Source organism: Peribacillus sp. NPDC096540, assembly GCF_050278525.1.
Classification (GTDB): Bacteria; Bacillota; Bacilli; order Bacillales; family DSM-1321; genus Peribacillus.
This window is the reverse complement of the sequence record NZ_JBNNTG010000018.1, coordinates 56,891-103,956: the sequence shown is the minus strand read 5'-3', so window position 1 is coordinate 103,956 and position 47,066 is coordinate 56,891. Positions and strand designations below refer to the sequence as shown.

Below are 47,066 nucleotides of genomic sequence, written 5' to 3'. Positions count from 1 at the left end.
TTACTTGTATTCTTACGTTCCAAGACGGACACATCCTCTCAAAAATTATTGTAAGGACTTAACTAAAATGTGTCCATGAAACTATACTAACTCCAGTATCTAAATATTTGGATATTATTCCTAAGGCTGTACCTAAGACTAAACATATAATAAAGTCTGGTATTTTGTTTTTTATCTTAATCATTCTGACACCTCCAAAAAAGTTGCTCTTCTATCTAATTATTAACTCTTTAAGTTCATTTGTAGTGCATTATTTCAGAGAAATCAAGTAGTTTGGCACAATTCTACTCACAAAGAAATACGGCCCCAGTAAATAGGTGGTTAACCTCATAATTGTTCTATAAAATTTTTTACATCTTCTTTTTTCATAATTTCTTTCTGTAGTTCTATTAATCTGCCCCGATAGTTGTATAAAGAAAAAGCTCCCTTAAAGACAGTTCCGATCTTCAACTAACGCATCCGTTAGTTAAAAAAGAAGGAAAAATCCACTTACTTCACTATCCAGCTAATTTTGTAAACAAAAAGAGCGTTAACCCTTTTGGTTAACGCTCTAAAATCGATTTAAAATACATTAATAAATAATACATAAACCTATTCGACTATGCCAAGCATAAATTTCAATATCAATCTTCATTCTCTTCTTCTTCATATAAATCGTGTTCACCAATATAAATAGGGCCGTTTGCATGATCAATTCTGATTGGCCATTCATACGGAACGGATAAACGGCTAGATACACCTCTCCAAAATTTACTCGAATCGGTTTCAAAATCTTGAAACTCTTTTAATAGTTCTTTATAAGACGCACCGTCAAATTGTATATTCATTTCCTGCAACCTCATGAAAGCCATATGTCTAATTTCAAGCTCTGCTGCCTTTTCCATTTCTTCTTCCGTTGCCTCTTCGATAATGGTTCCTGGTGGGGGTAAGATTGCGTAGATATTATCTACTTCTTCTCCCGTTTCTTGTGCGGGAATCAATTTATTCTTGATCCGATTAAGCATAAAGTCAACTCCTAATGGTTTTCATCTATTATATATAAGTCTATCAAGCTGCGTAAACTAAATACTCTTCATGTTCAGCTAAAGCACCTGTTAGCTCAATAAGAGGTACCTCCAACAGTTTATCCTATGAACAGAGATGGAGACTACTATTGTGTCATTTTCCAAATTAGAGCATAAGGTGATATAACCCATTTAATTAATTTCCTCCTTAAAAACAAATAAAATAAGGAGAGGTTTCTGTATGTCAGGTTGTGAATCAAGGTGTGACGACGGTTTTGGATTTGGTGGAGGTTTCGCCTTTATAGTCGTTTTATTTATACTCTTAATCATTGTTGGAGCTAGCTTTGTTGGTGGATATGGCGGCGGTGGCTATGGTTACGGGGGCGGTTACGGAGGCTGCTGCTAAAAATAGTATGAAAAAAGCCGACCTTTATTGGTCGGCTTCTTCATCTAATCTGCCCCGATAGCATAAAGAAATATTATAATTACAACCTTTTGGATTATTAGACCATTTTATACATAAGAATATCATCAACATATTCATTGTTATTAATCTTAAATTCTTTAATTTTACGTCCTTCTTCAATAAAACCCATACTCTTGTACAAAGGTAAGCGTCAAATATTCCCCACCTACTACTTGTAAATAGCTCATGAGATAATTTCCTTACATCATACATGTGGAGGTTTTTTTATGAAAAAACGCCTTATAAAGAAAGAATGGGAAGCTCACATCCAAGATTTTAAAGAAAGTGGATTATCAAAAGCTGCTTGGTGTCAAAAACAGAACCTGCCGGTTCATCGGCTATATTATTGGCTCAAGAAATTATCACCTCAAGCTGATAGTCCAACTGAAAGTAAACGTACAAAATGGGTATCTGTGAATATCCCTCCAATAGAAGAAAAAATACATACCACCATCCGCATTCATTTTAAAGAAGCTACAATTGAAATAGATGCACCTTTTACTCCACAAGTGCTTTTACAAGTGATGCAGACGGTAAAACAGCTATGATACCAGAAACAGCCATTGAAAGGGTATGTATCGCACAAGGAGCTACAGACTTACGTAAATCTATTGATGGACTGGCAGCCATTGTGAAGGAAGAGTTTGATTTAGATCCCTTTTCTTCTTGTTTATTTGTCTTTTACAATCGCTCACGCGATAAACTAAAGATTCTCGTGTGGGAACATAATGGTTTTTGGTTGCATTATCGCAGATTGGAAAAAGGAAAGTTTGACTGGCCAACTCAACATCCAAATGTGCCAATTACCATATCAAGAAGGCAACTGAGATGGCTTCTTGATGGATTTTCATTTGAACAAAAACAAGGGCATCAAGCCGTATATGCGAGAACAATCCTGTGAAAAATTCATATATTTAGAAGGGATTTGATTCATTTTGTCGAATGGATTCATCTATGAAAACAACATCCTCTCATCAAAATCAACCTACAATTGAATCTCTTCAAGCTCAAGTAGAAGAACTCACGGCAAAAGTGAGATGATACGAAGAACAATTTCGTCTTAGCCAACAAAAACGGTTTGGTACGTCTAGCGAAAAAACAACGGAAAATCAACTCGCTCTAGAACTGTTTAATGAGGCTGAGAAAGAAAGTGACACCGAAGTACCCGAACCAGTTGTTGAAACCATCACCTATCGTCGTAAAAAGAAACGCGGTCATAGGGATGAGTCCGTTCAAAACCTTCCTATCAAAACGATTGAATATCGTTTGGCTGACGAAGAACAGGTTTGTTCGTGCTGTGATGATGCTTTGCATGAGATGAGTGTAGAAGTCCGTAAGGAACTGATGATTGTTCCTGCAGAAGTAAAGGTGACAGAACATAAGAGATACGTATATGCTTGCCGCAAGTGTGAACTAGATGAGGTTTCCACACCGATCGTGACTGCGAATATGCCAGCTCCTGCCTTTCCAAAAAGTATCGCTTCCCCGTCCATTATGGCGTATATCATGACTCAAAAATATGTAGAAGGATTGCCTCTTTATCGTCAGGAAAAGCATTTTGAACGAATGGGAATCTACTTATCACGTCAAACGATGGGAAATTGGTTATTATACGGGGCTGATCAATGGTTAGTGATATTGTATAAAAGGATGCATGAGCATCTACTTGCTCGAACCATCCTTCATGCGGATGAAACAACCTTCCAAGTCTTACGTGAACCTGGTCGTGCCGCAACTACCAAGTCCTATCTGTGGTTATATCGCACAGGGCGAGATGATATCCCCTTTGTTCTCTATGACTATCAACCAACAAGAGCAGGCGAACACCCGAAACGTTTTTTAACGGGTTATCAAGGTTATTTACAAGTGGATGGATATAGTGGTTACAATCAAGTACCGGATGTCACCCTTGTGGGATGTTGGGCGCATGCCAGACGTAAGTTTGATGAAGCCTTAAAGGCTTTACCTGATTCACAGAAAGGAAAAAAGGTGAAGGCGAGCGAAGGGTTGTATTTCTGTAATCAACTCTATTCTATCGAAAGAAAGCTAAAACATGTCGACCCTACAGAACGACATGAGCAGCGACTGGAAAAAAGCAGGCCCATTCTGGACCTTTTTTCAGCATGGCTTTATGAACAAAAAGATCTCGTTCTACCAAAAAGTGTGCTAGGAAAAAGCTATCACTTATTGTTTGAATCAATGGAAGCATCTTGAAGCTTTTTTATTGGATGGGCATTTAGAAATCGACAACAACAGAAGTGAACGTTCCATTAAGCCGTTTGTGATTGGGAGAAAAAATTGGATGTTTTTTTCTAATACACCGCGAGGTGCTAGAGGGAGTGCCATCATGTATAGTGTGGTTGAAACGGCAAAAGAGAACGATTTGAGTCCCTATCATTATCTTCGCTATTTGTTTGAGACGCTGCCAAATATGGATCTAACGAATAAAATAGAAATAGATAAAGTCTTGCCGTGGTCATCTAGTTTACCCTCGGCATGCAGAGTACCGATAAAAAGTGAAGCAAACAAAACATAGTCCCGAAATACACCACCCATCTAGTATTTGGGGGCTACTTGACATTCACGTTAATTTTTGAAAAAAGGCAATCTAAAATTTCATTTTCTTACTTAAACATATATTGATTATAAGGTCTAAAAAGTTGCCTATAAGATAAGACACGATATACCCGATAAATTACCGATATATACAACTACTTTAAATCCTAGCTTTAGCAAAGCTCCTACAAGGATTTGCGCAATTTTGCCATTAGTATATCTACTATTCCCATTTACATAGTTATATCCATTTTGAAACAGTAACTGCATTAAAATGAGCCCGATATAATATCGAACTCATTCTATCGAATTACCACGCCCAATTTATACGAGTAATTCAACAATTATTTATTTTTTAATGTAACAATTGGTCAACTTCTAAACTTTAACTCATTCTATTTAACGACTCCATGGAGTTAAATATAAAGCTATTGTAAATAGTATGCAGATGAATGAAATTGCAATGAGCCTTTCTTTCTTTGTTTTTCTATTAAGCAGTTTAAAAACAAAGAAAAAGTATGTTTATAACGTAAGTAAAACCGAAAAACAAGTATTATTTGATAAGATGGTCAATCTTTAAAATCCAATCCGCAAGATAATAACCAATAATTAAAAAAATAGGCAAAACGTAGAGTTTTGTTGTATCCATTAATCTGCGTGACATTACCATAGAGTAAAAAATACAAACAATCGATAAAATGATTGTACTAATGCTTTTATTATTTTTATCCCAAGTAGCTTGCAAGTAGTGGGCAGAAAATATAAAAATAAAAATAAAGATAAAAAGTTTTAAATATTTCATTATATAAGCTCCTTTTATTTTAACCTAACCTTTTTTTGCAACGTAGGAGCCATAAGTATAAGCAGATCTGTAACATGGAGCAGATCGGAAATACTTATTACGACCTCCTTGATAAATCCCAACTGAAAATCTACCCAATAAATACCATCCACCGAAACTTTTTCTTAAAGCAGCAACTCCAGCAATCCTAGCTGCTTTTTTGCTCTTTTCTCTATTACTTTACTAAGAGCTCGAGAGTTTTTAACGACCTTTCTTGCTGCTTCTGTTGTACGTTGTGATTTTGCCTTTTTTACACCAAAATAATCTTTAATCATACTATATAAAGTTTGTGCAACAAATACTATGTCTTTTACATCTCCAACAACTGCTGCAACAACGTATGCTAGGCCAGTCATTAATGCGTAAAATATTCTATTAGGCTTTAATCCATACGGATCCACATTCATCACTGGATTATTATTCGCATAAGTATATCCATTCTGTGACAACGGTTTATCATCATCCCCAGGATGTGGATCCAACGCTAAGAAGGATCCATTCTCAGGATTATAATAACGAGCTTGCAAGTAATAATTCTTCGTTTCCTCATCATAATAATAACCTGCATAACGAATAGGATTTTCTTTCACAATTACACCTTCAGTGGCTAAAATATTTCCATATGCATCATATTTATATGAACCTACTTCTTTGCCTTCGTTGTCACGAATACTTAATACATCTCCGCGTTGGTTTGTGATAAATTGATACGCTTTTGTTTCAAATTCACCTGTATCGTTCTTCGCCTTCACAATCATACCAAGTGGCGTATAACCATTCCATTCGTATGAACGATATTGCGTGATTTCATTGTTCACTTTAACAACTTCCATATCTAACACTTCATCATTATAAAAGTACTCATGTGTTGTGTCACCGACTGTTTTGCTCATCCTACACAATCACTTTGGTAATGATAGGTGCAGCACGTTTTGTCTTTACTTTAAACCCACAAGTCTCCCTAAGTTCTCCTATAGTGCCGAAATGCTGTCTATATATATCATAGGAATATTCAGTTGTTCTTTTCAATTCGTCAATTGTAGCTGGTTTCCCAAATGCTTTACTCATTTCTGTGTATTCTTGTATTAAATCTTCATCACTAACATTATCTTTGATGCTTTCCTTTAAATAACCTATCCCTTTAGCTCCATAAGAAAAAGAGCTGCTGAAGCAACTCCCTTTTTGAAGAAAAGCACCCGTTAGCCATCCATGAAGCGCAAAAATCAGCGCTTCACCACAGAGAATGAAAATTGGTTTCTAGGTCGATAATGTTTTAATGGCTGGCGAAGAAGGTCGTTGAATTATGGTGCCTTTGAGCCCATCCGTTAGTCTGACTCCGACGACCACGGTGTACCACCGACTGTCGCGCCCTTTATGGGTAGCACTCATGGGAGATTAATCCTTTTTTGGTCGTCGCGCTAGCCTCTACTTAATTTGCTATAATTGGAGGTTTTTGTTTAACGATTTACCAAACTCAATCGGATCACTCATAAGTTTCAGCCTTTTTAAAAAAAAGTCATTTTCTAGGTCTATCTTTTGTATGCTCTTTTGGTTTTAAGAATATTTTAATTTTCATGGGAGTGAAATAAATCTTAGAGAAAAATCACAATAAATAGTAAGCCTATACCAATAAGAACTCCACCAATCAACTCATAGTTGCCCAACAAGAAGAACAATTTACTTTTGTTTTTAAAATCGAATGAAAGAATCCTTTTTCTTAACCAAAATCCAAAAATGCCAATAAAAAGAAATGCGAAAAGAAGTAACATTGGAGTATTTTTAATATATTGTTCACTCCCCATTTCTTACACCTACCAGTAATCACCAAATTATAATGATTGATTTATTTGGTTTAGCCTCTTAACCCACAATTCGAAAGAATACTATACTTCTAGTGAATATATCAATAAAAAATACTTACCTTAATAATTTTTGCAATTGAGTCATTGTGATTGGATAACTTTATATTTAAATTGTTGCATGAATGATCCATGTTTAAGATTACTACGTCACCTTGATCTAAAACAAAAGTCTCTTTTTCATCTATACTCATTTTACTTGTTCCTTTGACACAATAAAAGGCTTCGGATCTATTCGTAGATTCCCTATTATCCAACACTTCATGTTGGATCCCATTATTAATATGAATCATGTTAAGGTCTCCCTCGCATCCTTCTGCTAACATCAAATTAAAGTCCGTAACCCTCCCAATACTTCGGGTTGTCCAGCCGCCATCAAACCGATCCTGTTCAAATGGCTTTAAATGCACATGGTGCTTTCCCTTATGTTGAAGCAACATTTCTCCATCAAGGATCATGATAATTCTCTGAATGCCTGGAAGGTGAGTAAATAAGGATTCGTCTACCTCAACATCTGCGGTGCTTAACCGCCATTTGAAATCACGCTTCGAGTAATCTCCATTTTCAGGATAAATAGCAAGTTGAGTTGTTTTACCACCTGACCAAAGGCTTGTTATTTGTTCACTTTTTCTTATTAATTTTAGTAAATATGACAACTAATTTCTCCCCTTTTATTATTACATTATTTCAGTTTAAACCACGCCCAATGTAGATCAAAATTGGTGTTATGTCAATAGGATGGATACGATAAACAGAGAGGAATAGCTGAGCTTAGCTGGTTTAGTTCTATTAGAAAAAGGCTGCCGCAGCAACCCCTGTTTTTGATGTAATGCCCTGTTAGCGAAATAAGGGACCAATTTGTTATCATCAATATCGCCCCCCTTTATAAAGCCCTTATGTGATACTGGATTGTCAACACTAAATCAAACAACTTTTTTAAGGGATAATTTTTTATATTCTAGAGGACTTAAGTAGCCAAGAGTTCCATGAATTCTTAGCTTATTAAACCAGTTCACGTAGTCTCCAAATTCGAGAGTTAGCTGGGATAAGTTCGCAAATGTTTTTTGATTGGCGAACTCAGTCTTAATGATTTTAAAGGTCGCTTCCGCGACAGCGTTATCATATGGACAACCTTTCATACTAAGTGAACGGCCAATTTTAAACGTGGTTAACGTTTCATCAATTAGCTTGTTTTTAAATTCATTCCCTCGATCTGTGTGGAGAAGCTGAATATCATGAAGGTTTCCTTTGATGGATGCAAATGCGCGTGCCACAAGCTGGGCGTCCTTATTAGGTCCCGTACTAAAGCCAATAGTTTCACGATTAAAGAGATCGACAAAGACACATATGTAATGCCATTTATTTTTGACTTTGACATATGTTAAGTCGCTGACCACTACTTTTTTCTCTTCTTCTTGTTGAAATTCCCGATTTAATTCGTTAGCCAGGACTGATTCGTTACATGAGGATTGCTGCGGTTTGTATTGGGCGACTGTATAAGATGATACAAGCCCTTGTTCTTTCATAGTCCGGCCAATCCGGCGTCTGGAGACCGTTAGGTCGAGCTTCAATAACTCTACTTTAATCTTACGTGTTCCGTATACCTTACGGTTCTTTTCAAATATTTCTATAATGGCGTGTGTGACATCGTCTTCTGAGTTTCGTTCTTTTGATTCGTAGTAATAGGTGCTCCACGATAGCTCCAGGACGTTACACATGGCTGATACCGAGTATTTGTCTTTGTTTCGCTTAATAACATTTACTTTCGTCCTAGTATCAGCGCTGCTTGCTTTAAAATATCATTCTCCATCTGTAACTGTTTCAATTCTTTTCGTAGTTTGATAAGCTCCTTTTCCTCGGGAGAACGGTTATCTTTTTCCTTAAAGGAACCTGTGTTTTCACTCTGTTGAATCCACCGATCTAAAGAAGAAGGAGTAAGTTCATATTCTTCAATAAGAACCTTTCGTGTTTTTCCGCTTTGATAGAGTTGAATCATCTGTTTTTTAAATTCGGAAGTGAATGTACGGCGTTCTCTTTTCGTCATTTTGAGTGCTCCCTTATCTGTAGTAAGTTAAGTGTAGCTGCCCTTAAAATATCTGTCCAGATAAGTGTAGACGATTCATATTAGTGATTTTGATTTTATTAGAGTAAATATTAATAATCTAATTTCTGGAGTTTTTGACTTTTTAGATAGTTATCTTGTGATTAGCTTTCTTGATAATCTCTTTAATACAGTTAATCTTTCCATTGGTATAAAAATACTAATAGTTTTTATATACACATTATTAGTATTTTTAATTAATAATTTTAAAACTGAAAAAGATAAACAAGGTGATTATAGTACAACAGATAAAAAGTTAACTCCTGGATTTGAGTCAATATTTTGGACACTAAAAAGTTAAATCTTAAGCTGTATTCCTAATTCGATCTTCAATGGCTTGTGGGGTTTGATAGCCCAAGCTGCTGTGAATTCTTTTTCGGTTATACCAACCTTCAATAAATTGGAACATAGCTAATTTAGCTGTTTGATAGTCTAGATATTGTACGTGGTTGACTTCTTCCTTTTTTAATAGGGCATGAAAGGATTCAATACAAGCATTATCGTACGGACAACCTTTCTGACTAAAGGATTGCTTAATATGATGGTTTTGGATATGTTGAGTAAACTCACTGCTTGTATATTGTGAGCCAAGATCTGTATGAAGAACTAAGCCCTCCGAGGGCTTTTGTGAAATGTGTGCGTTATTGAAAGCTTTTATGACCAGTTCTGTCGTCATTGAACGAGAAAATGAATACCCTACTATTTTCTTAGAGTGAAGGTCCAATACCGAAGCTAAATAACACCATCCGTCTTTTAACGTGTGGATATACGTAATATCTGCTACCCATTTCTCATTAATGGTCTGAGTAGTGAAGTCTCGTTTTAGCAAATTATCCAATTGAATAACCTTTTCTTTAGATGGATAGGGACGGTATTTTTTCTTAGTAATAGAACGAATTCTTGCCTTGCTCATTAAACGTTGAACACGCTTTAGACTTAGGGAAAACCCTCTGGTTAATAAGCTTTCATGAATCTTTGGAGCCCCATATCGTCCCTTGCTTTCCAGGTAAATCAGATGAATTTCCTTCGTGAGTTCTTGGTTTTCCTGTTCGCGATTTGATACGACAAGTTGAAGAGACTGATAATGGCTGCTTCTTGGGATTTCTAATATTTCACACATTTTCTGTACGAGGTATAGATTCTTGTGTTCCTCGATAAATTCAGTAAGATCTGTCTCGGTTACTTTTTCGCGAATATGGCCATAGCCTTTTTTAAAATTTCAACTTCCTGCTTTAACCGAAGGTTTTCCTTCTGTATGGCAGCTAATTCCTTTGGGGTCATGGACTCTTCTCCTAAACCGATAGGAGTAAATTCTTTAACCCATTTATAAATAGTAACTTCTTATACGCCATATTCGCCGCTTAATTCTTTGACCGAATTACCCGAGTGATAAAGATCTACAATAGTCTTCTTGAATTCATTATTATATTTTTTACCTGTATTCTTACGTTCCAAGACGGACACATCCTCTCAAAAATCATTGTAAGGACTTAACTAAAATGTGTCCATGAAACTATACTAGCTCCACTCCATCTATTGAGTATGAAATAAATTACCTTTTACAAAAAGAAAATATGGTTACTTGTATAAATTTAATTTTTAAAAAATATCCTGAACTTCCTAAAGAAACAATTATAAAAAACGGTTCGAAAAATTAATAATGAAAACAAGTAATGTTATAAAATAACTCCTCTAAGGAGTTTTTTGTTGAAAATCCCCCATTATGCTAACAGCTTAATAAAATATTTTTGAAGGACTTTTCCCCCCTTTCCCCGCCAGCAGCCACCGCAAACAAAGTGCATCAGCATAGACTTCATGCCTGTTTGACTCTCGCGTAATGCACCTTTGTTTTGGGAAAGATGCGGCTCCCAGGAATTCCTTCCTGAGTTAATCTTATAAAAATGGGCATAAAAAAAAAGGCAGCAACTTTGTCCGCCTTTTTCTCCTGATTTTGTCCCTATTTTTGTCCATGTTTTTTATTAAACAAAATAAGCCGGTTACTTTAAGGCGTAAAATCAGGAAAATACGGATTTACAAAGTTAAAAGCAGCCCATCTGAAATAGAAATTAAAAAATAAAAGGCCGACCAAAAATGAGGTCAGCTTTTTATATTCTTAGCAGTATGAACCATATCCATAGGCTGGGGCGAATCCACCGCCATATCCGCCACCATAACCGCCACCAAAACCACCGCAGAAACTAGCTCCAACAATAATTAAGAGGATAAACAATACAACTAAAAAGGCAAATCCACCACCAAATCCACGGCCTCCGTCAAATCCATCACAACAGTCATCTCTACGACAACCAGACATACAATCACTCCTTATTTGTTTTAAGGAGGAACTTAAATGGGTTAATTCATTCTATGCTCTACATAGGTTAATGACACAATTAAAAGACAAAAAAGACCGAAATAAAAATCGGTCTTTCTGCTATTTAAATTATCCCTAAGGAGGATGCAATCTGAAAAATTGCAACTTTCTTTTTCTCGTAATATGGAGTCTTTTGTAGTCCCATATCCATATAGATATTAATATCATTCTGCTTTTCATGGCTCAAATACTTCATTTCAATGATTTGCCGTTCTATTGTGTCAAGGCTATATTCTAAGCTATTTCCATTTGAATCACTTTTAATTCGTTTGCTACATATGAAATAGTATGAAATGCGGTAGAAGCATGGAAGTACAAACTGGATATAGAACCATTAATCAACCCTCTCGACTATACCTTCGAGAGACTTTTGGAGACAATGGATAGGAAGCGAAGTATTCAAACCCAATTAATTCACCTTCTTTAGTTCTGAAAAATTGATTGTTGATTTTTAAACAAATAAAAAAGACCGAATTAATAACAGTCTTTTGATTCTTTATAGAACTAACGCACCTGTTGCATAAGACATTAACTTATATCATCTCCTGATTAAATTTTTTTCAACTTAATCTTTTAAGACTTTGAATGCTTCTCGAACTTTTCGAGCAAATTCCAGTGGTGGTTCGATTGATTCAAAATGCATATACATGGCTCTAGGATTTTCAAACAACCAGTGATTATGAACTGCTGTTACAATAATATCCCTTTTTCTTAATTCTGTTAACAATGGATTTACCTCGTCTTGGAGTAGTACTGTTTCACCTAGATTTAGTGCATTGCCTTTACTATCTAAATTCTCAAAGCTGAAAAATTGAGGGTTTACTAACGGTGAATTAGTTCTCCTTCCAAGTATTTTAAATGGTATGTCTCTAAATCTTTGAACCAGACATACTCCATTCATAAAACTTGCATCACCGTCAAGAATCCTTGCAAATTCACTACATAAATCCCTTTTCGAGTCCCTACCCATAATATTCCTCTCCTTATAATAAAACCATTTGTTTTTTAGAACATGGTTTTATTGTATGCGGGTGAATTATATGAGATTGGGCAAATTTAAACCCCAAATCTTGGCGGTGGCGGAACTCGTGGTGATAATCCAATGGGGGCTAGTTACAGGCTGCTCCAGAAATCAGTTGCTCCCTGGATGATACCCTTGGCACAGGGTGGCGCGCTACTAAATCAATACAAACAACAGCAGATGACTATGCTCACGTGTCAAAGGAACTCGAAGAAAAAGTGTTGATGGTTATTCAAAATACATGGATTATGCTCAACATAATATGAAATAGTATGAAATGTGGTCAGCCAGCCAGTTCCCTTTCATTTTATAAAAATAAAAAAAGCCTTGGCAACTGATAAACTCAGTAATGCCAAGGCTTTGAAGTTATTAATAAGTAGACATATATTGTTCGCGTTCCCAAGGGTGAACTTGTGTGCGGAACATATCTTCGCCTTTCGTTTTTTTTCAAAAAGATACATAAAGGCTTATTTAACAAGGTTTTCTATAACCTATATACAAATTTCTTTTAGGTTATTTCACCTTTTTATTTTTATTATGTGGTCAGATGGTGGTCAATAATATTTTTTTCATTTCAACACAAAATCAACTTAGAAGCACATTATTAAATCTACACGCGCTCAGATACAATTTAAACTACCAAGGTTCCTTGATCTAAATCATCAAAATTTTATATAGTTCTTTGACATCAAGTTTTTGTTTGTACCGCCATGCATCGTCCTCCATTTTATAGATTTTAAGACAAAATTAAAAGAGTAGCTATTGCTACCCTTTTAATCTAAAATTCTATTTATCCAACTTCCTATTTTTACGATTATCAAAGAAAGTAAATAGATTAACAACAACCACCATAATAATCGAGAATAAAATAGCCTTAGAAAAAGTCAAATCCACAATATAATATGTGCACATTAACAAAAGTATAAAAAATAATATGTTCTTCTTCACTTCATCATCTCATTTACAAATAATGCTTAAAAAAATGGTTTAACAATAGTAGACTTCTGGTATCTAGTGTTAACTTGTCCTCCAGATCCACTTGACAATTTAGTAATTCTCTCTACTTTTTTAATTTCATAATTGCCCATATAAGAACCTGTAGGACCAAATTTCACTTTGCCTAGAAAAACTGCTTTTTCAGCTGCTGTTACAACATGGCAGACTGTAGTAAGTTCCAAATGCTCCACCAGCTTTCTTCCCAAGAGCCGCAGCTCAAGTAACTATATTATCCTACCATTAAACCCATTTTATTACAAGTATGCCTGCCCGATAGTTCAAGAAGAAAATCAACAACATTCTTTAACAGGTTCTATATAAAAAGGAGGGTTGCACCTCACTTTATTTTCTTGAACTTTCCACCTCTCCTCTCATAGTCTGTTTCATTTAACCTTCGAATTTCCAGCTCAGGTAGCTATCGATTTACTGGATAACAGTGTGATTATTCTTTGTCTCTAAGAGTACCTTCAAATGAGTTTGGATCCTATGTCCTTGTAGTAGAAGGGGGATTAATAAAGATATAGAAATTGAGTTTTGAGGGAATTTTTGAGAATTAATTTAATTCAACAAGGGCTACCATGTATAATCACCTTGAGAATGTTTTATAGTAATGATGTAGATGAAATCTAATATAGAAAAATTAATAAAGGAATCCCAAGATGGTTCATTTAGTGGTGGTTTAATTGAACAAACTATTGAGTTTGAATTAAATAAATAAAATGAAAAGAGCATAAATGGATGAATATAAATATCAAAGTTTATTTACATGTAAAGGAAACAAATTTTTTTCAGAGTGGGAGTTTCCCAGTCGTCAATTCAGAATTTAAGAAAGATCCTGATTGGGCGGCGGCTATTGCCGCCTTCGAATGGATCCAACAGATTCAAAGTGAACACGGTTCTAGTGGTGATTTTCGGATAGATAAAGTGGTTTATAACGATGACAATGATATTACGGAGTTAGTGAAGAAGGTTAAGCCTATATTTTAGAAAAGCCCCTCTCAATGAACTGTGCCCCATTATTCGGACAGTATAAAAAAGTGCCTATGCGGCTAATAGGTGGTCCCGGTATTGTACCGGGGCCATTTTCTTTAGTCCCCATTGATAACGACATTCATTATATTCTTCAATAACTCGATCAACTTCTTCCTTCACATCCGTTAAATTAGTACATGTTTTATATTCTGCCAAATCCTTAAAGTGGCCAAAGAAACTTTCCATTGGCGCATTATCCCAAGTTCCTTCACTTTGTGTTGAAATAGCGGATGGGTGTAATGGAACCCCTGGTCAGTAGGTAATGTCAGTAAGCAGGACCTTCCCTGGCTCCTCCTGATTGAATTCACGATTAAGGAGATTTGGACAAGTAAGGTGCTCCTTGGTTGCCTTGGCCATCTTCCGATACGGGTTGGCCCTTCTGATTTTCGCTAGGAGATTATATTTTGTCATCAACCATCTGATTTTCTTATGATTCATTACGGCCGAGTAGTCATTCTCCATAATCATTTTGATTTGGAGGGCGTCTACTTTTTCCCTTTTACTGATGAAAATATTTCTAATCAATTCTATGTCCAATTCATCCTGTTCTTCACGAAGCTCACGGTAAGGAGCTGCCTTTAACCAATCATAGTAGCCACTTCGACTTACACCAGCCAATTTGCATAGATAGGAAACAGCCTTCTTTAATTGGTGTATTCTGATCGTCCTTTCAATCAGATAGAACCTCTCAGCTGCAGTTAGAATCATTTCTTTTTCAAAGCCTGCCTTTCTAGCTCTTCCAGCTTTTTTAGGAAGTCATTTTCCGCTTCAAGGAATTTGATTCTCGCCTCGGCCTTCCTAAGTTGGTCCTCTACAGACTGTGGCTTGGAAGTGGGGCGTCCTGTACTTCCTTTTCCACGGCGTTCGGTAAGCCTTCCTCACCAAACCTTTCAAAGGTAACACGCCAGCGCTGTAGACAACGCTTGGGTTGTTTCTTACCAATTATTTCGAGATTAAATCCCTGGTCAATGAAAATTTGTGAGGGGGATTGCCCCTTTTTATATTCCTTAACAGCTTTTGTCTTAAATTCCGGACTATAGGAAATAGATCGCTCGGAAGCACTTATAATATTTGGATTCTTTTCGAGTTCTTTAATCTGAAATTCAGTATATATATTCTTACTCATAGAAACCCTCCGTCCATACTCATTACATCTATTGAAACATAAAAAACCCCTGATAAGGGACACTTTTTTTGTGTGTCCGTTATCAGGGGTATAGTTCATTATTGTGGTCTCTTTTAGTACATCCTGTGGAACTATTTCAACTGTTAGTTCAATAAGGAAAGCATGCCTTATTAAAGAATTGCGCCCTTTAATGGAATAACACCTAAGCATCTAATAGCGTGTATTGTTAAGATAACTATAAAAGCTTTCATGGATGTTTTGTGTAAAAATTACAGAATTTCACACAAGTTTCTTAACAAATAACACCCAATCTTAGTTTGGTCCATCATTTTTTCTGAATTTTGGCGATTGTTAGTAATAACAATGGTAACAGAAACCCGAATGTCATAGCATAAAAAGGCCAGATGTCTGAAATAAAGTTACTATAATAGACGATATTGGGTGCCATAATCAATGTAAAGACAATCAAAATCATACCAAATGGAAAAACCAGAGGACGATAATCTTGCAATTTTAACGTTTGTGCCAGACCTAAAACGGTCACATAAAAAAACAAACTAACTCTAATAAAAATTGTGATGAACCATATTATGGCTAGTATTGCTTCCAGCCTCTGCAGGAAATTAGCGATATTGATTTTCTTAGCCAATTTATAGCTTGGATAAATTTCACTTGCTGTTACATCGACACCAAGAACAAGAATGGCTAACATTGTTATAATGATCAAAACACTTCCAGCCAACAATTGACCGACAAACAGGCTTTTTCTTATTCTGTCTTTTTGACTCACGAACGGGAGTATCATCAGAACCGCAACCGGTTCTATAAAGGGAAAGACAATAAATGGTATAGACCCCCGTATAACTGGTTTCAATCCTCCCTCCCAGACGGGTTGCAGATTTTGAATTTTAATCTCAGGCAATAGAAGAATCATCAATGATGATAAAAGTATTACAACAAAAGGAAACAATATTTCCGCGCTTCGGGCCAAAGGTTCCAAACCGAGACGTGCGGCCATGAGGACGATACTCATGAAAAGAAACATAATCACTTGAATAGGAGTTTCAGGCATAATCTGACTTGTCATAAAATCACCAATTTCTCTCAGGTAAGTCGCTGTGGTTATAAAAAAGTAGCTTATAAATAGAAGCGAAATCGCTATTCCCAGCCACTTACCCAAAATTTTTTGGCTGTATTCCACTAATGTTAAATCAGGATAGCATTTCCTTAAAGCGTCATATAAAAAGACAACCAATAACGGTGCTATCGCCACGCTAAAAATACCAGAAACCCAACCATTTTGTTTTGCTTCAGAAGCGACGATGGTGGGAATAACTAAAATAGAATCACCAATCGTATATAATATCACTAATATCGTCAGTTGACGGCTTCCGATTTTACCCTTCTCGAGCATTTTAATAAGTTCCTTTCACATAACGGTAAGTTATATACAAACGGTAAAAAAACAAAGAAGAGCAAAATTTGTTTCCTTTTTTGCTGGCTCACTCAGCTCATTTGTGATTTCATAACCATTATTGACAGAAGAAGAATATACAAACCCTGTTGAGGACAAGTTATTCAACAACATCCTTTAATAGAGCATTAAATTAAATAAAGATATAGCAGGAGTATTCCAGCTCTTTATCCTTCTAGTGTCTCCACACTCGCTACTAATTCGTTCCACTGTTCTTCCGTTGGAAATCCATCAGCATCCTTGTCGCCTTTGTCACCTTTAGCACCAGTAGCGCCTTTCGGGCCTTGTGGACCTGGAACACCTTCTCCTCCGCCTTTTACATTACGGACATAGCTAACAACTTCCCCTGCATGTTCCTCATTTATGGAATATCCAATGATAGGAGGCGCATCTTCTCCAAGAGCTTCAACGATTTTCCCGTCTTTACCAGTCCCTACTGGAACACCTGCCTGAATGTCTGCTCCAGCTTCGACCTTCCATGTTTCTCTATTCTTAATGGTCACATAGACCTCTTCACCTTCTGTGATCGCTCTTGTTGCTAAAAAGTCAGGAACTTCGCCTTCTTGGGCTAAACGAATATTTATTTCATTTTCTTTTTCTTTGACTGCTAATACTACTAATCTGTTGACCTGGATATCTTCAATTACAACAGCTTTAAAGTTTGTCATTATCCTTCAACACCACCTTGCTCTCCAGTTGTTCCTGGATAATGCTTGCCAAATATCTTTTGGAATAGAGAATCTCGGCTGTCTGTTTCACCTTTTTTGTCAGCTCCGAAAAGAACAGATTTTTCAGATTCGGCTCCTTCAACATAACGCTCCATAAATTCTCCCGTTACTTCTTCATTATCAAATTCTTTGTTTTCTTCTTTTGTTTTACCGGAAATTTTAGAACGCATGAACATACCTTTTGTAAGTCCTACCCACTCTTTCGGACCGCCCTCAAATGTCTTGGCAAATACCACTGCCACATAAGGTGGCACATCCTCACCGCCAATAGACGACAGTCCATCCACTGTTTCTAAACCAAATAAAATGTTCTTATCCTGAACTGGCACTTTATGAAATTGAGTGGATACTGTTACATTTCCACCTGAAATAGCAATTTCAGCTGTACCATTATCCCCATACGCCCTCATCGCTTCTTGCGGCATTTCTACCTCAATATTTTGTAGAAATTTAATCCGGGTAATTTCACCAGCCGTAAATGATTGGTCATCGTCATCTGTTAAAACCGCATAATAAAATTCATTCACACCAGTTGATGCTTTATAGTTTTTTTCTCTTCTGCCAAATTAATCACTCCTATTTAAAATAATAAAAAAAGACACCTTATAAAGTGTCTAGATCGTCTCTGTATAATTTTCCCCGATACCTTCTGGCGTCTCGGTAGATCCCTGTTTCTTCATCCCATTCATCGGGACCAGTACCTTGATGAAAACCAAAATTCCACATAACTTTCCCGATTTGTTCAGATAATTCTCTTGTATTGGTCCTGTTCTTTGACCACACTTCAATTTGATAAAGACAATCATAAGTTAGCCAGGTATCATCAGCGAAATCTTTAGGAAGAGGTACATCTAATGGATCTATGATGATATTAGGAGCCATTGTCACGCTGCTGGTTTCAGGAAAATCATAAAATTTAATCCTTTTTCAATCACGACATTGAAAAACTTTGTCCCTTCGCTCGTAAGGACATTAGCCCCCCTTGCTTGCATGATAGAACGGTCAAGCATGATGTATTAACTTGATTCATAATATCGCCCTGTACGTCCTGAGCCAACGCTTCCAGCATATTATTTAATTACAATAACGATTTCCCGTTTTTAATTTTCTTAATCCATTCTTCAATTTCTTCATCTTCGTGAAAATAAACACCTTTATCTATTTCCAAATCAATTGCAAGTAGATTGATTAAGTAACTATGTAGTTCATCCTCTTCTGGAGATAAACGATTTCTACTGTCAAAATTCTCTACCCATTTATATGCCCATACGTTAAATTCATCTCTTGAAATTTCGTTGTTTAACACCTTTTGCAACCTTCTTATAACAACATCTGTAGTAGGTTATTCATAAACCATACTAATCCCACTCTATAAACAAACGATTGTTCTAAGATTAGATTTTACCATACAGAATCTTCAACTAACCTGTCCGTTACTTGAATAATAGAGATTAGGATTAATATCAAATATAGTTTCAAAATACATGGATTATGCTCAACATAATATGAAATAGTATGAAATGTGGTCAAAATGTGGTCGGCCAGCCAGTTCCCTTTCATTTTATAAAAATAAAAAAAGCCTTGGCAACTGAGAAACTCAGTAATGCCAAGGCTTTTAAGCTATTAATAAGTAGACATGTATTGTTCGCGTTCCCATGGGTGAACTTGTGTGCGGAACATGCTCTTACCTTTAATATAGTGTCAAACTTTCACAAAAACGCCTATTTATAAGCATTCACTAAAATTCATTTATCATAATAACTCATAATAACTCAAGAATTATCGGGCATTTATCGGGTGATTATCGGGCAGTATTTTTGTATCGTTAATCCTTATTGAAATAAATTAAAAACAAAAGAGCACAGCGTGTATAAGTAGTGCTACCAACACTCTTATACCGTCCGCCTACTCACGATAGGCAAACACTTGCTGTACCCCTATGCACATTTTACAATATGTGCTGGGTTAGAGCAACGTTTGTCATGTTCAATTATGGTGAACGTTGCTTTTTTGTTTCCTAAAGGAGACAAAATATTAATGAAGAAACGTATCGATGTAATAGCAAATGAAGAGTCATTTAACGATCTATCAACTTTCACTGAAATTGAAGAATTAAATATAACTGTTAGGTCGTACAGAGACAATATTCGTACGAATATTAAGCGTGCAGATGTACAAGCTAGACTAATTGCTTTGCTAGAGGTTCTAAAACGTCACAGCTGCAAGTACTTAGGTGTGAGCTTCATGGACAAGAATACGATTGCCGATAAACTAGAAGTATCTTATAAAACAATTCAACGTTTAGTGAAAAAATTAGTAGACCTGGGCATGATCCGCCAGATACCTATGAAGAGAAAAAAGGATATGATGCAAACAGCCAATGCCATCATCATTCAACCTGTGCAAACTGAAATGTCCGGCAAGACCCCTGTGAAAGAGGCCAAGAAGTGTCCGGCCATTAATACAACTACTTCTTTCTTAAAACAAAATATTAAAAACAATAAACGTAAAGCCGTTGCTCAATTCTCTCATTTGGATAATCCTCTAGATAACTCTATCAAACTAGTGAATTTCGTAGCCCATTGGGTTCCAGGTGTATTTAGTAATCTAGTTGGGTGCTTCTACGAAAAGGCTGAAACTATACAGGAATTCTGGAAGGTTATTAAGCAGTGTAATAGAGTGATTGATTTTTCTGCTAACAAACGCGCTTTCACAAGGGAACAGGAAATAGAAATCGGCACCAAAGCATTCAAGGAGTTTGCTATGAAGGTTAAGAATGGAGTTAAGATGTATAAAGGACAGTTTGCATATTTTAACGGGATTGTGAATAAGCTTATGAACGATCTTTACTTTGATGCTGAGTTTATGGAAAACATTAATTGATTTCAGAGAAAGTTTTTCCTTGGAGATGTATATTCTCTGCTTCTAGCCACATTTCAATTTATTTTCCGCTCGAAATTGGTTGTGTAGATGTAAAAGATAGGTTCCTTATTCATCTGCCATATACCCGTAAAGCTATCAATCTTCTTGTCGGTTAAACACTCTTGTTCAAATATTCAGCAAAAATCACTCAAGTTTGGGACATAAAACCCTGACAAGAACTATCTAATTTCTTGTCAGGGTTAGTAAATATCTTATCTTGAGGGAGAATTTACTTTTTTTATTGCCGGTTTACAGTGTTTTCACTTCTACAAATTTCCAAGCAATGATGTTAACTGTGGAATAAAAGGAGCAATCATTGTCATGTGATTAGCAGCAGAAGCTATAAATTTTTGATATCTACTTGGATAGTTAGGAGTACCAACTGATTGTTCAAGTCCGTTTACCTCAATAATAAGCTTGTCTTTTTCAGTAGCTGACAGATTAGATTCTGCAATTGCATCTCTTAATTGGTTAAATATTGTTATATCAGTTACTTTTATTGAAGTATTCGTTGAATTGTCAGTAGAATGCCTATTTATTCGACTATTTTCACCTCCGTTAATAGTATTAGTTGAATAATCATTATATATCTGAGATTGAAAACGTTCATGTTCAATGGCATTTTCTTTACGTACTTTTAATTCATAATGAGCAGGAATCCCCAATTTTTTTTCATAAAAATTGCTATTTAAAACTATGAACACTTCTTTATGACCATTCGATAAAATCCTTGTAATTCTATCCCCTTCTTCAATTGTCAATGAAGTATCTCCAATAAACACTTCATTTCCTTGAACGTTTGATTGGATATTATTAAAAACGTCACCATCCTGCTTTTCTAGTGATACTTTATCTTTCATCATACTTTTAAACACTAGATATACCTCCTTAGTCCTTATATATTTTTGAACAATGTCCTCTGTAACGAGCTCAAAATATTCTTCTAAGTTTATATTAAACTTTTTTTCAAATAAAGGATCTTTAAAATAGGTTTCAAAAAAAATCTCTATATCATCAAAATCAAAATCTTGAAAACAGTTATTCATGTAAAAATTAATACCTCTAGAATCTTCTAGAACTTCAATATCATCTTCCTCTTCTAAATCTCTAATGCAATTTAACACCTTAAAAAGAGCGTATTCATGAGTAGGTGTTAATTCATGTTCGGAATGATCTCTAACATACATTCTTAATTCATTTACAACTTGGACACATCTATCTTTATTAAATTTATATAAATGTTCCGGAAAGATATCTTCAATGATATACTCTTCATTTATCTCATCATAAAAATGAAAATAAAAATTCAAATATTCATTAAGCTCTTTATTCGCGGAAATTAACAAAGAACGATCATTATTTTCGGTATAAATTTTTATCATTTAAAATGCTCCTCTAAGTTCCAAGTCCTATCTATTTTATTCCATTCTATAATTTACCCACTAAAAAGACTCCCATAAGGAAGTCTAAATACGTTATTAATTAATTCTTAATATTTATCTATTTCTTTAGCAAGATAATCGCAAAGTTGATGTTCGTGCACATAATATTTCACCCATTTGGCTGCCATTTGATTATTTGCTAATACTTCTCCTATACACATTTTATAGTCTACTTCCTCATCAGAAATATTCTCTATTTCTCTAGAAAATTTACGTGCTATATGGAAACGATTATGGTTATGGCCTACACGTAGGACGGTTTCAAAAGCTCTTTCGTACAGATCCATATTACTTCTAAGACATACAATTAATCTATCGAAAATGAAATCGCATATTTTATCCGTAAAACTATATATGTGATTTCCGTCTGCAATAGAGAAATAATTTTGTAAAATTTCGAAGAATTCGTCTTGATGATTCGCACTCATAATTGCTAATGTGATCTCATCTAACTTCATAAAATCTTCTGTATAAAGAATATAGTCATCATTGTGTTTCAAAAGTAAATCACACATTTCTTTTAATTTTCCTATCTCATTTTCATTCATATAACTCTTATATAGTTCGTTAAATTGTACTGATAAATTTTTTGCAGTACCAGTATTCCCCATGATAACGTTAAGCTGATCTCTTAATTCTTTTATACTTTTATATCTTCTGTCCTTATTGTGATTTGTAGCCTTCCTAATTATAAATTTTAATTTTGAGTTGGGAATCTTCTCAAAATCAACGCTGTGCGGAATATCATAAGTCAGCATTTCATAGAGAATTTTCCCCAAAGAATATATATCTGCTTCTTCCTTAACATCTCTTGAGTTTTCTCGCTGCTCAGGAGGAGCATATGCATCAGTACCGAGAGCCATTCTTGACTGTGTTAATAACGTTGCCTTACTATTCAAAAATTTCCCAAGACCAAAATCCGCAATCTTTAATACTTCTTTTCCATTTTCCTCATAGTATAGTATATTATATTCTCAGGTTTTAAATCCCTGTGAATAATTCCCTCACTATGTGCATATTCTATCCCGTCTAATATTTGATTAAAATAAAATACTGCGGTTTCATCGTCCATATTTCCAACGTTATTTTGTCTGTACTCATTCATAAAAGCTCTAAAATTTGATTTCCCTAGGGGCATTGTATAGTATGCTACCCCTCTTTCTTCATCCCCTGGGATACTGTCATCTAATGAAAAGTCAATGATTGAAACTACATTTTTATGTTTTAATTTGGAATGTATTCTTATTTCTCTATTAAATCTATCAATACCATCTTGATTTAGTTCGTCCCGTCTAAGAACTTTTATTGCTATCAATTCACTCTCATCGAAAATTTGATTGCCTTTATATACATCACCAAAGCCACCACCACCCAAATGTTCATTAAAAATATAAAGATGCGGCTCTCTTCTTAGACTATTTTCCATATGTTATATCCTCCTACAGACTGTTCAAAACCCACATTATTACAAATCGTAGTATAAATGAATTAAGTTATTGTATGTAAATAATACCATATAATTCTAATTAACAAATTATTTTTTCATACTTCAGAACAATCAAATAATAGAGTTATTAAACACAATGTATACCAGTGTTACATGACACAAATGGATAAATAAGAAAAAATATCCTACAATTGATTATGTGCTAATTAGCTAAATTATTAGGTGTGAAGGTCGATGATTTATATGAGGAGGAAAAAGATTGAAACTTAAAGGCTTATTTGTTTTACTGGCAGCTTTATTTATTATTACAGGTTGCACCCAATATTCGGGCGGAGAACCAGTTGAAAAAAAAGAAGATGAAAAACCTAAAGATGAGGTAAAAAAGGAAGAACCTAAAAAAGAGGAAACTAAAAAAGCTGAACCTAAAAAAGAACTAACACTGGATGATAAAGTCACTAAGCAAATTAACAAAAAGTTTGGCAAGGAAACAAATACAGATAAAAAAAGAATTATAGAATTAACCATTAATGATAATCTGGGTACAGATAAAGAAGGAGATAAAATAATTCTTTTAACACTTACGGGAGATGAAAACTTAACTACAAAAATGGCCATAAAGGGAATGTTAATGAAAAGTAAAGATGCTTTCCAGCAAGTTTTCAAAAACAAAGAAGCTGAAGAAGTCACTTTGTTTTGGCAATACCCTATGATTGATGCTTATGGAAAATCTAAAGATGAAAACGTAATTAAGATTACTTTAACCAAAGGAACATTTGATAAGATTGAATGGAAAACTTTTGATTATAAAAATTTCGAGGCAGTTGCAGATCAATTTTGGATGCACCAAGCTTTACAAAATGAGTTAAGTAAATAATTATTTAAGCCCCCTATTCAATGAGTAGGGGCTTTCGTTAGTCATTTTGAAATTTTCTTGTTCATCTTTATTACAGAAATATAAAGGAGAAAAAAATGAACATTACAATCAAAGTTTACTTACATTCAAAAGGAACTAAATTCTTACAAAGTGGAAGCTTCCCTGTTCCTAATTCAGATTATAAGAAGGATCCAGATTGGGCAGCTGCCGTTGCGGCATATGAATGGATTCAGCAGATTAAAAACAACTTTGCTGCTAGTGAGGATTTTCGAATTGATCAAGTGATTTATAACGAAGACATTGATATTACGGAGTTAGTAAAGAAGGTTATACAAACATAAGCCCCTACTCAAAGTGAGTAAGGGCTTTTATTAATCCTCAACGATTATATTAATGATATTACCAAACTGAATATACTCAAAAGAACTATCTTTCTTCTGAATTCGTAACTCTTTCGTAACAGGATGAATGTACACACAATGTCCGTATAATTCATGTGGATTACCCTTGTTATGCAATCTAAAACATACAGGTAAATGATATTCCATTGCATAATGAATATTGTTTTCAAACTCTTCAACCTGGTATTCATCAAGGATAGGTTTTTTATTTAAGAAATAATCAACCTCACTCATTTTTTTATTTAAAGCTTTATGTTCTGGCATAATTAATGCTGCTTGCCATTTAACGAGACCTCTATCACGAATTGTACTCATCAGAAAGATCCCTCCTTTACACTCATTATATACGAACGAGCGTTCTTATAAAAGACTGAAAAAATTCCTTCCCCGATTATGGAGAAGGACAGTTGTTTATGCAGTAAACAGTTTAGTGAAAGTTGCCTTACCAGCCTTGTTATCTGCAGTTATCTTTTTAGATTTCTGGAATTTAGATAATGCTGATTCAGTATCTTTTCCGAAGATAGAATCAAGTGATCCAGGGTTATATCCTTCCAAATAAAGTGCAGCTTGTAGAATCCATGTAAGATTGCCTTTTGCACCTTTTTGGACAGTCACGATTGCCGCCTTAGTTTTAGCTCCCCATTTACCATCCACAACAAGTTTTTTATTGAACTGCCTATTAAGTTCTGTTTGTAGACCTTTAATAAGTGCTGATTTGGTTTTAGGGCCATTAAATCCATCAACAATAAGACCCGCTTTATAACGGCTATTTAAGGTTTTTTGAATGGATCTAATTGTTTCATCTCCGCCATTTGAAGGTTCGTCATCCTCTTTTATATCTGGTTGAACAATAACGTCTTTTGCATTTCCAAAATTGATTTTCTGCCCTATTTGTAATTTGGATGGATCGATGCCAGGATTCGCTTTAATTAGATCTTCAACTTGCACTCCACCTGTTCCATCCTTATGTGCAATGCTCCATAAAGTATCGCCTTCTTGGATGGTGTAAACATCAGGAGCCGTTTCTGGATTGACTGGAGTTTTCGAGCCTTTCCAATCAAATGCATCTCTGTAGTTATACTGACAACAAGCTTTCCAACTATAACCTGGCATTTCATTATGGGCTTTATCATATTTCCCTATTCCACCTGTAAAAAGTGCGGTATGAAGTTCTGTAATACTCGCAAGTGTGGGCTCGTCCATATCGTCATATCGATAATCGCCAGCAACACAGATACCGAGCGAGAATTGATTGCTATTCCCTACATGGTAGGTCCGGCGGTCGATATCATGAGCATACACAATCCTAGCCCTTTTTCCATTTGGAGTATTAATCACATTCTTTGGTTCAATAATAAATGTATATCCTACACCTGGCCACCCCAAAGTGTTTACATGGTAGCCCGCGAAGCTTGCAGCATCAGATCCACCCAAATGTTTTTTTGTTAAGGAATGGTGCCAAACTCGGTGGGTAATTGCTTTTGTACGTTTTGAGTAAGTGCCTTTAGATATTAATTTACCTCTTTTATCTACCAATTGAGGAAGTTTAGTAAAGTTCATTTCCCATCGTCTCCTTTTTATTTAAATAAAAAGCCACCCGATGGGCAGCTTATTTTAATCCTTGTTTTTTCAAAACTTCTTCTTGTTTTTGAGCTTTCGTTGTTAATAAATATTGATTCTTATACACTCCATATAAAGCAAACCCAAGAGGGACAACAGCAGTAATAAAGTTAATAAATGAGTTAATCGTATTTTCATTGAACCATTCAACTTGATAACCTAGCGATTGAAAAAATAAAAGCAGCGCCCCCAGGACACCGCCAATCATTGCTACATATTGTTTTGCTTTTTCCATTTCAAAGTTCCCCTTTCTTTCCGATTTGATCAATTCGTTTATGAGCTTGTTTCACACTTTCTTCGTTTCGAATAACTCTTTCTGATAAGGCAGTCCAACGTTGATCACTTGCTTTAAAATCAATCCTAATTGAATCAACTGATTGACCAATATTGTCTAACTTTGTTCGAATGATTGCCGATTCTGTGGCATCATTTTTAACATTACTTTTGATATCGTTTTTTCTATTTCGGCTAAATGTTAACAAGCCCAAGACAGCTCCTGTTGCCGTACACAATAAACCAATAAGCGTGATCAATAAACCCATTGAAACATTCATCTTTTTCACCCCATTTGTATATAAAATAAAAAGCCTATTCGGCTTTTGGTTGCAATCGATCGATTAATTTTAACCTTACGACTTCCGTTAATTTTGAAAGAGCTTCGTTCCCTAGGTACTCTTCAGAACTAAGGGGAATGTAACCACTAAGATTGATAGTCCCCTCCGAATCCTTACTCTGGAACTGCACATTTACGGTAGATACTCCACCGTCGGTATAACGGATATTAGTTGCTGTGATTTGAATTTCTAACATTATTCTTCAGCTCCTTTTTCGTCTTCTTCATCAACCCTAAATTGTTCACAGAGATAATCATAAATTTCTGAGGCTTGTGCCTCGTACTCTTCATCCTCAACTTTTTTCAATACATGTTTAATGGTTCGGATCATCTCACGATTATCACCACCTTCAATAACAAGCTTTTCAGTATTCAGTTCTTTTAAATCATTCGACAGGGCCTCCATATCTTTAACGTCATATTGACCATCCTTGACAATCGCTTCTCCCTTTTCATCTTTATGAGAGTGTTCCTCAAGCAGCTCTTTTCGGTCATCTTCAACTACTTTCAGGCTTTCATTCATAAGGTTGATAAAATGCCGGCGGAAGCGTGAATGCTTTCTCGTCAGTTTTAGCTCATACATAAAATTAATCGCTGTCACTAATTTTCCGTTTTCGATCTCTACTCTCATAATTATTTCCTCCTTAGGCCGCGTCAAGGCGGTCTTCTAATTGTTGTACTTTTTGTTTTAAATATTGATTCTCTAATTTCAACAAATTAATTTCATCGCTATGCAAATCTAAAACAGTAATGATATCTTTAATACCTTTACCCATATAAGAAGTTAAAGCATATAAATCAAAACTGTCTCCAATTTCACCATGTAAAATTCTAGGTGTTTCATCAATCATCATACCTAATTGTTTAAAGGCATACCGATCATCAGTCTTTCTACGATAAGTATATATTTGTGCATTACGGAATATAGCTAGCGAATCTTCACTAAATACTTCAATATCTTTCTTGTTTTCACGCATAGATGTATCAGTAGTAAATGTTCTTGCCCGGATCGGTCTATAACTATCATCGGCTGAATGTTTTACCCTAACTTCACTATCTGATCCCACGAGTAGCAAGTTCAGATGGGATCCATTCCCTAGGTTATTCAAAGTAATGGAACTAGCGAAGATTGAACCCGCCCTCAATCTCCCGGTGGTATTTTCCAGACCTGGTGCCGTCGATATCCTCACTTCATCTGTAGAACCAATATAAATATGATTAGAATTAGAGCCTTGTGGATTTGAATCAATCCTTTGTGTATATACATATTGTGCTCTTAAAGGCCTATAATCGTCTGTTGTTTCGTTGCGTGTAATTCTTGCTTCCCCACCAGTTAATGGCTTTATATAAACATGTAATCCTGGAGACCCTGGATTTTTATTTATATAATCACCATAAAATCCTTTTGCTCTATGAGGTACATAATCATAGTCATCTACAAAACCGCTACCTGTTAAAGCAGTAGCATAAGTAACGGATCTTGTTTCGTTAAATGCTGCTAGATAGGCGTTATATTCGGCTGTACCAAAAATATCAGAAGTGGTCATTTTCTTAGTCGATTGAAATAAAATTTGCCCGGATGAATTAAGATAATAGATACCAGTAGTATCGATTGTTAAATTATTACCATTATTAACATCCATTCTTAAACGTCCACCCTGAACCTCAAATCTAGATGTTTCATCAATCGAACGTAATAATACCCCTGTAACGATGCCAGCTTTGATTTTATCAGCCGCCAAAGAAGAAATCTTAGCACTATCGATTGATGCATTAGCAATCTTCGCATTTGTAATGGCAGCATCTTGAAGTTGTGCTGTGCCAACAGACAAATTGGCGATTTTCGCATTGGTAATAGCAGCATTTGCAATGGCTGCAGTTCCAACCGCTAAGTTCACAATCTTTGCTGAAGTGATTGCATCATCAGCAATTTCACTAGTATCAACTGCACCATCAGCTAATATTCCAGCAGTCTTACTTAATTCTCTTAATTCAGCCGCAATATCTGGACCGAATAAAATATCATCAGAAATAATCCTTGCTGTCTGCGCCATTGCTTCCTCAGAGAATGGACCTGCAACACCATGTGTATTCACAGCCCTCACTCGAAAATACCATTGCTGATTGTTACCTGCCTGGTGGGTGTAAATACTAGTTTTACCCCTGAATGTAAGATTAGAAATGTCAGGGGTAAATCCTTGTATCTGAGAAGCATAGACCTCGTAATTAGCTATAGAAATGGTATTAACAAAATCCCATTCGACTAGTACATTTTGGAATAATCCAGAGGCAATAACATTTAGAGGTTTAGTAGGGGGAACATTTTCAATCTTGTCATCCGTAATGGGCTTCTTCCCACCATTGTTCCAAACCCCTTTGTTATCATTCAACTCCGATTCAATCTGATCAAGTCGGGCATCATCAGAATACAAGTCGATGAAATTCCCAAGTTCGACCACTCCCGAATTGTCCGGATCTGATACATCATACTCAAAACTTATTATTCTCTCTTCCACTTCAATCGGCTTTGCAAAAGAATAATCCAAGGCAAAAGTGGTGTCACCTAATCTCACCTTTTCATGCTCGTATCCGATAATATTTTCAAGTAAAAAAACGCTCATCTCAAAATTACGAATCGGATGCTTTTGTTGTTGCAAGGCCTCCCATGTTTCTTGCAACAACGCTGCAGGATCTTCTTGCTCACTACTTTCAAATATGCCCTTTCGATGCCTGAGGGTACCATCAGCGTTTTCTCTTCCGAATACAATTAGAGCTTCAGGGTCCCCAACCCACTTTTGGCCTTTTGGTTTATCTACAGGATCACCATTCTTTACTTTCCATTCAATATCAGCAAAAGTGATTTTTCTAGTAAATCCTCCCGTAGCTTCTCCCTCTTCATCCTCTATCTCAAGAGAAGAACCTCGTCCGTATAATGCTGTTTTAGGGTAAGATTGAACTCTTTCCGTAATAGAAAGGATGTCTTTATCAATTTCCCATCGTTTACCTATGTCTTCTCCTCTTCTAGGAAGGATGTCGATAAACCGACCAGTTATCTTATTGCCCTCAATTTCCACACGGTCTCGAAGTTCGCCGCCCCATGTATTAATACATTCGGTTATTGCTTCAGTCGGTGTAATGTAATAAAAATTCGTGGAATCTAAACCTAACTCTGCCACCACTCCGACTTTCCACCTCACACCCTCCAGCGCTTTTGTAATGGCCGTTTTAAGAGTGACATTATAGGGCCGAACATCTTCAATAACCTCATCATTTAACTCAAGCATAGCTGCTTCACAGACCGCCGTTATAACCGGCCCTTCTTCACCATCTGTTCTTTCTGGCTCCTTAATAGTAAAAAGACGAAAAAAGCCATCCTTGTCCATGAAGGCGACTTGGTTTTCAGCCACAATATGCTGTGCATCCTCATGATTCCCTTCTGCAGTAAATTCAAAAGTAGAACCTTGATTCAATAATTCTTTAAATGGTGCAGACCAAAAGGGACATGCTTCCTCGGCTTCATTTGATAGAACGGCTAATAGATTGTCGTATGGGTCAAATAATAGTAAATCTGTCATAGGTTTCCTCCTTTCTTGCAGGATATTGTCCTCCCGTGTCGAACTAGGACTATGGGAGGAGGTGAGTACATATGTCTAAACTAGATCCGCGCCCCAACTCTAAACCTTTATATTCTTGGCAGGAGTTAAACGAATATCTTCAACTTAATTTCAAGGCACCTGGGAACCTTGAAACCACTATTGATGTTCGTAATTATTCCATGTCGAAAGACGAAATTATACATGAAGCTGAAAAACAAGGTTATAAAGTGTATGAAAAAGGTGAACATCAATTGGAGTTCAAGTAAAACTATCCTCAGTCACTAACCGCCATTCAGTGGCTGGGGATTCATTTTATTTTTTTTATTTTTCGTTGTTTTCCGCTTTCAAATTCACTAATTCCGCAACAAGAGCAAGTACCTGTTTTTCTAGTGTTGATACTCTTTTTTCTAGTTCAGTTACATCGATATTTCCTATCACAACCACCTTGGATTATAAGTTAATTTTGTTGTTGTCACTCCTGCAGGAGTAATCGTAAATCTATTAACACCCTTTTGCAGATTAAACCAATTACTACTTAAATCTAAAGCTGTCATTTGAAGCCGATCATTACTAGTAATTTTACGTTTGGTAAAATCAATGACCAACACATCACCAGCAACAAATCCATAAATGACACGGACAAACTTACCTGTATCCTGGTGCAGGATTTTAAATTCACTTGCTTTAGCAGTAAAAGTGATTGTATATATAGGATTTGTGGACACCGTTCCTTCAATGGTTGCACTGTTAGTGACAGTTATAGTTTTTTCAGTGCCATATTTGAATGGATCTGGACAAATAAAAGGAATGACTCCTTGCCCCCACTTCAATATTTCATCAGGATCAAAACTTCCATCCACGACTGCATAATAGATCCGATCAGGTTCGTCATCAAAAATAAGAGGCTTTGGCTCGTCATGGATTAACCATTCTGCCAAGTCCTCTTTTACTTTTTGCAAATCCTCAATACTTTTACCCTTTAAAAAAACAGGAAGAGGTAATGCTCTAACTCTCGTGTTCTTTTTAACAGGAAGAGCCCCAGGTCGTTTTGGAACGTCTTGATACGTCCACTCGATTGGAGCCCACGGTTGTCTGTTGCTATCTTTAAGGACAGTAAGGTATGGCTTTGATATACCATCGAAAGTAAAACTGTTCACTTTCTCACCTTCCCTTTAATCGTTCTTTTACTTATTCTTTTATCTTGTGTCTGATATTTAGCCACTTCTCTATGAATACCTTTCGCTATCGAAGGTCCATCCAAAATGATGTCTGTATCCTTGTTTAATAATTGTAAAAGCACCTTTGTTTGTTCAAGTGTGGCCTCAAGTAATTTCTGTAGTACATTATTCCCTTCACTACCATCAGTGCCTACATTCGGCAATTGTCCAGGACGCTTGTTTCCTTTATCCACCGTCTTACCTGCCAAAGCCAACAACTTCATGGCATCTGTTCTATAAGTTCCATTAGTAGGTTTAAGGAAATCTTGAATACTAGGCCATACAATTGTTCCCTTTGGAAGATTAGGAAAAAGCGTTGAGCTGTCTGGACTTAAACCTAATAAACCATTCGGCATTAAGAATGGTTCAACTTTTCCTCCATCTCCTAAAATAGCATCTCCGCCTATGTGCCCTAGTAAGCCTGTTCCGTTTTTATACTTACGTTTACCACGTGGTCCCCATCCTCTACGACCATATGGAAGGTCACGCCTCCATGTTGTATTGTTGAAGAACGCTAAAAGTTGGTCATATCCTGAATAAATATTGTTATGTCCCTTCATCTTATAGGCGTTGAATGTTTGCGGTATATATTGGAGCAATCCCCTCGCTGGATTTCCAGCAGCAGTATTGACGTCCCATACTGCAGACGATTGTACAATCTTTTCGTTCCCGGTAGACTCACGTTTAATTTGTGCCAAAATCCCGTTCACTTCAGCAGGAGTTACAGATTCTTTCATCATAGCCGCTGCTTTGAGAATAACAGAACGCCATCTTTCAACTCCACTACCAGCAGGTGCCGCACTTCCCCCTTCACCAAACCAGCCCTGCATTTGATCTTTTACAAAATCCACTGCACTATTTTTCACTTTAGTAAAACCGCCTTTTGCTATCTGCCCCAAAACATCGGTTCCCGTGGGTGCGGTAATCCCTAAAGTTTTCATGGATAAATCTAATAGTTTGCTAGGATTACTAGCATATTGCCAAATATCTACGCCTGTATCTTTTACTTTCTTAGCACCTTTTTTGGTAGCGTCCCATGCATTACTAGCAATACTTTTGCTTGCACCCCAAAAGTCATCACCCCAAGCATAATGAGGAATTAATTGCTTTGTTAGGCTTGCAGCAAGTACATGTGTACCTTTAGGCAAATTGACTAGTGTAGATTTTGCAGGGGATAAATATTGTTGTCCATCAGGAGTTTGAATTAATTCTTGTCCAGCGTTAGAACCCTTACCATCACCAACAACGGCCAATCCTCCAGGATGCCCGTCTGTACCTTGTGCATATTGTGGAACTTTCCAAGGGTCTAGTTGGCTTTTCTTCTTAACGCCTAACTTTCCCATAACCCAGTTAACGCCTGTAATAACGCCATTAACACCTTTACCTAAGCCGGATACCATTTTATTAGATACGGATATAACACCTTCTTTAATCTTACCGCCTGTCTTTTTCAGACCATCTGACATCCTTTGCGGCATACCCTTTACAGTTTCAACCATATCCGAAACATAGCCTTTAATATTTTTTTTAATCGCGCCAAATATGTCTGATATACTTGATTTTAAAATAGTGAAACGGTTTATGGTGTTTGTTACCGCATTTTTGATAGGCGTGTAAATGGAATCCTTTATGGCGTTCCAAATGGTTTTGGTTAGATTACGGATTTCACTGAAAATGGTATTGATTGTATTTTTCAAAGTAGTAAAACGATTTTTAACTAAATCCACAATAGAATTTAGCACTGATTTGAAAAAGTTTAAAATACCATTCCAAATGGTCGAAATGATATTTTTAATTGTGGTTGTTATAGTATCGATTGTATTTTTCATGGAAGTAAATCGATTCTTTACAAAATCCACGATCCACTTAATGACTGTAGAAAAAACGTTTTTTATACTGCCCCACATGCCCTTGAACGCATTTACCATTAATTTCGATAATGATAAAATACCTTTAAGCATCTTACCCCAGAACATTAGCTGCATGAAATTCCAAATAAACTGAATGGAACCTGAAAAGATATTCTTGATTCCTGTCCACATTTTTGAGAAATCACCGGTAAACAATCCGGAAAACACTTGTATTAAGCCCCTGATGAACTTTAGTCCACCGTCTATTACACCTTTTATATTTCCGAAAACTGATTTTACAATTTCTAAAATGACTTTAAACGTAACTTTAAAAATAGCTTCAAGTATCGGCATCATAGGTTTGATCACAAACAAAATCCCATTAAAAATATTTTGGAAGGCATCAAGTAATTGTTTTCCGTTTATATCCCAAAAGGATTTCATTTCCGAAATCTTACTTTTAAAATAATCCGTTATTATTTTAAAGGCACTTACAAAAACATCTTTCAATTTATTTATAGCATTTCGAAATGGCTCGAACTTTTTATAAGCAATGACTACACCAGTAGCTAATAACGCTAAAATACCAATGGTTAACCCAACGGGACCTGTGAGTGCTACAAACCCTAACCTTAACCACTTTAGCAACCCACCAGCTTTGGCAATGGCGGGAAAAAGTGTTCCGAGCCCTGTCGCTGCACTTCCCAAAAAGCCAATAAACATCCCGCCTACAACAAGTAAAGGGCCGATGGCAGCTGTAATACCTCCAATAACTACGGCGGTCATTTTGGCAGCAGGTGATAGATCATTAAGCCATTTTACAAAACCTTTTACCTTCTCTGCACCTTTTTCAAGTGCAGGCAACATAGATTCATAGATCGATATAGCAAAACCTTCTAGTCCTGCTTTAATCGCACGTATAGCACCACCTAATGTCCCTTCCATAATTTCAGACATTTTTTTTGCGGCGCCTTCTGAGTTGTTGATAGCTTTAGATAACTTGTTGTAATCTTGTTCGCTCGCATTTATTACTGCAAGTGCACCTGACATAGCTTCTTTACCGAAGACTGTTGCAGCATACGCAGCTTGTTGATCCTTATCCATACCACTAAATGCTTTGCGTAAATCTTTCATAACTTGATCAAGTGTTTTCATATTACCGTTGCCATCAATCAGGCTAATTCCGAGCTCATCCATAGCGCCCTTCATTTGTTTTGTTGGTTTAGCAAGGTTTGTCATCATCGTTCGGAGTGCGGTTCCACCTTTGTCAGCTTTAATCCCTGCATTCGCCATAAGGCCAAGTGCCTGTGCTGTGTCTTCTGCACTATAACCTAAAGCTCCAGCTACCGGGGCAGCATATTCAAACGACTTACCAAGCATCGAAACATTTGTGTTGGCGTTTGATGATGCGGCGGCCAGCACATCCGCAAATTTCCCGGAATCTTTGGCTTTCATTCCGAACGCTGTTAAGGCATCCGTAACGATATCAGATACTGTTCCAAGATCCTCACCAGATGCAGCAGCAAGGTTCATAATACCTTCCAAGCCGTCTAACATATCGTTTGTTTTCCAACCAGCCATTGCCATATAGTTGAGGGCTTCTGCGCTGTCAGATGCCGAAAACTTTGTGGTGCGTCCCATTTCTTTCGCTTTGTCACGTAACTTAGTTAAGTCTTTTCCAGTAGCACCGGATACAGCTTGTACTTTTGCCATAGAGTCATCAAAGTCCATACCTGTTTTTATCGCCATGACGCCTATTCCCACAATCGGAGCTGTGAGGTACATCGACATCGATCTTCCAGTACTTTTCATGCTGTCGCCAATTTTGGTTAAACGAGTGCCTGTTTCGTCAAGTTTTTTGCCAAGCTTACCCCAGCTGGATTCGGCTATCTTTTGTTGTTCTTTTAGCTTTTCTAGTTCATCACGTGTTCGCCCCACATAGCGTTCCAAGTTATTTAAGGAAGCCACTTCATTGTTATAGCTTTTGGCAGCTTTATCCGCTTCTTTAGAACCTTCACCATGCTCTCTGACCATCTTTGCGTACTCAGCCTTGGCCTGCTTTGTGACCTCTTTTTGCACTTCTAGTTTCCTATTCAAACCACTTAAGCGAGTTTCGTATTTTCTTACAGACTGATCACCACGGTCAAAAGCTGACATGTTAGCCTTCATTTCACTGTTTACAGTCTTTAATTTATCCTTTACCCCAGTTAGACCACGATTGAGGGCTGTGGAGTCAAGGTCAAGTCCAATCGAAAGGCCTTCTATCTTCTCCATCAATCACCCTCCCTTCTCATACCAATAAAAAAATCCCTAACCACCGAATGCGGCGATTAAGGATTTCTCTTGCTTTGGTTTATTTTCTTCTCTTAATATTTCGAGTAAAAAATGATAAGGCATACCCAATATTTCGTTGATATCCTTACCATCTTTCATAAGATCAAGGATGAGTTTGTCCAAGTATTCTTTTTGCTTGGCAGGGGAAAAGTCCTCATCCGTTAACCTTTCTTCGCCAAAAACTTTTTTGTTTCATCGTTTTGCCGACCTTGAGCCACAAACATAATTTGTTCTTGGAGGGTTTGAATAGCATCTGGTGCGTGAAGGCCATTAAATAAATCTTCTTGTGTGAATTGCTTGTTATAAACCTTGTTTGCTACAAAATCCAGTAACTTATCAATTAATTCCTTTTCTGATCCAGCACTTTTACTTTCTTCACTTTTTTCAATTTCTTGTGTCATATCGATTGCTTCATAAACTACTGAAAAGGGGATGAATACAGGTGTGAGATATTTCACCGTTTCAATTTCACCTTCCTTCACTTCTTTTACCAATTCGATCATGTTACGTTTTAAATTAGCCATTCCAAAACATCCTTTCGTTTTTAAAATTAAATAAAGAAAGAGCAGGAATATTCCTGCTCTTTACCCTTCTAATGTTGCTACTCTCTCTACTAATTCGTCCCACTGCGCTTTAGTCGGGAATCCATCAGCACCCTTTGCCCCTGCTGCACCCGTATCACCTTTTGCTCCTACTGCACCATCTTTTCCAGCAGGTCCAGTTTCCCCTTTATCTCCTTTCGGGCCTTGTGGACCCGGAACACCTTCTCCTCCGCCTCCGCCTTTTACATTCCGGACATAACTAACAACTTCCCCAGCTTTTGCCGCATTTATGGAATATCCGATGATAGACGGAGAATCTTCTCCAAGAGCTTCAACGATTTTCCCGTCTTTACCAGTCCCTACTGGAACACCTGCCTGAATGTCTGCTCCGGCTTCGACCTTCCATGTTTCTCTATTTTTAATAGTCACATAGACCTCTTCACCTTCTGTGATCTCTCTTGTTGCTAAAAAGTCAGGAACTTCGCCTTCTTGGGCTAAACGAATATTTATTTCATTTTCTTTTTCTTTGACTGCTAATACTACTAATCTGTTGACCTGGATATCTTCAACTACAACAGCTTTAAAGTTTGTCATTATCCTTCCACACCACCTTGTTCTCCAGTTGTTCCTGGATAAGGCTTGCCAAATATCTTTTGGAATAGAGAATCTCGGCTGTCTGTTTCACCCTTTTTGTCAGCTCCGAAAAGAACAGATTTTTCAGATTCGGCTCCTTCAACATAACGCTCCATAAATTCTCCCGTTACTTCTTCATTATCAAATTCTTTGTTTTCTTCTTTAGTTTTACCGGAAATTTTAGAACGCATGAACATCCCTTTTGTAAGCCCCACCCATTCTTTAGAACCGTCCTCAAATGTCTTGGTAAATACCGCTGCCACATAAGGTGGCACATCCTCACCACCAATGGATGAAAGTCCGTCCACTGTTTCTAAACCAAATAAAATATTCTTATCCTGAATGGGTACTTTGTGAAATTGAGTGGCTACTGTTACATTTCCACCTGAAATAGCAATTTCAGCTGTACCATTATCCCCATACGCCCTCATCGCTTCTTGCGGCATTTCTACCTCAATAGTTTGTAGAAATTTAATCCGAGTAATTTCACCAGCCGTAAATGAATGGTCATCGTCATCTGTTAAAACCGCATAATAAAATTCATTCACACCGGTTGATGCTCTATAGCTTTTTTTCTCTTCTGCCAAATTAATCACTCCTATTTAAAATAATTAAAAAAGACACCTTATAAAGTGTCTAAATCGTCTCTATATAATTTCCCTCGATACCTTCTTGCATCTCGAAAAACACCTGTATCTTTATCCCATTCATCAATGCCAGTACCTTGATGAAAACCAAAATTCCACATAACTATTCCGATTTGTTCAGATAATTCTCTTGTATTGGTCCTGTTCTTTGACCACACTTCAATTTGATAAAGACAATCATAAGTCAGCCAGGTATCATCAGCGAAATCTTTGGGGAGTGGAACGTCTAATGGGTCTATGATGATATAAGGTGCTGTAACGTCTCCGGTTCCAGGAAACTCATAATATTTGATTCTCCCAGATGCTTTTTCTTTGATATATGGGTCTGCAATCAGAACATTATATACCATCCCTAGAACATCCATTATATTCCCTCCCTTATTGCTTGTTTGATAGCCTCACGATAAGCCCTTTCAGCGTTTCGCATTGCTCTTGCGATTGAACCCTTCCCTTTAGGATTTGGGTTTTGTACAGTACCAAACTCATTTAAATGAATGATTCGATAACGATCTTTCGGACCACGCCAATAAACTTTAACAGTCCTAACACCAGCCACCCACATCGGCTCTGATATTTTCATTTCTTCAATGGATGCTCCGGTATCTTTAAAGGATGCAAATTGACTTTTTAGTTCCTTTATAAATACTTGGGCACCACGTTTTAAGGCTTTATCACTTAACTGCTGCGCCTTCATTTTTCCAATACGTCTTTCAAGTTCTGCAACCAGTGCTTTTTCACCTTTGATCTTTACACTCATTCGGTTAGCCTCGCTACAATTGTGATGAACTCCTTATTTTGCAAATCGGGTTGAACGTGTTTGACATTATATCGCTTGTCTCGGTATTCAGGAGCATCGATGGAAAGATAATGCTTATTATTAGGGATATAATCAGCTTGTGGATCTCGTATTTTAATGGTGATATCAGATAAGGTCCCGTTAGCCTTAGCAATCTCCAAGTCTTTCAACCAAACATTATCAACCTTGGCCCAAGCACGATAAAGAACTCTTTTTTCGGATTCACCCGGTTCTGGTCCTTCATTTGCTGTATACTCATGAAAAATAACGGGTGTACGTAAATCCCCCGTCTTCACCCTTGGCGGTTTATATTTAAACGGCTGCATCTGGTTCACCCTCTTTTAATGCAATGGATAATCCCAAACTAGTAATCTGACTAAGAAAATTATCATCGAAGTATTCAAGGGCATCATTATAGGCATAACGAGTACGTTCAAAGACTAATTCTTTTCCCATCAAGTCAATATCTTTTTCACCATAAATATCAAACTCTCCACAACTACTTTTTATCTTTGTAATAGAAAAAGACAACAATTGTTTTAAATTGCTGTCTTCATTGTGGGTTATATGCATGCGCTCTTTAAATTCTTTTAATAGTTCAGGTGTGACCAATTAAATCACCCCTCAAGGCCGCCTTCCAAGTCTAGGTCTAAGTCATAAACTTGTACTGCGTAATTGTCTTTTGGCTTACCAGTAGCATATTGTTTTGCAATATAAAGTGTTGCATCTTCCATCGCTAATGTTTGATCAAATTTCTTCACTTCCATCGCTCCACCGACAGCTGCAATATACTCACCACGAATAAAGAATACAACTTTTCCTTTTGGTACAAACATGGATTCAGTAATGGTTGGATTAAATGGCAAGCTTGTCACGTATATACCTGCAGCATTTTGGACGGTCGCATTAGCTTGGATGCTAAAGTTATCAAAGGGATTGACAATCATTACAACTTTTCCAGCCACATTGCGGACCTTTTCTTCTTCGTCTTTCCCTACCTTGCGAATGGATAGCTTTTCAACAACGCCTTTTAATTCATTAATGGTTTTGCGGCCTGGCTCAAATTTAAGAGTACCAGAAGACTTCTTGTCAGGATATTCACCGTCCACAACAGATCCCTTCAAATCTTTTAACAATCCAATCGGCATATCTTTTCCTGTTCCGGCAACATATCCACGCTCAAGACCAACGGACATTGCTTCCGAAATCATAGTCCGAACATAGCGCTCCACCCACACAGGTCCAAGTTTTAGCATGTCGTTTGATAGAGGAATAAAAGCTGTTAATTTAAGTTGGCTGATAGACTCTTTTCTAAACGTTGCATTTAGTTGCCCTTGGATGTCTCCGAATAATGGGCCCCATACTGCAGCACCTTCTGGATCTCCATAAATGAATTCTGTAACCGCACCAAGATTTTGAATACCTAGTTGCTGCAGTAACGGATGCCCTTCAACTAGATCATCAAAAATTCGTTCTTGTGTTGTTTTAGGCAGTGTTTCTGTATCTTTAAATCCACCCTCTTCAATCACGACATTGAAAAACTTTGTCTCTTCACTCGTAAGGACATTAGCGCCCCTGGCTTGCATGATAGAACGGTCAAGCATAGACGTATTTACTTGATTCATAATATCGCCCTGTACGTCCTGAGCCAACGCTTCCAGCATATTATTTAACGCAGCAGACTGTTCTTCAGCACTACCTTCCTGTGTTGCTTTAGCAAAAGCCTGTTTTTTCTCTGCAAAATTATTAAATTTAATTGTCATTATCCATACCTCCTATAAATGTAAAAAGAGACTGCTCAAATTCTGTTTGGGTTCAACAGGATCAGGAACAATCTCTTTTGGTTTTAATTCATTTTTAATTTCATTTTTAAATTCAGTAAACATTTGTTTTAATGTGTTTTCGTCGATACCTGATGCTGATGCAGAGATAGGTTGCTTTGGTGCAACAGCAGCCGTAATTTTATTGTTAAATGCTTTTGCTTTGTTCTCAAAGATTTCAGACTCGACCTCTTCTGGTTCAGCATCGATGATTTCATCAATTAGCCCATATTTTAATGCTTCTTCAGCAGTAAGATATGTTTCATCATCGAGTAATTTTTTCATCGTATCCTCATCTACCCGATTTGTATATGATTTCAATACAGCTTGGCTAACCTTTTCGACATCATCAGCAGCCTTTCGAAGTTTTTTAGCGTCTCCAGCTACAAATGTTTGAGCATTGTGGACCATCAGCATGGTATTTGCATGCGCTCGTATTTTATCAGCACCCATACAAATAACAGATGCAGCACTTGCCGCCATGCCTGTTATCGTCACAGTAACAAGTCCTTTATGATCTTTAAGAGTATTACAAATATCAATTCCTAAAAAGGCATCGCCACCATAAGAATTAACGGATAAATCAATATCCTCATCTTCTTTTATTGACTTCATTTGATAGTTAAAATCCCAAATACTCGAATTCCAATTGATAATATCACCTTTGATTTTATGCTTCATTTTTCTCACCTCCTTTAAGTGCTTCTGAACTTTCTTGATAGTTTTTGGTGATGAAGTATTTATCCATCATAGGATCGTCCACCCTTTCCTCACCTAATGCTTCACGCAATTCATTACCGTTAAATGCTCCTGAAGCTCTCAACTTATCTACAGCTGTGGCGACATCAAACATATTACTGTAAGAAACCCGTTTAGTTTCCATCTTCTTTCCCGCTAGGTATTCCTTTTTATCAATCATCTTGGCATTCAATTCATCCCTAATTTTTTTCAAAAAGGGATCAATGCAAAACGTCATGTAATTTCGTGTAGGCTTTTCTACATCAGCCATATCACCATGTAGCAAAGAAACCGGAATACCTAAGGCTTTGGCAACTTGGTTGAGAAAACCATCAATTACCTTGGCTACTTCATCCACACTTTGAAGCTGTGACGTGCTCTTTAATTCCTCTAATTTAAATCCCTTTTGTTGTGGAACAATAGCAACTGACTTGTGGGTAAATGCATTGTAAATTTTGTTTATATAATTCTGTAATTTTTCTTGGCCCTTTTCCGACTTATCAGTTATAGCCTCTACGTCAACAAGTCCACGTATTTGATTCTTGCGATTCTGAAATTCTATGACCCTACCAAATAGTTCTCCATAATCGGAATATAAACCATCAAACAAAGTCGATAGTTTTTTGTTGCTATATTCCAGATAAATAACATCACTCATTTGAAATGTTCTGGAAAACGTAAAGTCCTTAATAGTTACATCTTTGAATGAATCATTAACTAAGGCGTATTCGATTCGTGTAAAAGAGTCAGCAATCAATAAATCCTCCGTGTCTGATTGGATAATCAAACACTCATTGTCATATATCAGCTTATGGACAACAGTCTGCCAAAATTGACTGGCTGACATGTTCGGGTTCGGCCTGACATTTAACCGGTAGTACATTTCGTCCTTCACAATCTTTTTATCCTTCTTCACATAAAATTCCGATTGGCTTATAGTACGGCCAATCATATTGATACATGTTTGAATGGCCAATTGCTTCATGTGAATTTTCTTGGAAGTATCTTGGATTAAATCAAAATCATACATAAATTCAAGTTCTTTATTTCTGCTTTTCACCAGGTCTAAAATTCCCAATATCTCACCTCCTTTTTTAAAAAGGCTTTGTTAATACAAATAAAAGGAGACCACTTATATTATTGTGATCTCCTTTATTGCATCCTATGGAACTAACGCACCCGTTAGTTTAACAAGACAAATTTTTAACTCGTTAGCTTAACATCGTTATTTCTTCATCTTTCTTAATTGAAAATATATTAAAGCAGGAAGAAAAAAGACGAGTATGTTTATTATTATTGCGGCAATTTTATGGTCGATAAACATAAAGGGTACTGATGCTATATTTATGATTAGTTGTAAATTAGGTACATCAATACCCATAATACCAAATATTACAGCACCTAACATAATACCAGCACAGCACACTACTAATATAATTAACAATGTTACTATACGTAATATTAAAATAAACGTTCTCTTTAAAAAAATTTGAAACATATAAACCTCTTTCCAACTACTTCTTATATAAAAACAATTATAGGCTACTCTCCAAACTATTAAAACAAATAAAAAACCCCGGTTTGATTCTTTAACTAAACTGCCCCGTTAGTTCTATAAGAAAAGGAGGTTTCCAACATATTTCAATAGTGAAATGGATCACTCTTTAGTGAAATTATTACAAATGCATTGAAATCTCCAGACCTGTGGGTTTGTCCCCAAAAGGCCCGCTATATTCTCTAAAAACTAAATCAAGTCCTGAAATATCGTCAGGTAACGGCGGAGACACGATAAAACTGAATACGAATTGTCCTGTGGAACCACTTCCAGAATCCCAACGACAATCATATTGTTCTCCTAAAAACAATTCGAAAAAATTGTGTTGATGTCGGTCGTATGGTGAATCTTTCGTCGAATCCCAATCGATATTAAGATGAACCACGCTTGCATTCTGGTACTGCCGAATAAAGGTTACCGTATATAAATATTCACCCTTTTCAACTGATTTTAAGATGGGTAAATGCCTTTTAAAATCTTTTGGTTCAACACGAGGTCTAAATTCTTCATCATTTCTCAATGTACCGAATACCGAGTTTAACAAATCCTCGTACAGTCCGAACCTTTTTGCCCAATTTGAGATATTTTTATGAGGTGGAAAACCTGGATCATTGTTTGAAATATCCTTACGTTGTTTTAGTAATGCACAAAGTTGTTCATCTATTGAAAAAACCTTTTCATTATAATGGTCGGTTGGTTGTTCGAATGGCATTCGTTTCATTGTATTCCTCCTCATTTTTATTTCAAAAGCAAAGCATTAGTTACCTCTATATTAACAAATAATGGATATGTTAGAAATAATGTTCTTCAACTAATCTGCCCCGATAGTTGCATAATAAAAAGCTGCCTTAAAGACAGCTCCGATCTTCAGCTAACACACCCGTTACTTGAATAAGGTTTACTCTAATATCAACGTTACATTTTCCTTATCAAGGATAATTTCTTCAATCAAGTCAAATATTGTAGGACCGATGTTCATTTTTGCATCCTTTATTTCTTGGATTACTTTCTCTTCATTACTATGATGGCAATTTTTCAACATCTCATTTAGTTTAACTATCGTTTCACTGTACCCCAAATCTACTTTAGATTTAGCAGAATTTCTCCAAATAATAGTAAATTGTTCTTCGTTTTCTATATCTCCGAAACCTCCAAACAAAATATCATTAAAAGCATCTAGATTTCCGCGCCACTTATATTTTCCAGAGAGGACTATATCTGAAAACTCCTTACAAAACCCCTTAAAGTTAGAAAATTTATCTCCATCGATAATAAAAACTTTGTTCATATTAGCACCTCTCATACATTGATTTTTTCTTATTTTATCATTTCGCTTTATTTCACTAACCTGCCTCGATAGTGGAATAAAGAAAAAGTTGCCTTAAAGACAGCTCTAATCTGCAGCTAAAACACCCGTTAGTTCTATAACGAAAACTTAGATATTTCCTACAATATCTTCTGGTCCCCATATTGCTAGACCATTATTTGGACAAGCAACTATGTCCCAATCCTCGTCATCTATTGATGTCTTAATAACACCTACTTGCCAACTTTCATACTTATCGTCATGTCCCCATATAAAAAGAACTTCACCTGTTTCAAACGTTAAGAATAAATGTGGACTCTTATCATGTAATGAAACATCTACAATTTGTTTCAACCTCAATTCACAAAGAATTTTTAAGGACTCAATCAAATCCATATTAGGTAATTCATTAGTTAAAGGAATACTTTTAGGCAGTGAATTAAATAAACAAAATTGACTCTCAATATTAATGTAAATTTGACCATTAATTCGATTTGAATTAGTTTCACTCTCGGAAAGAAGTAACCTCAATCCATAAAAGTTAAGCCCCTCAATCTTGGCCCCAATACATAAAAAATTTAAAACTTTTAAAGCATCAGTCTTTTCCCCTTTATCCATATATACCACCTCCGTATATATATTTAATTCTATATCCTTCTTCAACTAACCTGCCCCGTTAGTTCAACAAGATAATCAACAACATCCTTTTACAGAGCCTATTAAAATTCTATATCATCTAAGAAAAAGTCCACATCATCCACTAGTATTTGATCGGCTTGCCACAGAGCGTAGACAAAAGCTGAAAATCCATCTGTCTTTCTCCTAACTTCATCTTTTTTGACAAAGTCTTTATTTCCATCATTTTTAACTTTTACAACAATGTTATTCGTGTTCCACCTCATCAATGGATTATCTCCAAAAATAATACGTTTTTGGGCAAAGAGCATTTCAATTCTAGGAGCAAGTTTTGCATAGATTGCATGAGGGTTTTGTATATATAAAACTTTGAACCCTGCTTCTTCTAATGCTTGTTTTACAATATCCAGACGAAACGTATCTCCAACAATAGTATTTAGCCCGTATTTCTCTCTCATTTCACAAAAGTAATTGACCATATAACTAATATCAATAACGGGTTCATCCAATAATGTAATTAATCCCTGCTCTTCCCACTCGAATATTGGAGGCTTTAAATTTGCTTCTTTGATAAATTCACGCCTTGCGAATTGGTGACTTTCCCAAATATAATTTTCGCCATCCTTAAATAAAACACCGCATGCTGTAAAGTCTTTAATGAATGAGAAATCAATTGCACCTACACATGTTTTATTTTCTAGTCGATCATATGGAATAGGCTTATTAGTCGCTTGGATATCTTCCCAGGATGCTACCTTAACCGTATTATCTTCTTGAGGAAGATTCATCCTTTTTGCCATAAATTCAGATCGTCCGGACGGGTCATCTTCCAGATCCAAATATTCATCCATAATTGTGTCAAACAGTTCTTCAGCATAAGGGCTTCTTGGCTGACTAAACATAGGATTCGCCTTTTCCCATAATTCCGGGTTTTCGACCTCATCCTTACTGTCCATTTTGCAAATGAAAACAAAACGGTTTTCACGTTTACTTCCGCCTCTTAAGACTTCTAAACACTGTTCAATAAATCTATCAAAAAATCCACCGCGGACATGACCGTTGGTGGATATATAAATTCTTCTTCTATGTTTTACTTTTCCTAAACCAGAGCTTAGGGTATTTATTAGTTTCGTATCTTCGTAAATATGCCATTCATCAAAAATCAAACATCCAGGACGGCCACCATCTTTTGTGTCGGCATTGGATGTCCGGAACTTGAATTCAGCAAGAGTAGCTTTTCCAGTAATCTTTGTCTTAGTCCAAGAGAAGAAGTTCTTCATGAAGTTCTTGTTCTTTTCCTTCATGTTATTGACTTCTTTTACAGATGTTTCAGCTTGGTCTTCACTATTAGCCACAACATCTACGTTATATCCTTCGATTCCATGACCAGGGCTAATAAAATAATCAGCAAGACCCGAAATCAATCCGTTTTTCCCATTCCCACGGGCAATTACAATCACGATATCTTTATAAAATAACTTGTCACGTTCTTTATATTTAAGAAATATAAAAGCGATAATAAACTTTTGGAAGACCTCTAATTTGAAGTACCATTTCTCAATATAGTTTATACATTGCTCAATTTGCTTCTCATCGAAATATATATCGTCACGAACAAGCACTTCAGTTTCTAATTGTTTTACTAAATCAATTCGCTCTTGATTAAAAATAACGTGACCCTTTCGCCACTCCTCAATATAAGCATCTACATATTTTTGATGTATCAATATAAATCACTGACTTCTGGTCCGTCATTATCCTTCTCATCATTTTTAGGTATAACTGATACATCAAACATTGCAAATTTAATGGATTTTTCAAGAGCGATTAATGTTTTTGTGAGCTTATTTAATTCATTTATAGCAGGATTTGCTTTAGTGAATTCCTGATTTGCATTAATAGTTGTTGCCATTACGCCGCCTTTGTTGATTGCAATTTGAAGTTTTCTAATTTGCTTAACAATCGCTATATACCGCATTACCTTATCAACTTCTATTAGATCGTCTCTATCAATTCGGTTCATCAATTGGTTTTCCAATTTTGAAATTTTTACAACTCCACTCACAAAAACACCCCCCCTCTTTTTTTAACCCCCTAATATAGCAATGGTTTTTTTGATTTTTTTTGGACAGCAGAGCCCCCTCCCCGCTCCCGGGGTAAAATATAAATAGCTTCTTTGCAAGGTGGGGGGTGTTACCACATCTCATCATCCCAACGTTTCTTTTTCTGTTCTCCAAATACTCGATCATGCATCTTGTTATGACAGTTCAGGCATAAGGTTTCGAGGTTATCTAATACCAAAGCCAGCTGCGGATAGTGTTCAATCTCATACTTATGATGAACGTTGAGCTCCACGCTCTTTCGTTCACCTTGTACCTTGATTGAGTCCACATGCACCTTGCCCTCACGCTTACACTGTTGGCACTCATAGTTGTCCCTCTCTAATGCTTCAAGCCTTAACTTGTTCCAATCACCTGTTCTATAGAACTTCTTCTTCTG

Annotated in this window: 51 protein-coding genes and 7 pseudogenes (1 of these 58 cut by a window edge); 9 read left to right on the top strand and 49 right to left on the bottom strand. The window is 36.3% G+C overall.

What is annotated here, in order from left to right; all coding sequences use genetic code 11:
* Nucleotides 1-623: 623 nt before the first annotated feature.
* Nucleotides 624-1,004 carry a hypothetical protein gene (locus ACQKMR_RS16465; RefSeq protein WP_427698254.1) on the bottom strand — a complete coding sequence of 127 codons (381 nt, stop codon included), beginning with the start codon at nucleotides 1,002-1,004 and terminating at the stop codon, nucleotides 624-626.
* Nucleotides 1,005-1,245: 241 nt separating this feature from the next.
* Between ACQKMR_RS16465 and ACQKMR_RS16460 the strand changes: the two are divergent.
* Nucleotides 1,246-1,362, top strand: a pseudogene (locus tag ACQKMR_RS16460) (YjcZ family sporulation protein); the annotation flags it as partial.
* Between the two features lie 145 nt (nucleotides 1,363-1,507).
* Here the strand turns inward: ACQKMR_RS16460 and ACQKMR_RS16455 are convergent.
* Nucleotides 1,508-1,618 (bottom strand): annotated as a pseudogene (locus ACQKMR_RS16455) (GNAT family N-acetyltransferase); the annotation flags it as partial.
* A 79-nt stretch (nucleotides 1,619-1,697) separates the two neighbouring features.
* On the opposite strand from ACQKMR_RS16455, the gene tnpA reads away from it, so the two are divergent.
* From tnpA to tnpC, 3 genes and pseudogenes are all read left to right on the top strand, one after another.
* On the top strand, nucleotides 1,698-2,018 hold the full coding sequence (gene tnpA, locus ACQKMR_RS16450; protein ID WP_057276191.1) for an IS66 family insertion sequence element accessory protein TnpA: 321 nt from the start codon (nucleotides 1,698-1,700) through the stop codon (nucleotides 2,016-2,018).
* Entirely contained in the window at nucleotides 2,015-2,371 is a 357-nt protein-coding gene (gene tnpB / locus ACQKMR_RS16445; RefSeq protein ID WP_427698253.1) for an IS66 family insertion sequence element accessory protein TnpB, read from the top strand. Before tnpA ends, tnpB begins: the two co-directional genes overlap by 4 nt.
* A gap of 41 nt (nucleotides 2,372-2,412) precedes the next feature.
* Nucleotides 2,413-4,006 (top strand): annotated as a pseudogene (tnpC, locus tag ACQKMR_RS16440) (IS66 family transposase).
* Between the two features lie 573 nt (nucleotides 4,007-4,579).
* Here the strand turns inward: tnpC and ACQKMR_RS16435 are convergent.
* The 10 genes and pseudogenes from ACQKMR_RS16435 to ACQKMR_RS16390 form a co-directional block, all read right to left on the bottom strand.
* Entirely contained in the window at nucleotides 4,580-4,828 is a 249-nt protein-coding gene (locus ACQKMR_RS16435; RefSeq protein WP_427698252.1) for a hypothetical protein, read from the bottom strand.
* A 164-nt stretch (nucleotides 4,829-4,992) separates the two neighbouring features.
* A complete protein-coding gene (locus tag ACQKMR_RS16430; protein ID WP_427698251.1) occupies nucleotides 4,993-5,760 on the bottom strand; it encodes an RHS repeat-associated core domain-containing protein in 768 nt (255 codons plus the stop codon).
* Nucleotide 5,761: 1 nt separating this feature from the next.
* The gene (locus ACQKMR_RS16425) at nucleotides 5,762-5,983 is read right to left on the bottom strand and encodes a homing endonuclease associated repeat-containing protein (RefSeq protein ID WP_427698259.1); all 222 of its coding nucleotides are present in this window, start codon (nucleotides 5,981-5,983) and stop codon (nucleotides 5,762-5,764) included.
* Between the two features lie 787 nt (nucleotides 5,984-6,770).
* Nucleotides 6,771-7,382: a HutD/Ves family protein gene (locus ACQKMR_RS16420; RefSeq protein WP_427698250.1), complete on the bottom strand. Its 612-nt coding sequence runs from the start codon at nucleotides 7,380-7,382 to the stop codon at nucleotides 6,771-6,773.
* A gap of 267 nt (nucleotides 7,383-7,649) precedes the next feature.
* Nucleotides 7,650-8,770, bottom strand: a protein-coding gene (locus ACQKMR_RS16415) for an IS3 family transposase (RefSeq protein ID WP_427698249.1) whose coding sequence is annotated in 2 segments (ribosomal slippage) — nucleotides 7,650-8,521 and nucleotides 8,521-8,770 — 1,122 coding nt in all. Because the reading frame shifts where the segments join, the coding sequence is not laid out codon by codon here.
* Between the two features lie 361 nt (nucleotides 8,771-9,131).
* Nucleotides 9,132-10,282 (bottom strand): annotated as a pseudogene (locus tag ACQKMR_RS16410) (IS3 family transposase).
* Nucleotides 10,283-10,940: 658 nt separating this feature from the next.
* Nucleotides 10,941-11,141, bottom strand: a complete 201-nt coding sequence (locus ACQKMR_RS16405) for a YjcZ family sporulation protein (RefSeq protein ID WP_427698248.1) — start codon at nucleotides 11,139-11,141, stop codon at nucleotides 10,941-10,943.
* Nucleotides 11,142-11,265: 124 nt separating this feature from the next.
* Complete coding sequence (locus ACQKMR_RS16400; RefSeq protein WP_427698247.1) at nucleotides 11,266-11,397, bottom strand: hypothetical protein; 132 nt, start codon at nucleotides 11,395-11,397, stop codon at nucleotides 11,266-11,268.
* Between the two features lie 369 nt (nucleotides 11,398-11,766).
* Nucleotides 11,767-12,171 (bottom strand): DUF1259 domain-containing protein, encoded by a 405-nt coding sequence (locus tag ACQKMR_RS16395; protein ID WP_427698246.1) that lies wholly within the window; start codon nucleotides 12,169-12,171, stop codon nucleotides 11,767-11,769.
* A 1,025-nt stretch (nucleotides 12,172-13,196) separates the two neighbouring features.
* Entirely contained in the window at nucleotides 13,197-13,424 is a 228-nt protein-coding gene (locus tag ACQKMR_RS16390; RefSeq protein WP_427698245.1) for a hypothetical protein, read from the bottom strand.
* 532 nt (nucleotides 13,425-13,956) lie between these two features.
* On the opposite strand from ACQKMR_RS16390, the gene ACQKMR_RS16385 reads away from it, so the two are divergent.
* Nucleotides 13,957-14,205 (top strand): hypothetical protein, encoded by a 249-nt coding sequence (locus ACQKMR_RS16385; RefSeq protein WP_427698244.1) that lies wholly within the window; start codon nucleotides 13,957-13,959, stop codon nucleotides 14,203-14,205.
* Nucleotides 14,206-14,259: 54 nt separating this feature from the next.
* Here ACQKMR_RS16385 and ACQKMR_RS16380 read toward each other — a convergent pair.
* From ACQKMR_RS16380 to ACQKMR_RS16345, 8 genes and pseudogenes are all read right to left on the bottom strand, one after another.
* Nucleotides 14,260-15,376: pseudogene (locus ACQKMR_RS16380) on the bottom strand (IS3 family transposase).
* Between the two features lie 325 nt (nucleotides 15,377-15,701).
* Entirely contained in the window at nucleotides 15,702-16,790 is a 1,089-nt protein-coding gene (locus ACQKMR_RS16375; RefSeq protein WP_427698243.1) for a GerAB/ArcD/ProY family transporter, read from the bottom strand.
* Nucleotides 16,791-17,017: 227 nt separating this feature from the next.
* Entirely contained in the window at nucleotides 17,018-17,518 is a 501-nt protein-coding gene (locus ACQKMR_RS16370) for a head fiber protein (RefSeq protein WP_427698242.1), read from the bottom strand.
* Nucleotides 17,518-18,105, bottom strand: coding sequence for a major tail protein (locus ACQKMR_RS16365; RefSeq protein ID WP_427698241.1), 588 nt, complete (start codon nucleotides 18,103-18,105; stop codon nucleotides 17,518-17,520). Before ACQKMR_RS16365 ends, ACQKMR_RS16370 begins: the two co-directional genes overlap by 1 nt.
* A 76-nt stretch (nucleotides 18,106-18,181) precedes the next feature.
* On the bottom strand, nucleotides 18,182-18,460 hold the full coding sequence (locus ACQKMR_RS16360) for a hypothetical protein (RefSeq protein ID WP_427698240.1): 279 nt from the start codon (nucleotides 18,458-18,460) through the stop codon (nucleotides 18,182-18,184).
* A gap of 38 nt (nucleotides 18,461-18,498) precedes the next feature.
* A pseudogene (locus tag ACQKMR_RS16355) lies at nucleotides 18,499-18,656 on the bottom strand (phage major capsid protein); the annotation flags it as partial.
* The gene (locus ACQKMR_RS16350; RefSeq protein WP_427698239.1) at nucleotides 18,657-18,884 is read right to left on the bottom strand and encodes a hypothetical protein; all 228 of its coding nucleotides are present in this window, start codon (nucleotides 18,882-18,884) and stop codon (nucleotides 18,657-18,659) included.
* 317 nt (nucleotides 18,885-19,201) lie between these two features.
* A pseudogene (locus ACQKMR_RS16345) lies at nucleotides 19,202-19,279 on the bottom strand (hypothetical protein); the annotation flags it as partial.
* Nucleotides 19,280-19,615: 336 nt separating this feature from the next.
* Here ACQKMR_RS16345 and ACQKMR_RS16340 point away from each other — a divergent pair.
* Nucleotides 19,616-20,461 (top strand): helix-turn-helix domain-containing protein, encoded by an 846-nt coding sequence (locus ACQKMR_RS16340; RefSeq protein ID WP_427698238.1) that lies wholly within the window; start codon nucleotides 19,616-19,618, stop codon nucleotides 20,459-20,461.
* Nucleotides 20,462-20,766: 305 nt separating this feature from the next.
* Here the strand turns inward: ACQKMR_RS16340 and ACQKMR_RS16335 are convergent, their stop codons facing one another.
* From ACQKMR_RS16335 to ACQKMR_RS16325, 3 genes are all read right to left on the bottom strand, one after another.
* Complete coding sequence (locus ACQKMR_RS16335; protein WP_427698237.1) at nucleotides 20,767-21,882, bottom strand: hypothetical protein; 1,116 nt, start codon at nucleotides 21,880-21,882, stop codon at nucleotides 20,767-20,769.
* A 107-nt stretch (nucleotides 21,883-21,989) separates the two neighbouring features.
* A complete protein-coding gene (locus ACQKMR_RS16330) occupies nucleotides 21,990-22,868 on the bottom strand; it encodes a protein kinase domain-containing protein (protein ID WP_427698258.1) in 879 nt (292 codons plus the stop codon).
* A 2-nt stretch (nucleotides 22,869-22,870) separates the two neighbouring features.
* The gene (locus ACQKMR_RS16325; protein ID WP_427698236.1) at nucleotides 22,871-23,368 is read right to left on the bottom strand and encodes a serine/threonine protein kinase; all 498 of its coding nucleotides are present in this window, start codon (nucleotides 23,366-23,368) and stop codon (nucleotides 22,871-22,873) included.
* A 280-nt stretch (nucleotides 23,369-23,648) separates the two neighbouring features.
* Between ACQKMR_RS16325 and ACQKMR_RS16320 the strand changes: the two genes are divergently transcribed.
* Together ACQKMR_RS16320 and ACQKMR_RS16315 are read left to right on the top strand one after the other, a co-directional pair.
* Complete coding sequence (locus ACQKMR_RS16320) at nucleotides 23,649-24,263, top strand: hypothetical protein (protein WP_427698235.1); 615 nt, start codon at nucleotides 23,649-23,651, stop codon at nucleotides 24,261-24,263.
* A gap of 95 nt (nucleotides 24,264-24,358) precedes the next feature.
* A complete protein-coding gene (locus ACQKMR_RS16315; RefSeq protein WP_427698234.1) occupies nucleotides 24,359-24,604 on the top strand; it encodes a hypothetical protein in 246 nt (81 codons plus the stop codon).
* Between the two features lie 30 nt (nucleotides 24,605-24,634).
* On the opposite strand, the gene ACQKMR_RS16310 is transcribed toward ACQKMR_RS16315, so the two are convergent.
* The 7 genes from ACQKMR_RS16310 to ACQKMR_RS16280 form a co-directional block, all read right to left on the bottom strand.
* On the bottom strand, nucleotides 24,635-24,979 hold the full coding sequence (locus ACQKMR_RS16310; RefSeq protein ID WP_427698233.1) for a YolD-like family protein: 345 nt from the start codon (nucleotides 24,977-24,979) through the stop codon (nucleotides 24,635-24,637).
* A 96-nt stretch (nucleotides 24,980-25,075) separates the two neighbouring features.
* Nucleotides 25,076-26,224, bottom strand: coding sequence for a peptidoglycan-binding protein (locus tag ACQKMR_RS16305; RefSeq protein WP_427698232.1), 1,149 nt, complete (start codon nucleotides 26,222-26,224; stop codon nucleotides 25,076-25,078).
* A gap of 49 nt (nucleotides 26,225-26,273) precedes the next feature.
* Nucleotides 26,274-26,519 carry a phage holin gene (locus tag ACQKMR_RS16300; RefSeq protein ID WP_427698231.1) on the bottom strand — a complete coding sequence of 82 codons (246 nt, stop codon included), beginning with the start codon at nucleotides 26,517-26,519 and terminating at the stop codon, nucleotides 26,274-26,276.
* Nucleotide 26,520: 1 nt separating this feature from the next.
* A complete protein-coding gene (locus ACQKMR_RS16295) occupies nucleotides 26,521-26,838 on the bottom strand; it encodes a hypothetical protein (protein ID WP_427698230.1) in 318 nt (105 codons plus the stop codon).
* Between the two features lie 34 nt (nucleotides 26,839-26,872).
* Nucleotides 26,873-27,094: a hypothetical protein gene (locus tag ACQKMR_RS16290; RefSeq protein ID WP_427698229.1), complete on the bottom strand. Its 222-nt coding sequence runs from the start codon at nucleotides 27,092-27,094 to the stop codon at nucleotides 26,873-26,875.
* Nucleotides 27,094-27,528, bottom strand: coding sequence for a hypothetical protein (locus tag ACQKMR_RS16285; protein WP_427698228.1), 435 nt, complete (start codon nucleotides 27,526-27,528; stop codon nucleotides 27,094-27,096). The genes ACQKMR_RS16290 and ACQKMR_RS16285 overlap by 1 nt, the downstream gene beginning before the upstream one ends.
* A 13-nt stretch (nucleotides 27,529-27,541) precedes the next feature.
* Nucleotides 27,542-30,472 (bottom strand): phage tail spike protein, encoded by a 2,931-nt coding sequence (locus ACQKMR_RS16280; protein WP_427698227.1) that lies wholly within the window; start codon nucleotides 30,470-30,472, stop codon nucleotides 27,542-27,544.
* A 71-nt stretch (nucleotides 30,473-30,543) separates the two neighbouring features.
* Here ACQKMR_RS16280 and ACQKMR_RS16275 point away from each other — a divergent pair, with 71 nt between their 5' ends.
* Nucleotides 30,544-30,759, top strand: coding sequence for a hypothetical protein (locus ACQKMR_RS16275; RefSeq protein ID WP_427698226.1), 216 nt, complete (start codon nucleotides 30,544-30,546; stop codon nucleotides 30,757-30,759).
* A gap of 168 nt (nucleotides 30,760-30,927) precedes the next feature.
* Here the strand turns inward: ACQKMR_RS16275 and ACQKMR_RS16270 are convergent, their stop codons facing one another.
* The 19 genes from ACQKMR_RS16270 to ACQKMR_RS16180 all read right to left on the bottom strand — a co-directional run.
* Nucleotides 30,928-31,650 carry a distal tail protein Dit gene (locus tag ACQKMR_RS16270; RefSeq protein ID WP_427698225.1) on the bottom strand — a complete coding sequence of 241 codons (723 nt, stop codon included), beginning with the start codon at nucleotides 31,648-31,650 and terminating at the stop codon, nucleotides 30,928-30,930.
* Nucleotides 31,647-35,834, bottom strand: coding sequence for a phage tail tape measure protein (locus tag ACQKMR_RS16265; RefSeq protein ID WP_427698224.1), 4,188 nt, complete (start codon nucleotides 35,832-35,834; stop codon nucleotides 31,647-31,649). The genes ACQKMR_RS16270 and ACQKMR_RS16265 overlap by 4 nt, the downstream gene beginning before the upstream one ends.
* 36 nt (nucleotides 35,835-35,870) lie before the next feature.
* Complete coding sequence (gene gpGT / locus ACQKMR_RS16260; RefSeq protein WP_309558903.1) at nucleotides 35,871-35,993, bottom strand: phage tail assembly chaperone GT; 123 nt, start codon at nucleotides 35,991-35,993, stop codon at nucleotides 35,871-35,873.
* A 62-nt stretch (nucleotides 35,994-36,055) separates the two neighbouring features.
* Nucleotides 36,056-36,418: a phage tail assembly chaperone G gene (gene gpG / locus ACQKMR_RS16255; RefSeq protein WP_427698223.1), complete on the bottom strand. Its 363-nt coding sequence runs from the start codon at nucleotides 36,416-36,418 to the stop codon at nucleotides 36,056-36,058.
* A gap of 60 nt (nucleotides 36,419-36,478) precedes the next feature.
* A complete protein-coding gene (locus tag ACQKMR_RS16250; RefSeq protein ID WP_427698222.1) occupies nucleotides 36,479-37,030 on the bottom strand; it encodes a head fiber protein in 552 nt (183 codons plus the stop codon).
* Complete coding sequence (locus ACQKMR_RS16245; protein ID WP_427698221.1) at nucleotides 37,030-37,656, bottom strand: major tail protein; 627 nt, start codon at nucleotides 37,654-37,656, stop codon at nucleotides 37,030-37,032. The genes ACQKMR_RS16250 and ACQKMR_RS16245 overlap by 1 nt, the downstream gene beginning before the upstream one ends.
* A gap of 38 nt (nucleotides 37,657-37,694) precedes the next feature.
* The gene (locus ACQKMR_RS16240; protein WP_427698220.1) at nucleotides 37,695-38,081 is read right to left on the bottom strand and encodes a hypothetical protein; all 387 of its coding nucleotides are present in this window, start codon (nucleotides 38,079-38,081) and stop codon (nucleotides 37,695-37,697) included.
* A complete protein-coding gene (locus tag ACQKMR_RS16235; RefSeq protein WP_427698219.1) occupies nucleotides 38,081-38,473 on the bottom strand; it encodes a hypothetical protein in 393 nt (130 codons plus the stop codon). Before ACQKMR_RS16235 ends, ACQKMR_RS16240 begins: the two co-directional genes overlap by 1 nt.
* The gene (locus ACQKMR_RS16230; protein ID WP_427698218.1) at nucleotides 38,470-38,838 is read right to left on the bottom strand and encodes a phage head closure protein; all 369 of its coding nucleotides are present in this window, start codon (nucleotides 38,836-38,838) and stop codon (nucleotides 38,470-38,472) included. Before ACQKMR_RS16230 ends, ACQKMR_RS16235 begins: the two co-directional genes overlap by 4 nt.
* Nucleotides 38,825-39,085, bottom strand: coding sequence for a phage gp6-like head-tail connector protein (locus ACQKMR_RS16225; RefSeq protein ID WP_427698257.1), 261 nt, complete (start codon nucleotides 39,083-39,085; stop codon nucleotides 38,825-38,827). The genes ACQKMR_RS16230 and ACQKMR_RS16225 overlap by 14 nt, the downstream gene beginning before the upstream one ends.
* Before the next feature lie 44 nt (nucleotides 39,086-39,129).
* Nucleotides 39,130-40,275 (bottom strand): phage major capsid protein, encoded by a 1,146-nt coding sequence (locus ACQKMR_RS16220; RefSeq protein ID WP_427698217.1) that lies wholly within the window; start codon nucleotides 40,273-40,275, stop codon nucleotides 39,130-39,132.
* A 12-nt stretch (nucleotides 40,276-40,287) separates the two neighbouring features.
* A complete protein-coding gene (locus tag ACQKMR_RS16215; RefSeq protein ID WP_125162773.1) occupies nucleotides 40,288-41,013 on the bottom strand; it encodes a head maturation protease, ClpP-related in 726 nt (241 codons plus the stop codon).
* On the bottom strand, nucleotides 41,003-42,148 hold the full coding sequence (locus tag ACQKMR_RS16210; RefSeq protein WP_427698216.1) for a phage portal protein: 1,146 nt from the start codon (nucleotides 42,146-42,148) through the stop codon (nucleotides 41,003-41,005). The genes ACQKMR_RS16215 and ACQKMR_RS16210 overlap by 11 nt, the downstream gene beginning before the upstream one ends.
* 598 nt (nucleotides 42,149-42,746) lie before the next feature.
* A complete protein-coding gene (locus tag ACQKMR_RS16205; RefSeq protein WP_427698215.1) occupies nucleotides 42,747-43,346 on the bottom strand; it encodes a hypothetical protein in 600 nt (199 codons plus the stop codon).
* Nucleotides 43,347-43,523: 177 nt separating this feature from the next.
* Nucleotides 43,524-43,913, bottom strand: a complete 390-nt coding sequence (locus ACQKMR_RS16200; protein WP_427698214.1) for a barstar family protein — start codon at nucleotides 43,911-43,913, stop codon at nucleotides 43,524-43,526.
* 147 nt (nucleotides 43,914-44,060) lie between these two features.
* Nucleotides 44,061-44,549: a hypothetical protein gene (locus tag ACQKMR_RS16195; RefSeq protein ID WP_427698213.1), complete on the bottom strand. Its 489-nt coding sequence runs from the start codon at nucleotides 44,547-44,549 to the stop codon at nucleotides 44,061-44,063.
* A 101-nt stretch (nucleotides 44,550-44,650) separates the two neighbouring features.
* On the bottom strand, nucleotides 44,651-46,294 hold the full coding sequence (locus ACQKMR_RS16190) for a terminase TerL endonuclease subunit (protein ID WP_427698212.1): 1,644 nt from the start codon (nucleotides 46,292-46,294) through the stop codon (nucleotides 44,651-44,653).
* Nucleotides 46,291-46,632: a P27 family phage terminase small subunit gene (locus ACQKMR_RS16185; RefSeq protein ID WP_427698211.1), complete on the bottom strand. Its 342-nt coding sequence runs from the start codon at nucleotides 46,630-46,632 to the stop codon at nucleotides 46,291-46,293. The genes ACQKMR_RS16190 and ACQKMR_RS16185 overlap by 4 nt, the downstream gene beginning before the upstream one ends.
* A gap of 128 nt (nucleotides 46,633-46,760) precedes the next feature.
* Nucleotides 46,761-47,066: the 3' portion of an HNH endonuclease gene (locus tag ACQKMR_RS16180; protein WP_427698210.1), read on the bottom strand. It continues 24 nt past the right edge of the window; only the last 306 of its 330 coding nucleotides appear in the window; its start codon lies off the right edge, out of view; its stop codon occupies nucleotides 46,761-46,763.

What these genes read in the sequence shown, in the direction of transcription:
- ACQKMR_RS16465 (WP_427698254.1), bottom strand. Translation starts at nt 1,004, where the DNA reads ATGCTTAATCGGATCAAGAATAAATTGATTCCCGCACAAGAAACGGGA.
- tnpA (WP_057276191.1), top strand. Translation starts at nt 1,698, where the DNA reads ATGAAAAAACGCCTTATAAAGAAAGAATGGGAAGCTCACATCCAAGAT.
- tnpB (WP_427698253.1), top strand. Translation starts at nt 2,015, where the DNA reads ATGATACCAGAAACAGCCATTGAAAGGGTATGTATCGCACAAGGAGCT.
- ACQKMR_RS16435 (WP_427698252.1), bottom strand. Translation starts at nt 4,828, where the DNA reads ATGAAATATTTAAAACTTTTTATCTTTATTTTTATTTTTATATTTTCT.
- ACQKMR_RS16430 (WP_427698251.1), bottom strand. Translation starts at nt 5,760, where the DNA reads ATGAGCAAAACAGTCGGTGACACAACACATGAGTACTTTTATAATGAT.
- ACQKMR_RS16405 (WP_427698248.1), bottom strand. Translation starts at nt 11,141, where the DNA reads ATGTCTGGTTGTCGTAGAGATGACTGTTGTGATGGATTTGACGGAGGC.
- ACQKMR_RS16400 (WP_427698247.1), bottom strand. Translation starts at nt 11,397, where the DNA reads ATGAAGTATTTGAGCCATGAAAAGCAGAATGATATTAATATCTATATG.
- ACQKMR_RS16395 (WP_427698246.1), bottom strand. Translation starts at nt 12,171, where the DNA reads ATGGGTAGGGACTCGAAAAGGGATTTATGTAGTGAATTTGCAAGGATT.
- ACQKMR_RS16385 (WP_427698244.1), top strand. Translation starts at nt 13,957, where the DNA reads ATGAATATAAATATCAAAGTTTATTTACATGTAAAGGAAACAAATTTT.
- ACQKMR_RS16375 (WP_427698243.1), bottom strand. Translation starts at nt 16,790, where the DNA reads ATGCTCGAGAAGGGTAAAATCGGAAGCCGTCAACTGACGATATTAGTG.
- ACQKMR_RS16370 (WP_427698242.1), bottom strand. Translation starts at nt 17,518, where the DNA reads ATGACAAACTTTAAAGCTGTTGTAATTGAAGATATCCAGGTCAACAGA.
- ACQKMR_RS16360 (WP_427698240.1), bottom strand. Translation starts at nt 18,460, where the DNA reads ATGGCTCCTAATATCATCATAGATCCATTAGATGTACCTCTTCCTAAA.
- ACQKMR_RS16340 (WP_427698238.1), top strand. Translation starts at nt 19,616, where the DNA reads ATGAAGAAACGTATCGATGTAATAGCAAATGAAGAGTCATTTAACGAT.
- ACQKMR_RS16335 (WP_427698237.1), bottom strand. Translation starts at nt 21,882, where the DNA reads ATGATAAAAATTTATACCGAAAATAATGATCGTTCTTTGTTAATTTCC.
- ACQKMR_RS16325 (WP_427698236.1), bottom strand. Translation starts at nt 23,368, where the DNA reads ATGGAAAATAGTCTAAGAAGAGAGCCGCATCTTTATATTTTTAATGAA.
- ACQKMR_RS16315 (WP_427698234.1), top strand. Translation starts at nt 24,359, where the DNA reads ATGAACATTACAATCAAAGTTTACTTACATTCAAAAGGAACTAAATTC.
- ACQKMR_RS16310 (WP_427698233.1), bottom strand. Translation starts at nt 24,979, where the DNA reads ATGAGTACAATTCGTGATAGAGGTCTCGTTAAATGGCAAGCAGCATTA.
- ACQKMR_RS16305 (WP_427698232.1), bottom strand. Translation starts at nt 26,224, where the DNA reads ATGAACTTTACTAAACTTCCTCAATTGGTAGATAAAAGAGGTAAATTA.
- ACQKMR_RS16300 (WP_427698231.1), bottom strand. Translation starts at nt 26,519, where the DNA reads ATGGAAAAAGCAAAACAATATGTAGCAATGATTGGCGGTGTCCTGGGG.
- ACQKMR_RS16295 (WP_427698230.1), bottom strand. Translation starts at nt 26,838, where the DNA reads ATGAATGTTTCAATGGGTTTATTGATCACGCTTATTGGTTTATTGTGT.
- ACQKMR_RS16290 (WP_427698229.1), bottom strand. Translation starts at nt 27,094, where the DNA reads ATGTTAGAAATTCAAATCACAGCAACTAATATCCGTTATACCGACGGT.
- ACQKMR_RS16285 (WP_427698228.1), bottom strand. Translation starts at nt 27,528, where the DNA reads ATGAGAGTAGAGATCGAAAACGGAAAATTAGTGACAGCGATTAATTTT.
- ACQKMR_RS16280 (WP_427698227.1), bottom strand. Translation starts at nt 30,472, where the DNA reads ATGACAGATTTACTATTATTTGACCCATACGACAATCTATTAGCCGTT.
- ACQKMR_RS16275 (WP_427698226.1), top strand. Translation starts at nt 30,544, where the DNA reads ATGTCTAAACTAGATCCGCGCCCCAACTCTAAACCTTTATATTCTTGG.
- ACQKMR_RS16265 (WP_427698224.1), bottom strand. Translation starts at nt 35,834, where the DNA reads ATGGAGAAGATAGAAGGCCTTTCGATTGGACTTGACCTTGACTCCACA.
- gpGT (WP_309558903.1), bottom strand. Translation starts at nt 35,993, where the DNA reads ATGAAAGATGGTAAGGATATCAACGAAATATTGGGTATGCCTTATCAT.
- gpG (WP_427698223.1), bottom strand. Translation starts at nt 36,418, where the DNA reads ATGGCTAATTTAAAACGTAACATGATCGAATTGGTAAAAGAAGTGAAG.
- ACQKMR_RS16250 (WP_427698222.1), bottom strand. Translation starts at nt 37,030, where the DNA reads ATGACAAACTTTAAAGCTGTTGTAGTTGAAGATATCCAGGTCAACAGA.
- ACQKMR_RS16240 (WP_427698220.1), bottom strand. Translation starts at nt 38,081, where the DNA reads ATGGATGTTCTAGGGATGGTATATAATGTTCTGATTGCAGACCCATAT.
- ACQKMR_RS16235 (WP_427698219.1), bottom strand. Translation starts at nt 38,473, where the DNA reads ATGAGTGTAAAGATCAAAGGTGAAAAAGCACTGGTTGCAGAACTTGAA.
- ACQKMR_RS16230 (WP_427698218.1), bottom strand. Translation starts at nt 38,838, where the DNA reads ATGCAGCCGTTTAAATATAAACCGCCAAGGGTGAAGACGGGGGATTTA.
- ACQKMR_RS16225 (WP_427698257.1), bottom strand. Translation starts at nt 39,085, where the DNA reads ATGCATATAACCCACAATGAAGACAGCAATTTAAAACAATTGTTGTCT.
- ACQKMR_RS16220 (WP_427698217.1), bottom strand. Translation starts at nt 40,275, where the DNA reads ATGACAATTAAATTTAATAATTTTGCAGAGAAAAAACAGGCTTTTGCT.
- ACQKMR_RS16215 (WP_125162773.1), bottom strand. Translation starts at nt 41,013, where the DNA reads ATGAAGCATAAAATCAAAGGTGATATTATCAATTGGAATTCGAGTATT.
- ACQKMR_RS16205 (WP_427698215.1), bottom strand. Translation starts at nt 43,346, where the DNA reads ATGAAACGAATGCCATTCGAACAACCAACCGACCATTATAATGAAAAG.
- ACQKMR_RS16200 (WP_427698214.1), bottom strand. Translation starts at nt 43,913, where the DNA reads ATGAACAAAGTTTTTATTATCGATGGAGATAAATTTTCTAACTTTAAG.
- ACQKMR_RS16195 (WP_427698213.1), bottom strand. Translation starts at nt 44,549, where the DNA reads ATGGATAAAGGGGAAAAGACTGATGCTTTAAAAGTTTTAAATTTTTTA.